Source organism: Lutimaribacter marinistellae (genome assembly GCF_042648365.1).
Taxonomy (GTDB): Bacteria; Pseudomonadota; Alphaproteobacteria; order Rhodobacterales; family Rhodobacteraceae; genus Lutimaribacter_A; species Lutimaribacter_A marinistellae.
The window spans coordinates 508,409-566,079 of sequence record NZ_JBHRXI010000001.1; the positions used below are offsets into that span (position 1 = coordinate 508,409).

Here is a 57,671-nt window from a genome sequence, read left to right on the forward strand (position 1 = left end):
ATGGACCGGACCGCGCTGGAAATCGCCACGCGCAAGCCGATCACGATGGGGCCCGACAACTTTGCCGCGCAGGCGCTGGCCGTGATGAACGACAAGAAGATCACAGCGCTTTTCGTCCTCGATGACGATAACCGCCCGCTGGGCATCCTGCATCTGCATGACTGCCTGCGCGCCGGGGTGGCCTGACACCGGGCGCGCGTGCTAGATCGCGGGCAAGAGTCCTGCGGAGACAAGCCATGACAGACCCCAAGATCATCGACATCGCCGGCATCCCGGTCGGCGGCACCAACCCCTATGCGCTGATTTCCGGCCCCTGCCAGCTGGAAAGCCTCGACCACGCCCGGATGATGGCCGAAAAGCTGATGGAGGCCTGCGCCAGCGCGGGCGTCGGGCTGATCTTCAAGGCCAGCTACGACAAGGCCAACCGCTCCTCGATCACCACCCAGCGCGGCCTGGGGATGGAGGAAGGGCTGCGGATCCTGTCGCAGATCCGCGAGGAATTCGGCTGCCCCGTTCTGACGGATGTGCATGACCCCTCGCATTGCGCCCCCGCGGCCGAGGCGGTCGACGTGCTGCAGATCCCCGCCTTCCTCTGCCGCCAGACCGACCTGCTGCTGGCGGCGGGCAAGACCGGCCGCGCGATCAACGTCAAGAAGGGCCAGTTCCTTGCGCCGTGGGACATGGCCAATGTCGCGGAAAAGGTCGCCTCGACCGGAAACGAGAACATCCTGCTGTGCGACCGTGGCACATCGTTCGGCTACAACGCGCTTGTCAGCGATTTCCGCGGCCTGCCGATCATGGCGCAAACGGGATATCCGGTCGTGTTCGATGCCACCCATTCGGTGCAACAGCCCGGCGGGCACGGGGCAACCAGTGGCGGCCAGCGCGAATTCGCCCCTGTTCTGGCGCGCGCGGCCTGCGCCGTCGGTATCTCGGCGCTTTTCATCGAAAGCCACCAGGACCCGGACAACGCGCCCTCGGACGGGCCGAACATGATCCCCGTGGATCAGATGCCCGCCCTGCTGAGCGAATTGCGCCGCTATGACGACCTGACCAAGAACCGCTGAACCGGCATCGGGTGGGGAGTTATCTCACCCCGCCAATCCGTCAGGCCAAGAGGTCGAACAGCTCTCCACCGATCTGCAGGTTGATGGCATCCTGACCCTCGCCATCGACCAGCGCCCAGAGGATCTGGCCGGTGGGACGGTGGATGATGAACGCCTCTTGCAGCATGTCATCGCCCGAGCGGTCACCACCGGGCAGGGTGGAGTGGTTGTAGTTGATCTGGAACTGCGCGGGACCAGCCGCCCCCTGGCCAAAGATCAGCACATCGTCTTCGTCGGCGTTGTAATCCTGCACCCAGTCCGAGCCGTGATCGACGACCCCGAGATGAAAGAACCTGTCCGCGCCCGCGCCGCCATTGAGTCGGTCATACCCGAAACCGCCATTCAGGAAATCATCCCCGTCATTGCCGAACAGCTCGTCCGACAGCGCACCGCCGCTGATCTGGTCGTTGCCCTGCTGGCCTGCGATGAAATCGGTACCGAACCCGCCATTCAGCGTGTCGTCGCCCGTCCCGCCATAGATCAGGTCGTTGCCATATCCGCCATCGACACTGTCATCGCCACCCTGACCGAAAAGCTCGTCACGCAGATCGTCCTCGGTCTCGCCCCCTGTCAGCGTGTCGTCGCCCTCGCCGCCGATCAGCGTGTCGCGGCCATCCCCGCCATGCATCTGGTCGCTTCCAGCGCCGGTCGTCTCGATGCGGTCGTCACCGTCCCCACCATAGAGGTAGTCCCGCCGGTCCGCGCCGATCAGCGTGTCGTTGCCGCCCTCGCCATAAAGTGAGTTGTAGTTGCGCGACGTGCCCTCGATCCTGTTGTCCAGCTCGTTGCCGTAACCCTCGATGCCCAGGACATCGTAGGGCGCGCCGGTTGAATTGCCGATCAGGCGCAGCCCCTCGACGTGATCGGGCAGCGGCTGCCCCCAGCTTGCGATAACGACCTGGTCATAGCCGCCATCCGCCTCTTCGACGATGGTGCCGCGCGACAGGTAGATGTCGTCGCCCGCGCCACCGACCAACGTATCCTCGCCGCCATTTCCGTCCAGCCTGTCCGCGCCGTCGCCCGCTTCGATCCGGTCATTCCCGCGCTGACCCTTCAGATCGTCCGGCCCGTCGGTCCCGGTGATTACCAGCCCTCGCAACGGTTGCAGGCTGACGTGGGTGTCGTCGCCCACCGTCCGCGCCTCGATCAGAAAGGTCCAGTCGGGCGCGTCAAAGGTGCGCTGCCCAAAAGAAAAAGTGCTCTTCCACTCCGCATCGGCATCGGTATTCACCCGGATGACGGTTGGGCTCAGCTCGAAATACTGCGGCCTGCCATAAGTGACATCGAGGTTCGTAGTGGTCAGCTGGACGCCCTCGATCACCACGAGATCGCCCGGCGAAAACCGGTTGTAGAGATCACCCGTCAACGACTGCAGCGATCCACGGATCGTGGTGGCCTCATCGTTTGATTGCAGAAAATAGGTATCGGGCCCCGGCCCACTGGCAATATCCATCACTCTTTACCATTTGATCACGATGACGCGACGCTAGGTATCAAACAGGAACTTGCCAAACCTTTCGACACCCTGCCCATCAGGCCAGCAGATCAAACACCTCTCCACCGACCTGAAGGTTGATGGCCTCCTGCCCGTCGCCATCGACAAGCGCCCAGATGATCTGGCCAGTGGGGCGATAGATGACAAAGGCCTCCTGCACCCCGTCCTCGCCCGAGCGTTCACCATCCGGCGTCTGTGTATGCGCAAGATTGATCTGGAACTGGTCGGCCGTTGCGGCCCCTCCGAAAACCAGCACGTCGCCCTCGGCGGCGTTGTAATCCTGCACCCAGTCCGAGCCATGATCGGCAATGCCGAGGTGAAAGAACCGGTCGGCGCCAGAACCCCCGTTGATCCGGTCATAGCCGAAACCGCCGTTGACGAAATCATTGCCATCCCCGCCGAACACGAGATCGGAGAAGGCAGAGCCTGTCACAACGTCATCTCCGGCGCCGCCGATCAGCGTATCGGTTCCAAACCCCCCGGCCAGCGTGTCATTGCCCGCATCACCGCGCAGTTCGTCATTGCCGTAACCCCCGTCGGCACTGTCATTGCCGTCGCCGCCATAGATCACGTCGCGCAGGTCGGCCTCGGTTTCGCCGCCGAAAAGCTGGTCATCACCGGCGCCGCCGATCAGGGTGTCGAGACCATCGCCGCCCAACAGCCGGTCATCACCCGCCTGACCGTCAAGCACGTCATTGCCATCGAGGCCGGACAGCAGATCGCGCGTGACGTCGCCGCGCAGAACGTTGTCGTCGGCGTCGCCTTCGAACGGGCGATAGGGCAGGTTGGCGAGGTCGAGTTGCAGGACCTCGGCCATCGCGGGACGGATGCCGTTGCCGGACTCGCGCAGATCGTTGAGGGCGAATGTGCCGTCGGACGTACCGTCGGTGACCCAGATCAGGTCATCGTTCTCACCCGATGCGATCGTGAAATAGCCGATCCCGTCATAGGTTTCGAGGATGACCGGAAAGGAGCCGTCTTCGCCCGGTGTGATATCCGCAACAAGCCCGGTGCCCTCCGGCGTGCCATCGCTGACATAAAGTTCGGTTCCCGACGCGCCGTTCGCCACGATCAGCACGCGGCTGTCATCCAGAACCTGGATATCCCAATTCAGGTTGTAACCGTCGAGCGGCCCCGAGGGCAGGCCCGTCCCGGTCAGTTGCACGGTGCCCGCGGTCGTGCCGTCGGTCACGAACAGTTCTGCCCCGTCGTCGCTATCGGTGCGCGCGTAAAAGAAGAACCGGTTGCCCAGCGCGGCGGTCCGCAGCGCGAGGTCATCACCCGGATAGCCGCTGCCCTCGCCGGGAAAGATGTCGCGTGTAAGGTAGGTGCCGGCAACCCCGTCGCTCGCCCAAAGCTCGATCCCGCGCGATTCATCATTTACGCGCCGGTCGTCCCAGTAATAAAGCCGCTCGGCGGTCGACCCGGCAAAGACGGCGCGGAAGACGACGATTTCAAGGTTCGCCCAGGTCCCGCTGTCAGCGTCGTAGCGAAAGAATTCCTGCTCGTTGCCCGCCCAGGCATACTGGATGACGGTGCCGCCCACCTCGAAAACCTCGATCGCCTCGATATCGTTCGTGGTTTCGTTCCAGTCCAAGGCCTTGGTGACGTCCAGGTCCGGGGTGATGCGGTAAAGGTCGACATCCTTCGTGCGCGAGGGCCCCCAGCTTTCGCGCGCCCAGACCTCGTCGCCGAGGTTCCAGTAGGTCGAAACCGGTTCGTCGATCAGAAGGCGCGGCGCAGAGACGCCATCGGTATGCATAAGCGCTTCGCCGCCAGCGATCGACGTGTCCGCGCGCTCGCTGAACGCAAAGAACAGCGCGCCCCCGCCGAAACTGCTGAAAGCGGCGGGCGAGAAAAGGTCCGTTCCGGTGGTGTCGGTCAGTTGATAGCTGAACCCGTCGCCCGAGGATACCACGAGTCGCATGCTGTCGATGAAACTCTCAGGCTCGTCATATCGCGATTGCGTCGCGAAAAGGTTCGGCTCGATCCCCGCGTAGCCCACTTGCCCGTCATCGTCGATATAGTTGGAATCCGGGTGCGAGGTGGGTGCGATCTCGAACGTGAAATCCGTTCCGAGCAGCCAGCCATAGGTGCGCTCTCCCCCGAAGCGTTCATGGTTGGCCTTGAAAACGAGAACCTCCGCCAAAGTCCTGCCCCCTCAAATCGATTGCAAAATACCCCTCGGCATCCGCAGCGTTGGCGTGGCGCGCGACGGATCCTGCCGCGAGATTACCACGAAACGGCATATCGCCAAAGGCACCGGCACCGTGCGGCGGCCGGTCGATCGGGCCCGAAGTCAGCCCATAAGGTCGAAAATCTCGCCGCCCGCCTGTACATTGATGGAGCTTTGCCCCTCGCCATCGACCAGCGCCCAGATGATCTGTCCGGTGGCACGCAGGATGATAAAGGCCTCCTGTACGTCATCCGCGCCGGACCGCTCGCCATCCGGCGTGGCGGTATGGGCAAGGTTGATCTGGAAGTCGTCGAACGTCGCCATCTGCCCGAACACCAGCACATCGCCTTCGACCGCATTATAATCCTGCACCCAGTCCGAGCCATGATCGAACACGCCAAGGTGAAAGATCCGGTCCGCCCCGTCGCCGCCATTGATCCGGTCATACCCGAAGCCGCCATTGACGAAATCATTGCCCGCGCCGCCAAAGACAAGGTCCGAAAGCGCGCCGCCGGTGATGCCGTCATCGCCCTCCTGGCCCTGCAACTCGTCGGCCCCGAACCCGCCCGAGAGCGTGTCGTTGCCCTCCTGGCCAAAGATCTGGTCGTTGCCATGGCCCCCGTCGATCTGGTCGTTTCCGGCCCCGCCAAAGATCACGTCGCGCAGGTCATCCTCGGTATCGCCGCCGAGAATCGTATCGTCGCCATCGCCGCCGTTGAGCGTATCGTTGCCATCGCCCCCGCGCAGATCGTCATTGTCACCCTCGCCCAGCAGACGGTCATCGCCATCGAACCCGATCAGCGTGTCGTCACCCGGTCCCCCGATCAGCGTGTCATTGTTGCCGGCCCCTTCCAGAAGGTCCGGACCAACCCCGCCCGGCAGGTTGACCGCGGGATCCAACAGGCGGAACACGACATCGTCGCCAGACCGATCCGCACTGAACGGGGTGTCGTCGTCGATCCCGGTCAACAGGATCTGAACCTCTTCGCCCTCGCTTATGATAAGCACCGACTCGTCGCGCACCTCGAACTGATCCGGCCCGGTGAACAGGTTGCCAAAGCCCACGAAATGCAACTCGTCCTCGGTTGACAGCCCGCGTATCACGTCGAGGTTAAACTCGTCGAGCGTGCCGATCAGCGTATCGCGCCCCGGACCGCCATCCTGCGTGTCCTGACCCGGGCCGCCATTGAGAAGGTCGTCGCCTGCATCGCCGATCAGATCGTCATTGCCGATCCGGCCCAGGATCGTGTCGTGACCCGCAGCCCCGTTGAGAAAGTCGTCGGTGTCGAACCCCTTGATCAGGTCGTTACCGGCCGTGCCCCTTTCATCGAAAAAGAACCGGTCTGGCAGAACAAGCTGGGCAAAGCCCGGGTTGTCCTCGATCCTCTTGCTGGTGGTGTCCAGATTGCGCGCCGTCTCGCCCAGAATGGCGTCAAGCGATACCGGTTCGGGAAATTCGATGAGCCGCGCCTGTGGCCTGCCGTCGACCGTCGCCGTGATCGATATCGAGGTGATCGTGCCAAAGCCTTGCGGCGTGACACCACCGGCGAAATCGATACCCGTTCCGTTGAGCGAAACCGCCCGGCTATCCGGCTGGCCGCTTGTCTCTGGCAACGACCAGCCGTCGATCGTGCCGTCGAGGATGATCAGCCTGTCGACACCGCCGTCGCTGGGCCTGCCACTGCCAAGCCCCTCCGCAACCCTTGCCGTGATACTGTTGAAGAACTCGATCAGCCATTCGACCGCCGTGCAGTCTTCCGGCAGGATCAATTCGCCTGAAACACGCATTTCAGAACCCCCCTTTATGAAATTTGCGCGCCCTGCCCCCGCCCAGCCCGCTGAACATAATACTGTCAAGAGTGCGTCCTCTCGTCGTATCCCGTCAAGTCACGTTCAGGAAAGCAGGTCGATCACCTCGCCACCCAGGGACAATTCGATCCGTTCCTCTGCCCCGCCATCGACCAGCGCCCAGAGGATCTGCCCGGTGGGCCGGTAGATCACGAAAGCCTCGGCAACATCATCGGCACCGGACCTGTCACCATCGGGGGTGGCGGTATGGGCAAAATTGACCTGGAACTGGTCCGCCACGGCCGATCCGCCGAACACCAGCCTGTCGCCCTCGGCAGACGTGAAGTCCTGCACCCAGTCCGATCCGTGGTCATGGACCCCAAGGTGAAAGAACCGGTCCGCCCCGGTGCCGCCGTTGATACGGTCATGACCAAACCCGCCATTGACGAAATCGTTGCCTGCACCACCGAACACCAGATCGGACAGTGCGCCGCCGGTCACAACGTCATCACCCTCCTGACCCTGAAGTTCGTCCGCGCCGAAACCTCCGTCCAACGTATCGTTGCCCTGCTGACCGTAGATCAAGTCATTGCCGCCTCCGCCCTCGACCCGATCATCGCCGGCCCCGCCAAAGATCACGTCGCGCAGATCAGCCGAAGGCCCCGAGGGGCCGCCGGTGATGCGGTCGTCGCCGTCGCCCCCGTTCAGCGTATCGGCCCCCGCGCCACCGTCGAGAACGTCATCCCCCGCCAGTCCCAGAAGCCTGTCATTCCCGTCCCGGCCCCGCAGGACGTTGGACCCGGTGTCGCCCGCCACCCTGTCGTCGAATTCGGAACCCGCGACGTTCTCGATGTTGCGGATCTCTTTGGTCTCGCCCCCGCTGGTTGCCGTACCTGCCGCCAGATCGGCATTCACCGGCGCGATCACGGTGCCAAGGTCCAGCGTATCGTTGCCGGTTCCGCCATCGACCGTGTCCCAGCCGCGTCCGGTCACGATGACGTCGTCGCCATCCCGCCCTTCAAGAAGGTCATGCCCGTTGCCGCCATCCAGCACATTGTCGGCCTCGCTGCCCCGGATCGTGTCGTTGCTTCCGGTCCCGATCACCGCTTCGATCCCGATCAGAACGTCGCCCTCGGCGGTGCGGGCGTTGCGGCTGCTGTCCGACAGGTCGATCACGATCCGGTCGGGCGCGCCGTCATAGCTGACCGTGTCCAGGCCCTGACCACCGTCGAACGTATCCGGCCCGGCGCGCCACTCGAACGTGTCGTTCGTCGCGCTGCCCAGAACCGGAAGCGCGTCGGGAACGATAACATGGTCGCTGTCGAACAGCATGCCATGCGAAAGGTGAAGCGGATCGATCCGCCTGCCATCCGCACTGCGCAGGATGAGTGTCTCGTCAGCCCATGTCAGCGTGATCCCGTTGCTGTTGCCGCGCATCACCAGGTCGTCCAGTCCGAACAACCCGGCAAACCCCGACAGGTCGATCCGGTCGATGCCCGGTTCGAAATCGGCGATCGTGTCGGCCTGCCCATCCGGGGTGAACACGAAGACGTCGCGCCCCGCGCGCCCGGTCAGCACCTCCGACCCGTCGCCATCGCTCAGGATGTCATCGGCGGCCGTGCCGGTCTGGCCGCCGCTCACCCCCTCACCCGGATCAACCGCGATTCGGGTCAGCCCACCTTCGCGGGCGGCAAGCGCGTAGAGGTCGAGCTGCGCGCCGTTCTGCACGAACCGCAACTGGCTGATGCCCGCCAGGGCGGCGCCGGTGGTGTCTTCCAGCGCCTCGAGATGCATTAGCCGCCCGCCGGGCAGCATCCGGAACAGTGACAGCCCCCCGTCATTGCCCGCCACGGCCACCAGAACGCGCCCATCGACACTGATCACGTCCAACGCCGCCGGCCGGTAGAACCGCGTACCAATCGTATCGTTGACCTGATCGATAAAGACCAGCTGCCCGCCCTCTCGCACCTCCAGCACCGACAACGACGAGCTGCCGAAAGAAGTCATCAACACGAAACCGCGCCCCTCGATCTCGACCGTGTGCAGCGCGGTGGGCGTGTTCACCGGCAGTTGCTCGGAAAACCCGTAAGAGCCGCGCTGGTTCAGATCGCCATTCGCGCGATGCTCGTAGATGGTCAGCCCGTCCTCGGCCGCCGACGCGGCGATGACGAAGCGGCGCCCACCAACGGCGATACTGTCCATCGCGCTCACCGACTCTAGGTATCGGCCGCCATTGTCCCGCTGCGCGGTGATGCGGGTCAGACCGCCGTCGGCCTCTTCGCGATAGACGGTGAACCCGTCGCCCGCCTGCCGTGCGACATAGACATAAGCGGTACCGCCGACCTCGGCGCGATGCAGCGACACAAGATCGCCGGCAAACCCGCTGCCATCCAGATATGCCCGCGCCGAGGATGCGCCATCCGCCAGCCTCTGCACCGTTTCGCGGTCCAGCGTCCGGTCAGCCCCGTCGAACGAGATCCCGACCGTGTCACCGCGCACCGCCTCGCGCGCGGCCGTCGCCATGCGCAGCCCGTCGCTGGCCGCCTCCACCGTCACGCGCGTCGCGCTTGCCGGATCGTGCAGCACCATCTGCGTGCCGTCCGCTGTCACCACATCCAGCCGGGCCGACTGGCTTGCCTCGGGCAGGACGCGCGCGCCCAGCACCTGAACTATGGACATGACCCCCATGTCTCACCCCACACATGCGCCCCCACGCATGACGGGAAACATGAGAGGCAAAGGCGGAGCCTGACGGGTGCGCATTGCGGCGAAAGCGCGGCTTGAACAAAGGATTAAGCTAAAAGACGAAAGGCCTGACCCGCTCCGGGAGCAGCTATTCCGGCACGTCCTTGGGGCGGCTGGGCACCCAGGCATAGCCGTCGGGGCACAGGATATAGGCCTCGCGCAGGCCATGCGGCTTGTCGGTCGGCCTCTGAAGGATCACGCCGCCCGACGCCTCGGCCCGGGCCGCCGCCATATCGGGATCGCTGTCATAGAGCCTGATTTCGACCCCACCGCCGCGCGGCGGGCTTTCCGGCACCAGCCCCAGCAACGGGTTCGAATGATAAGTGCCGTCGCTATGCAACTGGAATACCTGCCCGCCATAGGCAACGATCGCGAAATCGGCTGTCACCTGGTAGCTGCGCATCCCGAACACAGCTGTAAGAAAGGCGCATTGCGCGGGCACGTCGCGTACCAGCAGGTTCAGTCCCATCCCCCGCAGGGACCGGCCAAACCCGTCGGCATCTATCGTGTCGTAATCCATGCCCGCAGCCTGACCTGATCTGCCCGAACAGGTCAACGGCAACGGGCAGGTCCGCTGCCCCTTGCGTCCACGCGCGCATTCCGAAAGGGTGGGCCATGTTTCAGGCCCCCGACATCCCGACATGACACAAACGAAGATCAAGACGCCCACGGTTCCCGCCGCCGAGACCTTTCGCGACGCCGCCGCCGCGGTGGCGCGCCTGGAAGAGATCTATCGCCTTTCGACCGGATTTCTGTGCACCGAGTTCGCGCGCGCCATGGCCGAGGGGGCACCAAGCGAACGCATCCGCGCCTTCTACCCCGAGATCCGCCTGACCACGCTCAGCCATGCCCAGGTCGACAGCCGGCTCAGCTTTGGCCACGTCTCCGACCCCGGCACCCACGCCACCACGATCACCCGGCCCGACCTGTTCCGCAGCTACCTGACGCAACAGATCGACCTGCTGATGCGCAACCATGACCGCCCGGTGGTCACCGGCCCCTCGACAACGCCGATCCCGCTTCATTTCGCCGTGGCGACCGATGCCGGGATGACCGTGCCGCAACAAGGCGCCGCCGCCTTCACCCTGCGGGACGTGTTCGACGTACCCGACCTCGACACCACCAATGACGACATCGTCAACGGCACCCACCGCCCCGAGGACGATACGGAACCGCTCTCGCTCTTTACCGCGCAGCGGGTCGATTACTCGCTGGCCCGCCTGTCGCATTACACCGCGACGGATGCCGAGCATTTCCAGAACCACGTTCTGTTCACCAATTACCAGTTCTACGTGTCCGAGTTCGAGGCCTATGCGCGCGCGCAGCTGTCCGATCCTGCCTCGGGCTACACCAGCTTTGTCAGCACCGGAAATGTCGAGATCACCGGCGCGGACGCACCCATCGACCTGCCCGCCAAGATGCCGCAAATGCCCACCTATCACCTGAAGCGTCCCGACGGGAACGGCATCACGCTGGTCAATATCGGCGTCGGCCCTTCGAACGCCAAGACGGCGACGGACCATATCGCGGTGCTGCGGCCCCATGCATGGCTGATGGTCGGCCATTGCGCGGGTCTGCGCAACACGCAGGCCCTGGGCGATTTCGTCCTCGCCCATGCCTACCTGCGCGAAGACAAGGTTCTGGATGACGACCTGCCCGTCTGGGTCCCGATCCCGCCCCTCGCCGAGATCCAGGTGGCGCTCGAACGCGCCGTGGCCGAAGTGACCGAATTGGAGGGATACGAGCTCAAGCGCATCATGCGCACCGGCACCGTCGCCAGCGTCGACAACCGCAACTGGGAACTGCGCGACCAGTCCGGCCCCGTTCAGCGCCTGAGCCAGAGCCGCGCCATCGCGCTCGACATGGAAAGCGCAACGATCGCCGCCAACGGCTATCGGTTCAGGGTGCCCTATGGCACGCTTCTATGCGTCAGCGACAAGCCGCTGCACGGCGAATTGAAGCTTCCCGGGATGGCGTCAGAGTTCTATACAACGCAGGTAGGCCGCCATCTGGCCATCGGAATACGGGCGATGGAACTGCTGCGCGGCATGCCTTTGGAGCGTTTGCACAGCCGAAAACTGCGCTCTTTCGACGAAACGGCCTTCCTGTGATGCAAAAAAACGCCAATTACCCCATATTTTGCGGGTGAAGCGCGCTACTATTCGTTGTGTTCTCCTACAACATCCCGTTACAGTCCCGCAATGAGGCCCCATAGATCGGGCACGTTTAAGGAGACCATGAAATGGCAAAGCCCATGACCAAGACCCAGCTCGTCGCGGCCCTGGCCGAAGAGATGGACACCGACAAGAAATCGGCAACCGCCGCTCTCGACGCCATCACCGGCATCATCACCCGCGAAGTGTCCGCCGGTGGCGCCGTTACCCTGCCCGGCGTTGGCAAGATCTATTGCCGTGAGCGCCCCGAGCGCCAGGTCCGCAACCCCGCAACGGGCGAGACCTTCACCAAAGAGGCCGACAAGGTCGTCAAGATGACCATCGCCAAGGCCCTGAAGGACAGCGTGAACGGCTGATCCACCTCGTCAGGACTTACCGGGAAGGGTCGCCTTGCGCGGCCCTTTTTCCTTTTGCAGGATACCCTGTGCGGCGCAAAGGGCTTGAACAGCGCCACCGCAGCCCGGATATGTCCGGCAGCGGCGCGGAATAGGTGACGGCATGAACCATGCGGGCAAACTGGCACTCGGCAGCCTGATCGTGGGCGCGGTGGTGCTCGGGATCAAGGTGCTTGCCTGGCATCTCACCGGTTCGGTCGCCCTGTTTTCGGATGCGTTGGAAACCGTCCTGAACCTCGCCAGCTCGGGCGCGGCGCTCTTTGCCGTCATGCTGGCCGCACGTCCCGCCGATCAGAACCACACCTATGGCCACCACAAGGCCGAGCTTTTGAGCGCGGCGCTCATCGGGCTGCTGATCCTCGGAGCAGCCGCCATGATCCTGCGCGAGGCATGGCACGGCTTTCAGACCCCGCGCGAGATCGAGGCGCCGTTCGCGGGCCTCGCCCTCAGCTTCGTGGCCACCGCGATCAACGCGGTCTGGGCCACGCTGCTCATCCGCCGGGGCCGCGCCCTGCGTTCGCGCGCGCTGTCCGCCGACGGCAAACACCTGATGGCCGATGTCGTGACCTCGGCCGGCGTGGCCCTGGGCATCGTGCTGGCCGTGGTCACAGGTATCGCATGGCTCGATCCCGCCCTCGCCCTTCTTGTCGCGCTCAACATCCTGTGGACCGGCTGGCAGGTGATGCGCGACGCGCTCGGCGGGCTGATGGACGCGGCGCTGCCCGAGGACCAGATGGAGGCAATCCGCCAGGCCATAGCCGACAACGCCCAAGGCGCGCACGAAGCGCATGACCTTCGGGTGCGGCAGGCGGGCGCCGCCACCTTCGTCGATTTTCACCTCGTCGTACCGGGCGAGACCACGGTAAGCGACGCGCATGACGTCTGCGACCGGATCGAGGAGGCGATCGAGGACGCCATCCCCGGCAGCGAGGTCACGATCCATGTCGAACCGGAAAACCACCGCGAATTCACCGGAATTACCGTGACCGACCCGGATCGGCCTTGAACCTGTGAAGCATTTGGCGAATGGTCCCGCCCGGACGGAACGGGAGTGAGCCTATGGCGATGGACCTGCGCGCAATCGGGATGGGGCTGGCCTTTGCGCTGATGTGGTCCTCGGCCTTCACCTCGGCCCGGATCATCGTCGCGGATGCCTCGCCGCTTTTCTCGCTCGCGCTGCGCTTCCTGATTTCGGGCCTTTTGGGCGTCCTCATCGCGCGCATGATGGGGCAAAGCTGGCGGCTGACCCGCGCACAATGGTACGCCACCATCCTCTTCGGGGTCTGCCAGAACGCGCTCTATCTCGGCCTCAACTTTGTCGCCATGCAAACGGTCGAGGCCTCGCTGGCAGCCATCATCGCATCGACCATGCCACTACTGGTGGCCTTGGCCAGCTGGCTGATCTTTCGCGAGAGACTGCGCCCGCTGGGCATTTTCGGCCTCGTCGCGGGCTTTGCGGGTGTCGCGCTCATCATGGGGGCCCGGATCAACGCGGGGGTGGACCTGTTCGGCGTCATGCTCTGCGGCATCGGCGCGCTTGCGCTGACCTTTGCCACGCTGGCGATCCGGGGGGCCACGTCAGGCGGGAATTTCATGATGATCGTCGGGCTTCAGATGCTGGTGGGCGCAGCCGTGCTTTTTGCCGCCACGCCCATGTTCGAAACAGTGCGCATCAACCCTACCGTCCCGCTGGCACTCGCCTTTGCCTACACAACCCTCGTTCCGGGCCTCGCCGCCACGCTGATCTGGGTCATGCTGCTCAACCGGATCGGGGCGATCCGCGCGGCCACTTTCCACTTCCTCAACCCGGTCTTCGGCGTGGCCATCGCCGCGCTCTTGTTGGGAGAGGCGCTGGGGCCGCTCGACATCATTGGTGTGCTGGTCACCACGGCCGGCATCCTTGCCGTGCAGCTGGCCCGCCAGCCCGCGCCGCCCTCAGCGTAGCTGTGCCTCGATGTCGCCGATGATCCTGCCCGAGTCGGGCTTTGCCGCCGACCCGTAGGTGGCCACGACCTCGCCCTCCGGGCTCAGCAGGATTTTGTTGAAGTTCCACGCAGGTTCGAAACCCGTCTGCGCCTTCACCGCCTTGAAGAACGGATGCGCAGCGGCGCCCCGGACATGGGTGATGTCCGTCATCGGCAGGGTCAGGCCATACGTGACCTCGCAGAACTCCTTGACCGCCTCGGCGCTGTCCAGCTCCTGCCGGAAATCGTCCGACGGAACCGCCAGAACCACCAGCCCGCGGTCGCGATACGTCTCATATACCTTTTGCAGAGCCTCATATTGCGGCGTGAACCCGCAGCGCGACGCGGTATTGACCACCAGCACCGGCCCGCCGCGCCAGTCCTCGATCGACAACGTACCACCATCGATCGACGGGAAGCTGCCACCGACCGCACCGGCATCCGCGGATTTCCCGAACAAGGCGGCAAGCAGGACGAAAAAACCTGTCACGAAGATACGAAGCATCTTTTCTCTCCCCTTTTGCATTCCGATACGTTGCGAAACACCGTTTGGATCACCTCTACCCCTTTGCATTCCTCTGCCGCAGGGCCATCTTCTGTGCCAAGACGCAAACCAGAGGATACCATGACCCGCTATACCAAGGATCCCGACGCAATCGCCGCCCTCTCACCCGAGGAGTTCTACGTCACCCAGCAAAGCGGGACGGAACGGCCCGGCACCGGCAAGTATCTCGACAACAAGGAACCGGGTATCTACGTCGACATCGTATCGGGCGAGCCGCTTTTCGCCTCGTCCGACAAGTACGAATCCGGATGCGGCTGGCCCAGCTTTACCAAGCCCATCGAACCCGCCCATGTCGAAGAATTCAGCGACCGCAGCCACGGCATGATCCGGACCGAGGTCCGCTCCAAACATGGCGACAGCCACCTGGGCCACGTCTTTCCCGACGGGCCCATCGACCGTGGCGGGCTGCGCTACTGCATCAACTCCGCCTCGCTGCGGTTCATCCATCGTGACGAGATGGAAGCCGAAGGCTATGGCGACTACCTGAACCAAGTGGAGGACATCGCATGACGACCGAACGCGCCGTACTGGCCGGGGGCTGTTTCTGGGGAATGCAGGACCTGATCCGCAAGCTTCCCGGTGTTGAGGCAACCCGCGTCGGCTATACCGGCGGGGACGTGCCCAACGCGACCTATCGCAACCACGGCACCCATGCCGAGGGGATCGAGATCATGTTCGACCCCGCCCAGATCAGCTATCGCAAACTGCTGGAATTCTTCTTCCAGATCCACGATCCGACCACGCTGAATCGGCAGGGCAACGATATCGGGATGAGCTACCGCTCGGCGATCTACTATGTCGACGAGGCACAGAAGCAGACCGCGCTCGACACCATCGCCGATGTCGAGGCATCCGGCATCTGGCCCGGCCGCGTCGTGACCGAGGTCGAGCCCGTTGGCGATTTCTGGGAGGCCGAGCCCGAGCACCAGGATTACCTGGAGCGCATTCCGAACGGCTATACCTGTCACTTCCCGCGCCCCGACTGGGTTCTGCCCCGGCGCGATGCCGCTGAATAAGCCCGATTAGAGACTACGTGCGGAGGGTTTCAGCCCTCCGCCACCCGCGGCCGCCCACTGGCCTCGACCGTCAGCATCGCCTCGACGAACACTTCGCGTGCTTCGATCTGCGCAGTTCTCACATCCCGCTCCAGGCTCACCCGGATCTCTTCGGCCCCCGCTGCGCGCGCCTCACGCTCGGCGTCTTCGCGCAGAGCCGCCTCCAAGGTCGCCAGCGCCATGTCGGAGGTTTGGAAATCTTCGGGCCCGCTTTCCAGATGCACGCGATAGCGCCCTTCGGCAGGCGAGGTCACGCTGCCACTGCGCTTTATGCGAACCCGCCCGACCACAGCGCCGATGGCATTGGCTACACCCGCATGTTCGGGCAGCACCATCCGGCAGCGCAACCGCTCGCCCACAGCCGGGTAATAGCTCGGGGCCGAGGCGCCCAGCCCCACCACCTCGACATTCACCGCCGCGTCCAGCGCAATCAGGCCGCGATGCCCCGAAAGCCCGCGCCGCAGCAGAACATGCCGGGCCAACTCTTCGGGTGGCAGGCCGAACACATCGCCCTCTTCGGCAAAAACAGTCTCTAACAGGGCCAAACCGGTCTGTTCCGTGATCTGGTCAAGGATCATCCGGGCCAGCGCCTCGACACCGCCGGCCAAGCGCTCGCCGCTCCCCACACGCTTGCGTGCGACCAGTTCCAGCGCCTTTCTGGCCGCCACCCCATCCCAGCTATCGAGACGACCCAGAACATGGCTGGCATCCGACGGTGTCACCCCCGAAACCTGCACCAGCCCGCGATCGACCAGCCGCGCCAGCGCCCCATGTTCCAGCCGTGTCCGTAACACCTCTCCCAGCGGCATCACGGCTCTCCCCAGCCGCGCCAGCAGGCCCGCCTCGCGCGCGCCGATCCCCTCGGCCGATACGCCCGGAACCGCACGTGCGAACCGCGCGTCATGCTCTCCCGGCACGGTAGAGCGCAGCTGCGCGTCGAGTGCATCATGCACCAACTCCGGCGCGTCCACCGCGATCAGCGAAACCGGCAGCACCCGGCGCGGACCAAGAGTTATACCGCCCGCCAACCCCTCGGTCACGACATGCACCTGGCTGTCGCCGCCCAAGCCGTGCGTGCGCATCGCCACCGCCTCGACCATCGTGCGGAACCCGCCGACACGGGCGCCATTCGGGTCTATTGCTGGCTTTCCGCCCCGGATCAGCGCCACATCCGTCGTCGTTCCGCCGATATCCGAGACCAGCGCATCCTTGACCCCGGTAAGCCAGCGCGCCCCGACGATCGAGGCCGCAGGCCCGCTCAGGATCGTTTCGATCGGACGCTCCCGCGCTTGTTCCGCGCTCATCAACGCCCCGTCGCCCCGCACCACCATCAAAGGAGCGTTGACGCCGATTTCGTCCAGAACATCCTGCGCGCGCCCAATCAGCCTGTCGATCATCCCGATCAGCCGCGCGTTCAGCACCGCCGTCACCGCCCGCTTGGGCCCGTTCAGCCGCGCCGACAGCTGGTGCGAACAGGTCACCGGGCGTTTCGTTACCTCGGTGATGATCCGTGCGGCCTCCAACTCATGCGCCGGATTCCGCGTGGCGAACTGCGCCGCGACCGCATAGCCCGAAACACCGGATTCAGTCTCTAAAAAGGCCTTCAGCCGCTTCAGGTCCAGCGGGGCCACCTCGTTGCCCGCATGGGAATGCCCGCCCCCGATCACCAACGCCGGATCGCCCTTCAGCGCCTCCGACAGACCGTGCCGGTCCAGATCACTCTCGCGAAAACCGATATAGATCAGCGCCACGCGCCCGCCCTGCCCCTCCACCAGCGCATTGGTTGCCAAGGTGGTGGACAGCGCGGCCAAGCCAACGTCCTCCGGCGTGACGCCCGCTGCGGTCAAGACCGAGCGCACCGCCTCGCCTACACCACGCGCCAGGTCATCGCGCGTCGTCAACGCCTTGGCCGAGGCGACGACCTTCTCCTCGTCGCGCACCAACACTGCATCCGTATAGGTTCCGCCCGTATCGACCCCAAGCGCCAGCGCCATCCGCCCCTCCATCTGATCTCACCGGGGTTTAACCGCCCTGCGCCGCCCGTCCAGCCTGTTTGCGTCACTCCGGCAGTCGTTCCAGCGCCCAGCGCGCCGCATCGGCAACCGTCGCGTCGGGATCGTCCAGCAGAGCCTGCGCAGCCGACCGCAGCGCCGCCTCTCCCGAATTGCCGATCGCGTAAAGAACATTGCGCACGAATCGGTCGCGCCCGATCCGTTTGATCGGCGAGCCCGAGAACCGCGCCCGGAACGCCGCATCATCCAGTGCGGCCAGTTCCGCCAGTGGCGGCGCCTCCAGCCCCTCGCGGGCGGCATAGCGCATGTCACTTGCCGCCACGGCAAACTTGTTCCACGGACAGGCCGCCAGGCAATCGTCGCAGCCATAGATCCTGTTACCCATGCGGGCACGCAGCTCGGGCTCTACCGGGCCTTTATGCTCGATCGTCAGGTAGGATATGCACCGTCGCGCATCCAGTTGGTACGGCGCAGGAAAGGCATCGGTCGGACAGGCGTCCAGACAGGCCCGGCACGATCCGCAATGATCGCTCTCCGCCATGTCCACCGGCAGGTCGAGCGTGGTAAAAACAGACCCTAAAAAGGCCCAGTTCCCCCACTCGCGGCTCAAAAGGTTCGTATGCTTTCCCTGCCAGCCCAGCCCCGCCGCCTGCCCCAGCGCCTTCTCCGGCACCGGCGCGGTATCGACAAAGACCTTCACCTCGCCGCCCGCCTGGGCGATCAGCCAGCGCGCCAGCCGCTTCAGGCGCTTCTTGACCAGGTCATGATAATCCTTGCCCCGCGCATAGACCGAAACCGCCCCCCGCTCCGGCAGACCGACAGCCGCCATGGGGTCCACATCGGAGGTATAGCTCTCGGCCAGCATGATGACGGATCGCGCCTCGGGCCACAGCGCGGCCGGATCGCCCCGCCAGTGCATCCGCTCGGCCATCCAGCCCATCTGCCCGTGATACCCGGCCTCTACAAAGGCCCGCAGCCGGTCCGGCACCTCCGGTACGTCCCACGGGCGGCAAATGCGCGCGGCAACGAATCCTTCCTCCAGCGCCTGCGCAACCAGCCGGTCCTTCAGCCCCTGCATGCCTTCCTCTTGCCCAAAATATCCTCGGGGGGAGGCCGAAGGCCGGGGGGCAGACAGCCCCCCTCCCCGTTCGGCATCTCAGAAATCCAGGTCGGCATAATGCGCCGGCGGGCGAAACCCGGGGATCTGGTCGGCCAGGATAGAGCGGAAGGCCGGGCGCGACTTGATCTTCGCATACCAGTCCTTGACCACTGCCTGCCGGTTCCAATCGACATCCGAGATGTAATCCAGCGACGACAGATGCGCCGCCGCCGCGAAATCGGCCAGCGTCATCGCGTCCCCGGCCAACCACCGCCGCTGGTCCAGCAGCCACGCCATGTAGTCGAGGTGATACTTGATCGCCCGCGCGCCCTCCTTGACGTTCCGGCTGTCGGGATAGCCCTCGCCGGTCACCTTCTTGTTGACCCGCTCGTAGAGCAACTTGGCCGTGACCTCGTTGTGGAACTTGTCGTCGAACCACCCCACCAGCCGGCGCACCTCGTAACGCGCCTCGGGATCGCGCGGCATCAGGGCCGGGTCAGGGCGCGTCTCTTCGATGTACTCGCAGATCGCCGCGCTTTCGGCCAGCATCTTGCCGTCAAGCCGCAGCACCGGAACCTTGGCCGCCGGGTTGCGGCGCAGGAAATCGGTGTCCTTTTCCCAGTACCGCTCTTCGACCAGTTCCACCTCGATCTTCTTCTCGGCGAGGCTCAACCTGACCTTGCGGCAGAAGGGGGAAAGGGGAACGTGGAAAAGGCGCGCCATGATGATCCGTCTGATACCTGATACCAAACGAGGAATAGACCCGTGTGGCCCCTGTTTTCAATCCTCGAAACACGCCGCGCGCCCGTCTGCGCGAATGGTGGCCGCCCCGTCCATGATCGACGCGGCCCGCTTGCGCACAAAGTTCGACGGGTTCGCCGCGGATCTCTCCTTGGGATTGGGCAGCACCGCGGCCAGCCGCGCGGCCTGTGTCGGCGTCAGCTCGGCGGCACTCACGCCAAAGGCCTTCTGCGCCGCCGCCTCGACGCCAAAAACGCCCTCACCCATCTCGGCCACGTTCAGATAGACCTCCAGGATCCGCCGCTTGGTCCAGACCGCCTCCACCGCCGGGGTGATCGCAGTCTCCAGCGCCTTGCGCACCCAGCTGCGCCCCTGCCACAGGAACACGTTCTTGACAGTCTGCTGACTCAGGGTCGAGGCACCCCGGTTCGATCCTTCGTCGATCGCGGCACGGATCGCGGCCACGTCGAATCCCCAGTGCAGACAGAAATTGGCATCCTCCGCCGCCACGACCGAGCGTAGCATCACCGGTGCCATCTCCTCCGCCGGAACCCAGTCGCGTTCCAGCGGGCCGTACATGGAATAGGCTTTCCACATCGTGTGCGTGACCGGAGGGTTCACGACCGCGAACAGCAGGACCAGCAACATGACGCCCACGATCAGGATCGTCATGCTCCGCAGGGCCAGGAACCCCAGCCAGCCCAACACTCCGCGCCTGCGCCCCTTGGCCGGTTTCGCCTTTCCGCTGGTCTTCTTCGCTGCTCTTGCCATGGGCAATCTATAGGCCAGCGCGCCCGGCCCTCAAACCTCTGATTTCTGCTCTGCGGCGTGTGGGACTCACGCATCCGTGATACAATTACGTTACGTCAATCAAGTCTGGGGGGACAACTGATGCCGTTCATCAAGAATTGCCAACTGCTTGTGACGAGTTCCATTATTCTTTGTTTTTCAACACTTTCCCTTGCCGGCGACACCGCAAAGGAAGGCGCTATCGACTTCTCTTTCAACGGGACAGGACAGGGCAGCGTCCTTCCGGCGTCGAACGACACCATGCAGATCAACTACGAGACCAGCGGTCTTGCAGGTGCGCCCGATCAGGCCGGCCCGAACCAGTTGGGGGGAATGCACTGTATCGGGGCGGTGACCGTCATGGGCGGGACGTTCGACAACGAAAGCGGGCTCTGCACCGTCTCCTACGCGGATGGCAGCAAGACCGTCACCCATTACTCCGGCGCGGGGACTCTCGGTGCCACCGCAACCGGCGACTGGACCTACCTCGGGGGGACCGGTCAGTTCGAGGGTATCACGGGCGGCGGCACGTGGTCCCGGATCAGCGGCCCACCCCCGGGTGAGGGCATACTGGTGTCCCGGACCAGCATTACCGGAACCTACACGCTGCCCTGACCCGGGGTCGGATCCAACTGTTTGAGAGGGGGAAAGACATGGCACTTTACATGTGGATGGCGCGCTATACGCCCGCAGCGGCCAAGGCGATCGTCGAAGGCGACAGCAACCGCGAAGAAATGGCCCGACAAACCGTCGAGGCCGCAGGCGGCAAGCTGCTCGGTTTCTACGGCCTCATCGGTCAGGACTATCACGTCGCGTTGATCGCGGACATGCCCGGTGTGGGCGAGTATGTGGGCGTGGTCGTGACCGCCTCGATGGGCGGCGCCATCGAAAGCTTCAAGACCATCCCGATGTACGACATGGACGAGATGGACACGGTGCGCAAAACCCATCAGGCCCTGAAAGCCGTCTACAGCCCGCCAAGCTGAAACGAAAAGGCCCCGCCAACCTGCGTCGGCGGGGCCAGTTTCTGTCTCTAAACCGGGGTTATTCGGCCGGAACGGCCTCGTTCTCGATGCTCAGCGGATGCGCAAGCTTGTCCAGCATCTCCTTCGGGCAGACCTGGACGAAATTGCCCCGCTCCATGTCCCAGTGCTGCAGGATGTCGGCGGCCTTGCGGCTGCGGGTCTCGGCGGCGTGACGCTCGATCAGATCCTTCAGCTGGCTCTCCCAATGATCGACGGTCACCGGGCAGGTCACCAGCGTTTCCATGTTCATCAGGGTCTCGGCCCGGCCTTCGGGATCGTACAGATAGGCCATGCCGCCCGTCATCCCCGCGCCGAAATTCGCCCCGATCTCACCCAGGATCACCGCGACCCCACCGGTCATGTACTCGCACCCGTTCGTGCCGCAGCCTTCGATCACAACATGCGCGCCCGAGTTGCGAACGGCGAACCGCTCACCCGCGCGGCCCGCGGCGAACAGGTAGCCCGCCGTCGCGCCATACAGCACCGTGTTGCCGATGATCGTGTTCTCGTCCGCCCTGAGCGGGCTGACCAGCGGCGGACGCACCACGATGGTACCGCCCGACAGACCCTTGCCGACATAGTCGTTGGCGTCGCCCGACACTTCCAGCTTCAGCCCCGGCGCGGCAAAGGCGCCCAGCGACTGACCGGCCGAGCCCTGCAGCTTGATATGCAGGTGATCGGGCTGGAACGCGTTGCGCATGCCGAAATTGCTGACGATATGGCTCGACACGCGCGTCCCAACGGTCCGGTGCGTGTTCTGCACCGCATAAGACAGCTGCATCTTCTCGCCATCCTTCAGGAACCGCGCCGCATCGCGCACGATCTCGGCATCCAGCGTATCCGGCACCGCGTTGCGCGGCTTTTCACGGTCATAGACGATATCGGCCGCGCCATCGACGGTGATCAGCAGCGGGTTGAGGTCCAGGTCGTCCAGATGGGCCGAGCCGCGCGATACCTGCTTCAGCAGATCCGCCCGCCCGATCACCTCGTCCAGGCTGCGCGCGCCCAGCTCTGCCAGGATCTCGCGCACTTCCTGCGCGTAGAAGGTGATCAGGTTCACCACCTTGTCCGCGTTGCCGGTGAACTTCTCGCGCAGCGACGGGTCCTGCGTGCAGACACCGACCGGGCAGGTGTTGGATTGGCACTGGCGCACCATGATGCAGCCCATCGCGATCAGCGCCGCGGTGCCGATCCCGTATTCCTCGGCCCCCATCATCGCCGCCATCACGATGTCACGGCCCGTGCGCAGGCCCCCGTCGGTCCGCAGCGTGACGCGGCCGCGCAGGTTGTTCATCGCCAGCACCTGATGCGCCTCGGTCAGGCCCATTTCCCATGGCAGACCCGCATACTTGATCGAGGTCGCAGGCGACGCACCCGTGCCGCCGTTATGGCCCGAGATCAGGATCACGTCCGCCTTGGCCTTGGCCACGCCCGCGGCAATCGTACCGACGCCCGAGCTTGCCACCAGTTTCACCGTCACCTTGCAGCGCGGGTTGATCTGCTTAAGGTCGTAGATCAGCTGCGCCAGATCCTCGATCGAGTAGATGTCGTGATGCGGCGGGGGCGAGATCAGCGTCACGCCCTTGGTCGAATGGCGCAGCCGCGCGATCAGGTCGGTCACCTTCATGCCGGGCAGCTGGCCACCCTCGCCGGGCTTGGCCCCCTGCGCGACCTTGATTTCCAGCTCTTCGCAGTGGTTCAGGTACTCGGCGGTCACGCCGAACCGGCCCGAGGCCACCTGCTTGATCTTGGCCGACGGGTTGTCGCCATTGGGCTCGGGTACGAAATGCGCCGGATCCTCGCCACCCTCGCCCGAGTCGGACTTGGCCCCGATCCGGTTCATCGCGACGTTCAGCGTCTTGTGCGCCTCGGGCGACAACGCGCCCAGGGACATGCCCGGCGTCACGAACCGCTTGCGGATCGCGGTGATGCTTTCGACCTCTTCCAGCGGGATCGGCTTGCCCAGCGGCTTGAAATCCATCAGGTCGCGCAGGTGGATGGGCGGGTTGCCCTTCATCTTGGCCGAATACTGCTTCCACAGCTCGTAAGAGGCCCGGTTGCACGCCATCTGCATCATGTGCATCGAGGTCGCTTCCCACGCATGGGTCTCGCCCGATTTCCGCGCCTTGTAGAACCCGCCGATCGGCAGCACGTCGAGGCCCGATTTCCACCCCTTGGCATGGATCTCCTCGGCTTTGACCTGGATACCGCTCACCCCGATGCCCGAGATGCGGCTGGTCATGCCGGGGAAATACTCGGCCACCATCGCGCGGGACAGGCCCACCGCCTCGAAGTTCAGACCGCCGCGATAGGACGACACGACCGAGATTCCCATCTTGGCCATGATCTTCAACAGGCCCTGGTCGATCGCCTCGCGATAACGCGCGACGTTGTCGGTCAGCGATCCATCCAGCAGCCCGCGTTCGATCCGCTCGGCAAGGCTGTCCTCGGCAAGATAGGCGTTCACCACCGTCGCGCCGCAGCCGATCAGCACGGCAAAGTAATGCGGGTCGATGCATTCCGCCGACCGCACGTTGAGGCTGGTAAAGGTCCGCAGCCCCTTGCGCGTCAGGTGCGAATGCACCGCGCTGGTGGCCAGGATCATCGGCATCGCGACCTTTTGCTCGTCCGAGTACTGGTCGGTCAGCACGATATGGCCCGCGCCCGAACGCACCGCCTCCTCGACCTCGGCCCGGATCCGCGCCAGCGCAGCGTTCAGCGCGCCCTGCCCCGGCTCAAAGGTACAGTCGATCTCGGCCAGCGGCGCGTTGAAGTTCTCGACCAGCTTTTCCCACTGGGCATTGCCGACAAAGGGGCTTTCCAGAACGATGATCTCGGTCTGGCTGCTATCCTCGTCCAGAACGTTCTTGAGGTTGCCGAACCGCGTCTTCAGGCTCATCACCCTGTATTCGCGCAGGCTGTCGATCGGCGGGTTGGTGACCTGGCTGAAGTTCTGGCGAAAGAAATGGCTCAGCGGGCGATACTGCTTGGACAACACTGCCGAAGGCGTGTCGTCACCCATCGACGCGATGCTCTCCTTGCCGTCCTCGGCCATCGGCGCCAGAATCTGCTCCAGCTCCTCGATGCTGTAGCCCGCCGCGATCTGCCGCTTGCGCAGCTCCGCACCGGTGAAAAGCGGCGTCTCCTCGACGCCCCAAAGCTGGTCATCGAGGTCGTTGATCTTGCCGACCCACTCGCCAAAGGGCTGCGCCGCGGCCAGCCGGTCCTTGATCTGCTCGTCGCGGTAGAGCTTGCCATCCTGCATGTCGACGGCCAGCAGCTGCCCTGGACCCAGCGCGCCCTTCTCGACCACGCTCGCCTCGTCGATCGGCACCATGCCCGCCTCGGACCCCGCGATCACCAGGTTGTCACCGGTCACAACATAACGCATCGGGCGCAACCCGTTGCGGTCCAGCCCCGCGCAGACCCAGCGCCCGTCGGTCATGGCCAGCGCCGCCGGGCCGTCCCACGGCTCCATCACCGCGTTGCAATAGGAATACATGTCCCGCCACGCCTCGGGCAGTTCCTCGGCCTGCTTCGACCAGCTTTCGGGCACCAGCATCGTCTTGGCCATCGGCGCCGAACGGCCCGCGCGCACCAGGACCTCGAACACCGAATCCAGCGCCGCCGAATCGCTGGAACCTTGGGCGATGATCGGCTTGATATCCTCGGCATAGTCGCCGAAGGTCGCGCTCGCCATCCGGATCTCGTGGCTCTTCATCCAGTTGGTGTTGCCCTTCAGCGTGTTGATCTCGCCGTTATGCGCCAGCATGCGGAACGGCTGCGCCAGCCACCACTGCGGGAAGGTATTGGTCGAATAGCGCTGGTGATAGATGGCGAATGCGCTCTCGAACCGCTCGTCCTGCAGGTCGGGGTAGAACTCGCTCACCTGTTCGGCCAGCATCATGCCCTTGTAAATGATCGACCGGCACGACAGCGACGCGATGTAAAGGCCGTGCACCCCGGCACCGGCGGCCGCCTTCTCGATCCGGCGGCGAATGACGTAAAGCTCGCGCTCGAACGTCTCTTCATCCACGCCCTTGGAGTTCGAGATCAGGATCTGCTCGATCTCGGGCCGCGTCGCGTTGGCCTTTTCGCCCAAGCAGGTCACATCGACCGGCACGTGCCGCCAGCCATAGATGTAATAGCCCATGCGCAGCACTTCGGTCTCGACGATGGTCCGGCAGGTCTCCTGCGCGCCGAAATCGGTGCGCGGCAGGAACACCTGGCCCACGGCGATCAGCTGATCCTTGCGCGGCGTGTGGCCGGTCCGCTCGATCTGGTCATAAAAGAACGGGATCGGGATCTGCACGTGAATGCCCGCGCCGTCGCCGGTCTTGCCATCGGCATCCACCGCGCCCCGGTGCCAGATCGCCTTGAGCGCATCGATACCGGCCTCGACAACCTTGCGGCTGCGCGTACCGTCGACCGACACCACCAGCCCGACCCCGCACGAGGAATGCTCTTCGGCCTCGGAATAGAGCCCGTTTTCCGCCATCCACTTGCGCTTGGCTTCCTCGGCCCGCACCCAATCGGCATCGTATTTGGTCATTGGCTGTCTCCTTCATCAGAGGGGGCATAGATGGCTTCGACCTCGGCTTGGGTCATCTGCCGGCGTTCGCCCGCGAACGCATAGCCCTCGGGCTTCTTGTCAATGTATAGTTCCAGGCCCAGTCTGGCGCCGCCTGCATCGTCGAACAGGCCGGCCGCCATCTGCGTGTGGCCATGCATCTCGCCGGGCGCCGTGATCCGGTACCAAAGGGCCGATCCGCATTCCCCGCAAAACGCCCGCTCCGCCCAGTCGGACGAAACATAGGTTCTCACCGGTCCAAGCGCGGCATAGCCGGGCGCGACCGGGATGCTCATCAGCATCGAGCTTGTCCAGCGTCGGCACATGTCGCAATGGCACGCCCCGATCACCGCTTTCGTGGCCAGCGCCTCGACCGAAACCGCGCCGCACATGCATTGCCCCTGCAATTCAGTCATGCGCGTGGCCCCCGTGGCCATGCCCATGCCCGCCATGCGCCGCACCGTCGTAACCGCGCAGCTTTGCATAGGCCGTCAGTTGGGCTTCGGACAGAACCGGCGTGGTCGCCAGATGCGCCTTCAGATGAACCGCACGCAACTGCGCCAGCGCCTCGGCCGAAGCCGACAGTTGAGCGTCCAGCATCCCGGCATTGGCGTGGCCCATTCGGAACATCCTGCTCAGATGCTCTTCGGCCTCGACATATTCGGCGCCCAGCGCGCGCGCCTCGTTCTTCATCCGGTCAAAGATCTCTTTCACCCGTGCGGCCTGCGCCTCGGACAACTCCAAGGCGTCGGACAACTCCAGCACATGCGCCGGACCGGGATAGCCGTTCAACTCTGCCGGTTTCGCCAGACCCCAGCCCTGACCGTCCAGCAACGCTGCGACATCCTCGGCGGAAAGGCTTGCGATCTCGCGCCCCTCCTGCCCAGCATAGGGTTGGTCCGCCGCTTGCGCCCCACCGCACAGCAAAAGGAGCGCCGTTGCGAACATAGCCGTTGCCGCGTTCATCGGTGTCTTCCTTTCTTCATTCTGCGGGTCAGCGAGCGTGACCTTTTCGGTTAACAGAGCCTTGCGGTCTCTGGACGGTGGCGATGCGCATTTGCGCGGTGGACGTTAACGAATGCGCCGTCCCGGTTTTGTACAAAACGGTCAATCGGCCCGTTTGAGCATGTACAAAACGGTCAAAACGGCGGCCTTCCTCACTCTGCCGCCATTCCGGCGGCTGCTGTGTTGAACCGGTCGATGATTGCCGCGGCACAGTCGCGCCCGTCACGGATCGCCCAGACGACAAGGCTGGCACCACGCACGATATCACCGATGGCATAGACACCTTCCATCTCGGTCGCGCCGGTCTGGAATGCTGCCTTCACCGTTCCCCAGCGCGTCACCGGCAGCTCCGGCTGGCCAAACAGCGTGGGCAGGTCCTCGGGCTCGAAACCAAGCGCCTTGATGACCAGATCGGCCTCTTCGACATAATCGGCCCCCTCGATCACCTCGGGCATCTGCCGGCCGGTCGCATCCGGTTGGCCCAGGCGCATCTTCTGCACCATCACGCCGGAAACCCGATCATCGCCGGTAAAGCCCTTGGGCGCGGAAAGCCATTCAAAAACAACGCCTTCCTCTTCGGCGTTCTGCACTTCGCGCTGGCTGCCCGGCATGTTCACACGGTCGCGGCGATAGAGGCACTTGACCGATTCCGCGCCCTGCCGGATCGAGGTCCGGACACAGTCCATCGCGGTGTCACCGCCGCCGATCACGACGACGCGCTTGCCTTCGGCGTTTAGCCGCCCGCTGTCGAATTCCTCCACCGCGTCGCCAAAGCTTTTACGATTGGAAGCCGTCAGGAAGTCGATCGCCTTCTCGATGCCCGGCAACCCGCTGCCCGGCATCTGCAGGTCGCGGCTCTTGTAGACGCCGGTGGCGATGATGATCGCGTCGTGCTTACCCCTGATTTCGTTGAACTTTTCGGCCGTCACGTCACAGTTCTGGACGAATTTGACTCCGCCCTGTTCCAGCTGATCGACGCGGCGCATCACCACGTCCTTCTCCAGCTTGAAACCGGGAATGCCATAGGTCAGCAACCCGCCCGCGCGGTCATAGCGGTCATAGACAGTGACCTGAACGCCAGCACGGCGCAGCATGTCCGCCGCCGCCAGGCCACCGGGGCCCGCGCCGATAATGCCAACGCTCTCCGTGCGCTCCACTGCGGGCGCCGCCGGCTCGACCCAACCATTTTCCCACGCGGTATCGGTGATGTACTTCTCGACCGCGCCGATGGTCACCGTCCCGTGTCCCGACTGCTCGATCACGCAGTTGCCTTCACACAGCCGGTCCTGCGGACAGATGCGACCACAGATCTCGGGGAATGTGTTGGTCGCCTGGCTGATCTCAAACGCCTCTTCCAAACGCCCCTCGGCCGTCAGTCGCAGCCAGTCCGGAATATTGTTGTGCAGCGGGCAATGGCTCTGGCAGTAGGGTACCCCGCACTGGCTGCACCGGCTCGCCTGCTCCTTCGCCTTCTTGTCGGCATATTCGGCATAGATCTCATGAAAGTCCTGCCGCCGCTGCTCTGCCGAACGCTTCTCGGGCATGTCACGATCAATCTTGACGAACTTGAGCATCGGTTGCTTGGCCACGGGTCATTCTCCATGAATTGGCGAGGTCGCGCAGCTTTACGGGACTGGGATTCAGATTAAAAGTCAGCAATACTGACCTTTATGGAAGAATTTTCAATCCCCATAGCAGAAAGCTGGAAAAAATGCCAGATTTTAGGTCCACTTCGGTCCTACTGACCCTCTTCCTTTTCCCACACAGGCGCTTATACCCGGGAACCGAAGACTCAGACCATCAGATCGGCGCGGCACGGATGACCCTATTTAACCTGATTCTCGTGGCACTCATTCAGGGTATCACGGAATTCCTGCCCGTATCGTCATCGGGTCACCTTATCTTGCTGCCGAATCTGACAGGGTACGACGATCAAGGCGCGTTCATCGACGTGGCCGTTCATGTCGGGACTCTGGGTGCGGTGCTGCTGTTCTTTCGCCGCGACGTGGTGCGAGGCCTTTCGGGTCTGCCACGCGCCTTGCGCGGAAAAACGGACACCGCGAATGCGCGATTGGCCATGGGGCTGATCGTTTCTGTCATACCGACCGTTCTTGCCGGTGCCGTCCTGTGGGCAACGGGACTGAACGATGCGATGCGCTCAATCACCGTGATCGGATGGACCATGCTGATCTTTGGCCTGGTTCTTTACTGGGCCGACCAGCGCGGCCCCACTGTCAAACAGACCGACGACTGGAGCCTTCGCGACGCCGCGATCATGGGGCTGTGGCAAGCGGTAGCGTTGATCCCGGGAACGTCACGTTCGGGCATAACGATCACCGGCGCACGCATGCTGGGTTACACGCGGGAAGATGGCGCAACCCTGGCCATGCTGATGTCGATCCCCACCATCATCGCGTCGGGTGTGCTGTTGGGTGCGGATGTCGCGGTTCAGGCCGATATGGCAGCATTCCGGGACGGGGCGATCGCGGCAAGCCTCGCCTTTTTGTCGGCGCTGGCCGCGCTGAGCCTGATGATGCGATTGCTGCGCAGCGTCAGCTTTACGCCATATGTGATTTACCGGGTTATCCTCGGCCTGATCCTGCTTGCCATCGCTTACGGTTAAGCGCGCAGGTTCTTGGCCGAGTCCTTGATGTCGTCGTACTGGCCGGAGGGTCGGAACTTCCACAAGTAGTCCGGCAGAACCGAAGAGAGTGTTGCCGGCTTGATCCCGAGATCGGTAAAGCCCTTGGCAGTATCCGACACCACGTTGTCACGCTGCAGGTTGCGCAGCTGGTCGCGGGTCAGGATCGGGTTCGAAAACAGTCCAAAGGTCACGGCTTTGAGCATGTCGAGGACAAAGGCCATGATCCGCGCAAGGACATGCGGAAGCCCGATGATAACGCGACGGCGATGGATCACTTCCAGCATCTGCGCCATCAGCTCCCGGAACGTCTTGATCTCTGGGCCGCCAAGCTCATAGATGCCCGGTTCTGCCGAACCCATCACCCCAAGAACCGCCGCTTGTGCGACATCATCGACGTAAACCGGCTGAAATTGTGTGTCGGCACCGGTGATCGGCAGAAACGGCCCCATTCGGGTCATAGCGGCAAAGCGATTGAAAAACTGGTCCTCGACCCCGAACACGATAGAGGGGCGAAGAATGACCGCCCTGGGCAATTGCTCGAGCACGGCCTGCTCACCGGCAGCCTTGGTCCGGGCATAGTCACTGTCGGAGTCCGCATCTGCGCCGATCGCCGAAACGTGCACCATCCGCGTTATCCCCTCGGCCGCGGCAAGACGCGCAATCCGCCCCGCGCCTTCGGCCTGAACCGCATCAAATGTGTTCTTGCCGGATTCGCTCAGTACGCCCACGCAGTTGACGACGGCGTCCGCCCCCTTCATCGCGGCAGCAACGGATGCATCGTCACGGATGTTACACAGGATCGGCTCGACCTGCCCGACCACACCGTAGGGTTTGACAAAGATCGCCTCGTTCGGGCGTCGAACGGCGACGCGAACGCGCCAACCCTCTTTCGCCATGCGGCGCGCGATGTATCGGCCCACGAATCCCGATCCACCATAGATCGTCACGAGTTTCGACATCGCTCGGCTCCTATCTGCTGGCACTGGCTTTGATCTATCTCTCCTAGCGCAACCGGACAAGGCGCAATAACGCCGCGCGCACGTCGCTCAAATCAACCTCCGCCCAGCCGGGAGGATCAGAGCGAAAAAACTTTGACCGCCCTGAAAAATGCGGTTGACGCTCCCTGCCACTGGGCTTAAACGGCCCTCCACGACACCTGCCCAGGTGGCGGAATTGGTAGACGCGCTAGCTTCAGGTGCTAGTGTCCGTATGGACGTGGAGGTTCGAGTCCTCTCCTGGGCACCAAATATCCGAAAAATATCATTTTTCTCAATGACTTGCTTGAATTGGCGAGCCGCCAGCCTATGCTTTTCCCTCCTTCTGCAAATTGCTTTGGCCAATGCTCTTACCGGCGGAATAACCGAAGCGCTCAGGCCATGAAAAGAAGCTTAGCTTCCCAATTCGCACCAAATTTGGACCACTTTCAGGGGGCAAGACCAAGCGGCGGTTCCAATGGTCATCTTGCATTTGCTGGATTTCGGCGCGGTTTAGGTCATGTTGACAAATGGCGGAGCCAGAGGCGGATTGATGTGATGTCGATAAAGCCGAGGAAGCTTTCGGCCGTTTTGTCGTAGCGGGTCGCGACGCGGCGTGCATTCTTGAGCTTGTTGAAGCATCTCTCCACCAAGTTCCGCAGGCGATACAGGGGGCGATCAACACCAACACGCTTCTTTCGCGACTTTCGCATGGGGATCACTGGTTGAATGGCCCGGTCCCGCATCACTTCGCGAATGCTGTCAGCATCGTAACCCTTGTCAGCCAGCAACACGAAGGGGTCCGGCAGGTTATCGTCCATGACGAGATCAAAGCCGAGATAGTCCGATGTCTGGCCCGGTGTGATGTCGGTTCGCATCGGCAGCCCGGCGGCATTCACCCGGAGGTGGATCTTGGTCGTGAAGCCACCCTTTGAGCGGCCAAAACCCTGTCGCGGAGTCCCCCTTTAGCGCCCGCTGCCTGATGGTGGGCGCGAAACACGGTGCTATCGACCATCTACAGGGCGTCAAGGACGATCAGGCTCTCGGTCAGCGCCTCCAGGATCTGTTCCCAAAGACCGGCGAGCGTCCAGCGGCGGAACTGCCGATAGACACGTGACCAGTTTCCGAACTCTTCGGGCAAGTCCCGCCATGGTGCTCCTGTCCGAGCGATCCAGAAAACACCATCAAGAACACACCGGTGGTTTGCGGGTTTGCGCCCATTCGGGGCGCGAACAGACAAGATGAACCGCTCAAAGAACGCCCACTCCTCGTCCGACATCAGGTCTCGTGCCAAGCTGCTCTCCATCGCAGATACCAGCTTGAATCACCCCTATCGCCCAGTGCGAATCCCTTTTGTCAACACGACCTAGGTTAAAAACAGTCACAAGTTATCGAACTGCAACTCCGATTTTGGTGAAAATTTTTTCCTGCATCAACCGCCCTTCTTCGAAGCATTCTGGGTCATACTTTCCAGATCGAACAGCAGATCGGGCTTAGGTTACTGCTTGGCAACCTCGTTCAGCATCTCAACCAAAGGAGTAAGATCATGGGCGACTGTTGCGTTATTCAGGGCGGGCTCAAGCGCCTGGCCGCTGAGAGCCTGCAGTAAGGGGGTTCAAGGTTCTGAGCGAGGGGATCACGGGCCAGGTTCACAAGGATCGAAAATTGCTGACCGGTGACAGCCCGCTGGCATCCAATGGATTGGGATAGCTGGCTGCGAAAGCCCTTCTGGACGAGGCCGCGTTTCGGGGCTGCACGCCGCTTGCCGCAAGACGCGCCTGATCCCTGCCCAAAAAACCCGGATCAGGGTATCGACGGGTTACGCGTTGCAAGCGCGCTCAAAAGATGGGCAGTTTCCCACCGGCAGCCCAGGAAATGAGTGGCGTCGTTTGCAAACGGACCGAAGAGATATCGCCTGATTGCTCGCTCGTTTGCTTAGGCTAAACCTGATAGTGAGCTGTCGCACGTGCACGATTGGGTTGGCAGGAGTTTCTCCGTGCAAGGATCAAATGCCAGCTTTGGACGCTTTCGCAACCTCGGCGCGCTCCCGGATCTTTTGGGGCAGGCGCTTGGGCAGAAAGGACTGGACCAAGTCTTCCGTACGCGAAACGTGTCACCGGAACAGGCCCGCAAACTCGACGGTGTATTGCTGATGCGGGACCTGTTTGCGCTGTTTCATCACGCCTCCATCGCTACCGGGATCCGGTCTATCGGTCTGGAAGCGGCGCGCAGTCGCACGATCCACGACCTCGGGCTCTATGGCCGCCACATCAGCCAGGCCCCGATCCTGATTGATGCCCTGCACCGAAGCAATTCAGCCCTACGATATCATTCCAGCGGCAATATCCTCACCGTGCATGTAGATAAGAACGAACTGTCGATCAGGTATCGCAGTACGTTAGAGAATCTCAACGGCTGGAGGCACATGGGTGATTTCTCTTTGTACATGTTCCGAAGCCTTGCCGCCTGTTACCTGGGAGACGCGTTCAGCCCACTTCGGATCGAAACCTCCTGTGAGGACCCGGCGGCGCTTCAGGATCTCGAAGAGTATTTCGACGCCCCAGCGATTGGCGGCCACGACTGGCATAGTATCGTGCTGCCGCGCGACGTGTCCCATGCGCCTTTGCTGAGTCCTCCCAAACCCGACGAGATCGTGCAGCTAGACGATCTAAACCGACTCGGCCGAACCTTGCCGGACAGTTTCGAAAAAGTCGTAGAAGCCATCATCGACCTGCGCCTGAATGACGGCGCCAGCGATATAGAAGGTGTTGCCCAAACCCTTGGTCTTGGACCCCGAAGCTTACAGCGGCGGATAACTGAACATGGCCTGACCTACAGGCAGTTGTTGCAACGCCGCCGCATGCACCGTGCAAGTAACCTTCTTGCAAATCCGTCGCTGACGATCCAGCAGATCGGACATAAGGCCGGATATGCCGACACCGCTCAGTTCACGCGCGCATTCAAGGACAGCGTTGGTATAACGCCAAGCGATTTCAGGGAAATGTATCGACGCCTGTCACCCCCCGAAGAAAGTCGGCCAGACTCCCGCCTCCTGGTTGGTATCTGAACCCACTGCGCCGCAGACTGTTCCAAGACGCTTTGTCGCAAAGTGCAAACTGCCCGTTCTGGCTTGGGCAGCTCTACGCCTGATATTTGGTGACTACGAAAGAAGCCACGGGCTGTCTTTCCATTTGCTGTTGGAAGAACTCGAACCGGAGCTACAACCATGACGACTTTCACGATCAATGGGCAGTCGCACACATTTGAGGGTGACCCCGAAACCCCCCTACTGTGGTACCTGCGCGATATCGCTGGACTTAAAGGCACGAAATTCGGCTGCGGACAGGCGCTTTGCGGCGCGTGCACCGTGCATGTGGACGGTATCGCCATGCGGTCCTGCCAAACCTTTGTCGACGACATTGATGGGCAGAACGTGACGACGATTGAAGGTCTGTCGGACGACGGCAACCACCCGGTCCAGCTAGCCTGGCGTGAATTGAACGTGGCGCAGTGCGGCTACTGCCAAGTCGGTCAGATCATGCAGGCCTCGTCTTTGCTGAACGAGACACCGAATCCGACGGACGAAGATATCGACGCCGCGATGAGCGGTAATATCTGCCGTTGCGGCACCTATCCCCGCATTCGCGCCGCCATCAAGCTTGCCGCAGAAAGGTCATGACGATGGACACGATCACCCGACACACGAATATCAGCCGCCGCGGTCTGCTGATCGGCGCGACCGCCGGAGCCCTAGTTCTGTCCGTGCCCCTGCCCCGCCTCGCGCTAGCTGAAGACAAGAAATACGCTGGAGAAGGCATGAGCGGAGGGTTGAAGGACGATCCGCGCATTTTCCTGTCGATTCACGAGGACGGCACCGTCGATCTGCTGTGCAACAGGGCCGAAATGGGTCAGGGCGTGCGCACCAGCTGGGCCGTGATCGTCGCCGATGAGCTTGAGGCCGACCTGGACCGCATCAACGTGCTCCAGGCAGACGGGAACGAGTCGCTCTACGGCAACCAGAACACCGACGGCTCGCGCAGCGTCCGGCACCATTTCAACGCGCTGCGGCGGATCGCTGCCGCCGCCCGGCTCATGATGGAACAGGAAGCCGCCGCCACCTGGGGCGTTCCCGCCGACGAGGCGGAGACGCGCAATCACGAAATCCTTCACGCGGCCACCGGACAGCGTCTGGGTTTCGGAGATGTCGCGAGCGGCGCCGCCGAGCGTCCGGTTCCGGCGCCGGAAGATCTGCGTTTCAAATCGCCCGACCAGTATCGTTATATCGGGCAGGAGAATGTCCCGCTTGTCGACAATCGCGGCATCACCACGGGCCAGGCGATCTATGGCATCGACGCCGATGTCGAAAGGATGGTCAACGCGGTTGTTGCGCGCCCGCCGGTCTATGGCGGAAAGGTCAAAACCTATGATGCCTCCGAGGCGCTGAATGTACCCGGCGTTCTGAAAATCGTCGAAATCGACGCACCGCCTATGCCGGCAGCCTTCGCGCCGCTCGGGGGCATTGCTGTGATCGCCGAGAACACTTTTGCTGCGATCAAAGGCCGCTCGATGCTTCAGATCGAGTGGGACGATGGGCCAAACGGCAGCTACGACTCCGCAGCTTTCCGCGAAACGCTGGAGCAGGCCGCCAGCCAGCCCGGCAAGATCGTCCGCGAGAACGGAGATGTGGAGGCGGGCCTGTCGAACGCATCCCAGCGTGTAGAGGCGTCGTATTACATTCCGCACCTGGCCCAGGCGCCGATGGAGCCGCCGACCGCAACGGCGCGCGTATCGGGCGACATGTGCGAGGTCTGGACCAGCGTGCAACACCCCGAGGCGATCCGGACTGACCTGTCCCAGCGGCTTGGACTGCCGATCGAGAAGATCATCGTGCACTGCCATCTTCTTGGCGGCGGTTTTGGCCGGAAATCCAAGCCGGATTTCGCCAGTGAAGCCGCAATCCTGTCAAAGGCGATGGACGGACAGCCCGTCAAGCTGACCTTCACACGTGAAGACGACATCCAGCACAGCTTCTTCCACACCGTCTCGGTCGAGCGGGTCAAGGCAGGTCTGGATGAAGCCGGCAAACCGCAGGCCTGGCTGCACCGTACCGTGTCGCCGACGATCCAGTCGCTTTTCGTGCCGGACACCAAGAACCAGGGCGCGTTTGAACTGGCGATGGGGGCGGTCGATGTGCCGTTCGACATCCCGAACCTGCGGGTCGAAAACCCCGGGGTCGACGCGCATACCCGCATCGGCTGGTTCCGCTCGGTTGCGAACATTCCGCACGCTTTCGCGGTTCAGAGCTTTGTTGCGGAAATGGCCGCAGCAGCCGGGCGGGACCCCAAGGAGTACCTGCTGGAAGTTCTCGGCCCGGATCGCGAAATCGACCCGGCGGTGATGGCGGATCAATGGCTCTATGGCGAAGACCCGAAGCTATACGCATACGACACCGCCCGTCTGCGCGGGGTGATCGAGCGTGTGGCGGAAGAAGCCCGCTGGGGTCGTGACCTCCCGGAAGGGCACGGGTTGGGGATCGCCGCGCATCGCAGCTTTGTCAGCTATGCGGCAGTTGTGGTCGAAGCCAAGGTCGATGCAGACGGCGCGTTGACCATACCCCGCGTCGATATTGCACTGGACTGCGGTGCTGTGGTCAATCCCGAACGCGTCCGGGCGCAACTGGAAGGTGCGGTATTGCAAGGTGTCAGCCTTGCCACAATTGGCGAGATCACCTTTGCCGAGGGTCGCGTGGAGCAATCCAACTTCTGGGATTACGAGGTCACCCGCATCGATGCGGCCCCGCGTGAAATCCACACCCATCTCGTCCAACCCACTGGCTTTGACCAGCCTCTGGGCGGCGTCGGGGAACCCGGAGTACCGCCGGTCGCTCCTGCTTTGACAAATGCTATCTACTCGGCGACCGGAAAGCGGATCCGTTCGTTGCCGATCCGGGAGCAATTGTCGTCGTAGGCGTACGCGGATGGCCGCAACTGTTCGACTCTACTGAGCGTTCGAGGCAAAGAAACTAGCAGCGGCATCACGCTGCTAGTCAGACAGAATTTCCCCGCATTGTCAGTCGCTCCGATACCTTTGGGGGCTCTGACCTGCAATACTCAGAAGTGCCACGCCACCACTCTGCAAGCAATATAACAGAGCGTGGACGTTCAGGTATGGAGCACTTGTTTTCCAGAAAGTCCTGATCCCTACTGGCACCAAGCGGAAAGGAACGAATTTTGGCGCGTGTGTTGCATGTCTTTGCTCATCCAGGTTTGTCATCTTCGCGGATCAACAAGGCACAATGGCGTGCCGCGCAGTCCGTGTCCGGGATTACCAGTGTCGATCTTTATGCCGAGAACCCACGGTACACGATGGACATCGAAGCGGAACAGCAGCGCCTGCTAAATCATGATGTCATCTTGCTGCAATTCCCGCTGTTCTGGTATTCCTGCCCGGCGCTGGTGAAGGAATGGATAGATCTCGTATTCGAACACGGCTTTGCCTACGGTGAAGGCGGGGATCGATTGAAGGGCAAGCTTTTGATGCTCGCCATTTCGGCAGGTGGCCCGCAAGAGGCGTATAGCCACAAAGGTTATCAGCATTTCACATTGCGTACCTTCCTGACCCCTTTTGAGCAGACCGCACGGCTGTGCCAGATGCACTTCCCGGCCCCCTACGTGCAACACGGCGCCCTGAGCGCCGATCCCGCCCCGCATGCAAGGGGTTTCAGCCGTTTGCTGGAAGGTCTGCGCGACGACCGGCTGGATATGGATCGCGCCCTGCAGTCAGAGATTCTGACCCACGACACCCTGCCTCTGATTGAAAGCTGAGACGATGACGGATTTCCTGATACTGGCCTTCCTGTTTCTTGTCGCGGGCGTCATCTCGGTTCCCATCGCCTCGCGCCTTGGGCTTGGATCGGTCCTTGGTTACCTTATCGCAGGCATCGTTCTCAGTCCGATCCTGGCGCTGTTGCATGTGGACGTGATCTCGATCCAGCATTTCGCCGAGTTCGGTGTGGTCATGATGCTGTTCCTTGTCGGGCTGGAACTGGAACCGAAGCTGCTTTGGGAGATGCGCGCGCGACTTCTGGGGTTGGGCGGGTTGCAGGTGGGTGTGACTGCGGCACTGATCGCAGCAGCCTGTCTGGCCTTTGGTCTGCAATGGCAACTGTCTGTCGCAATCGGGCTGATCTTCGCGCTCTCGTCCACCGCTATTGTTCTGCAAACATTGAACGAAAAAGGGCTGATGAAAAGCGATGGCGGACAGGCCAGTTTTTCGGTGCTGTTGTTTCAGGATATTGCGGTTATCCCGATGCTGGCCTTCATCCCCCTGCTCGCTCTGCCGTCATTGGCAAGTCACGGTGGCGACGCAGCGCATGGTGAGGACGGCCATGGCGCGGCCCTGTCGCTGGTTGAAGGCCTGAGCGGTTGGCAAACCGCGCTTGTCACGCTGGCGGCCATCGCGCTGGTGGTGGTGGGCGGCATGTTTCTGACGCGTCCTGCCTTCCGCTTTATTGCGCATGCCAATCTGCGTGAGATTTTCGTCGCGGCGGCTCTAACCTTCGTGATCGGCATCGCGCTGCTGATGACGCTGGTCGGCCTGTCGCCTGCGCTAGGCACCTTCCTTGCCGGTGTGGTCCTGGCGAACAGCGAGTACCGCCACGAATTGGAAAGCGACATTGATCCGTTCCGGGGGTTGCTGCTGGGCTTGTTCTTCATGACCGTCGGTGCGGCGATCGATTTCGGCCTGCTTGTTGCCGAACCGTTTCTGATCATCGGCCTGACGCTGGGGGTTATGGCAATTAAGGCCGGAGTACTATTGGCATTGGCATACATATTCCACGTTCGCGATGAACAGGGCTGGCTGTTTGGCATGGGATTGGCACAGGCCGGTGAGTTCGGCTTTGTGCTGATCTCGTTCGCGGCCGCCAATGCCGTTCTGCCACCAGACATCGCGCCGCGCCTGACGCTGATCGTGACGCTGTCGATGATGCTGACGCCGCTGCTCTTCATTCTTTATGATCGCACCGTCTTGCCGCGCTATCGGTCTGCCGAACCACAGGAGGCCGATGAAATCTCGGCCCCCAGCCACATCATCATTGCTGGCCACGGGCGTTTTGGCGGTGTGATCAACCGTATGCTTCTCAGCGCCGGGCAGGAGACGACGGTTCTGGATCACTCATCAAAACAGCTGGAAGTGTTGCGCGCTTTCGGCGTGCGCGCGTTCTACGGGGATGCGACTCGACCCGACTTGCTGCATGCGGCGGGGATCGAGGCAGCCTCGTTGCTGGTGGTCGCCATCGATGACCGCGACGAAGCCACGAAACTGGTCAGCTACGTATCGCAAAATCATCCGCATGTGCACATCACTGCACGGGCGATGGATCGGGGTCATGTTTACGAGCTTTGGGCGGCGGGATGCCGGGACATTATCCGCGATACGTTCGACAGCGCCGTCCGGGCCGGCCGATCCACCTATGAGGCGCTCGGGATGCATCCGTTCGAGGCCGAGCGCACCGCCCGCGCCTTTGTCGCCGAAAACCAGCGCACCATTCGCGAGCTTGCCAATCTGTATGATCCGGACATACCCGTGCATGAAAACGGGGCCTACACCATACGGGCCCGTGAGCTTTTGGACGAACAGTCCGCGCAATTGCGCAGCCGGGGTCGTGGAGCCTTTCACGAGCGTTCCGAGCGAGGTTGGACCCCGCCCAGCCTGAAGGATCAGGAAGTGGCGGCACAAAGCCAGCGCTGAAGAAAGCGGGGTCGGCTGGAAATGGTATGTTCAAAAATTGGACTTGTCTGCTCAGTACTGCGTTTTGGCGCTGCGTGGAAACCTTAGCTCTCCACAGTTAGGCAACTATGGGGAGCCAGTTTGTCTGCTTGTTCCGATCATTAAGGAAATTGCTGTCCGACCATCTTTTCAGGGGCTGTTGCATTGTTCCTGACCGTCGGCGAGTCTGAAGCTTTCGGGGGCATTCATGCTGCGTCGATCGCCGACGGCGAGGAACAACGCCACAGTCCCGGTCAAACCATGAGTTCGAAGGTTTCACCGCCACTTTGTATGGTCAGGGTGCTTTGCCCCTCTCCATCGACAAGGGCCCAGATGATCTGGCCGGTTGGGCGGTGAATCACAAAGGCCTCTTGCAGCGCATCGTTGCCAGAGCGTTCTCCGTCGGCAGTGGCCGTATGGGCAAGGTTGACCTGGAACTGGTTTCGCCCGGCGCTCTGGCCGAAGACAAGCATGTCGCCCTCACCGGCATCGTAGTCCTGCACCCAGTCGGAACCGTGGTCGAATACGCCCAGGTGAAAGAAGCGATCCGCGCCGGTGCCGCCGTTGATCCGGTCATAGCCGAAACCGCCATTGACAAAATCGTTCCCCGAGCCGCCAAAGACGAGATCCGACAAGGCTCCACCGGTCAGCACATCGTCGCCCTCTTGGCCCTGCACCTCGTCCGCACCAAAGCCCCCTGCAAGCGTGTCGTTGCCCTCTTGCCCATAGAGTAGGTCGTTCCCACCGCCGCCATCGGCGTCGTCATCGCCACCCCCCGCGACGATCACATCCCGCAAATCGTCTTGGGTCGGACCGCCGAGAATGCGATCGTCTCCGTCGCCACCATTGAGCGTGTCCGAACCAGTCCCTCCGTCAATTACGTCATCGCCGGCCAGACCGATCAGCCGGTTCGCACCTGAATCACCGACGAGACGATCATCCCACGCTGTCCCGACGGCATGCTCGACACTGATGAGCGTGTTACTCTCACCGCCAAAAATTCGCCCCAAACCCGAAGCAAGTTCGAGGTCCAGCAGGAGATCTCCGGCGCTCCATCCGTCAACCAAGGGATGGTCTGTGAAATCGACCGTGTCCTGACCACCGCCGCCATCCACCGTGTCGAAACCGCCGCCGGGTCTGATTACGTCATCCCCTGCATCACCAGAGGATGGCGCCTCAAGTCTGACCGCCCCGACCTGATCCAGCGGGTCGAGTGTTGCAGACTGCCCGTCGGGCGCATCGGGGTCGAACTGCCACTCAGCAACAAACGCCGGGGCGTCCCGCGTTTCTGTATCCAGAGGGTTCGCGTGGTAGGACCAGATCTCGTCCTCGCTGCGTGGTTCATCGAATATCCGGATATCCCCGAAAGCGCCGGTCAGATCGGCGAATTGTCCAAGACCGCTTGCCGCCGCAGCGCCGTCTGGCATATGCCCAAAGGCCAATGCGCCGCCACCGGTAATCGGCGTATCGGCACCGGCCAGATCCGAGCCGGACCATTCGAGCTCGCCATCAATATACACGCCGAGCCTGCCACCGTCGGCCTGCCAGGTCACGCTCAGGCGTTTCAATTTGCCATCGAACAAGTCCAGGTCGGAAATGTCCGTACCGATCAGCTCGCCGTTCACGATTATGCGCAGCATGCCATCCGCACCGGTGAAGAGCGCGAATTCGTTGTTTTCCCACGGCACAGCGTATGACAGCACGGGCATTCCCAGGACCGAATTCTCGCCCCTGTTCGCACGGATCAGCATTTCTATGGTCAGTGCATCGGTCGGCATCTCCGCAAACCCGGAAAGTTCCAGGAAAGACCGTTCCGACGACTGGTCGAGATGCGCCATCACTGGCGTTGTCGATTGGCCGTCCCCATGGATCAGGTCGTCGCCATCTCCGCCTTCGAGGTGGTCATTGCCTGCGAGGCCGACAAGCGTGTCATTGCCTGCCGCCCCAATGATTTCGTCCCTGTTGTCGCTGCCCTCGGCGCGGTCGGCATTGTCCGACAGGCGGAATACTTCGACCTCCCGGAAATAGTCACGGCTTCGATAACTCACGTCAAAGAAGACGTCCGGCGCGCCTTCGACGCTGTCATACGTGGTCCCGGTGGCATAGCCGCGCCCCACCCAGACCTGCAATTCGGATATGTCGCGGTCGAACTGCAAAAGGTCCGACCCCGTCCCGCCAATGACCTTATCCGTGCCGGTCGAAGCAGACAGGATGTCGTCGCCGTCGCCGCCCTCGACAAGGTCATCATCGCGCCCGCCATGAAGCGTGTCGTCGCCATCAAAACCTTGAACGTGATCGTCCCCATTGTGTCCCGAGAGGTAATCGCCGTTTCCGGTCCCTATGATGCTGTCCTGGGCCCACCCGCCGGCAAACCGTTCGATCCCGGTGAAGGCGACCGTGCCACCGCTTGAGGTCGCTGTTTGCGCGCCGACATCTATCGTCCAGTCCAGCCGACGGGCCACGAAATCGCCGAGAACGAGGCCATCGCGCTGAGACCAGTAAAGCCCGGAAAAGAACCGAAGCTCGTCTTCACCCACGCCGCCGTAGACCGTGGCGTCGCCGCTGCCGGGATCCAGCAGGTCGTTTCCGTCGCCTCCGCGTAGCGTGTCGTTGCCGTCCCAACCAATCAGGATGTCATTCCCCGCGCCGGCATCGATCAGGTCCCCGCCATCCCCCGCCTGCAACGCATCCGCGCCTTCGCTGCCGATCAAAGTCGCCGTGGCCTCGTTGACGATGACGGCCTCTACATCGCGCATCGCGGCCGTGACGCCTTGGGTCTCGTAGGTTTCCTCTGCAAGGTTCACGCGAACGGTATCGTCTTCCGCCAGGAAGAGTTCGACGATATCCCGGTCAGCACCGCCGAAAAAGTCGCTGGGTGATCCCGTCAGGCCGTCAGAGTTGCCGACGCGCAGGTAATCACGCCCGTCGCCGCCGAACAGGGATTCCCGCGCACTGTTCGGGGTAAAGTAATTGCCGTTATTGCGCAGCATGTCATTGCCTGGGCCGCCTTCCAGCCTGTCGAAGCCAAAGCCCGAATGAAAAACATCATTGCCCTCGCCCCCATAGGCGCGGACGCCGCCGTTTCCGCCAGCAAGACCGGGAATGATACGGTCGAGCCCGTCGTTGCCGCGAAATTCGATCGGATCGTTGCCGAGGATCAACCAGTCATTGGCCTGCCCGCCAAGGAACCTCTCGACACCGAAAAAGCTGATCAAGTTGTCGCTGGGATCGAATGCGACAAGTCCACCGCGACCGATGAAACTCTTGGATTCAGCCCTGCCGTTTTCGGTATCGATCAGCCAATAGCGTTCCGACCCCGACAGATCGAGCGTATCGGTTCCGTCGTCGGCAAGAGCATCCGGATCGATGGTTCCGGGGTCGCGCGGCATGTAGGTCGGAGTACCCGTTTCGGGATCCGTCCCCTCGACGATGTCGCCGAATCCTTCCGGCGCCGAGCCACCAAAAAACAAGGCTCTTTGACGGTCTTCGATATGATCGGTCAGCGAGGTGGGGTCATCCTCGAACTCCACAAACGCATATGTGTCATCGCCCGCGCCACCGACGAAACTGTCATCCATCGTGCGGCTGGTCAGCCGATCATCGCCATCGCCGCCAAAAGCGCGCAACAGGGGTGGAAGCTCATCATCTTCGGGAATGGCATCGCGGATGTTCCGCGCGTTCCCTTCGAACAGATCATTGCCAGCGCTGCCGTCGAACAGACCGAATTGCCATGAAAGCCGGAAAGCGTCGGCACCATTTGTGCCGATCGCGTTCAGGCCCGGGCTGTTTGCAACATCGGCTCCTATTGGTCGTCCGTCGGCATCGAATTTCTCGATCCGGTAACTCCGATCGCCATTCTCAGCGACATTAATGGACGACGGCAGCTGGTTGCCCGGCTCTGCGATCAGCAGCGGTGCAAGAACGTCCGAACCTGCTTGTCCATCCAGTAGTGGCGATGCGCCGAGGCCGTAAAGAACGATATCCCCGGCATTGTCGGACCGATTGATATAGTAGTTGTCGTTTCCTGCCCCCGCCAGCAACAGGTCGCCGCCGTGGCGCGTTTCGATCACATCGTCGCCGGCCCCGCCCGCGGCAATGTCGAAACCGGTTCCCAACACGATGCTGTCATTGCCTTCGCGGCCAGCAATCGTGTCGTCGCCGCGATTTCCATTGAGGCTGTTCGCAACGGCGCTGCCCACGAGCAGGTCATCTCCAACCGAGCCGAGCAGATCTTCGATCCCCCTCAAGTCGTCTGTTAGGCTACCGAGACCCGCCTCGCCCGTCGGACCAAGGACTGCCCTGATCCCGGTCGTGTTTTCGCCCGAGTAATCAACACGGTCACGACCAGCGCCACCATCAAGGGTATCAAGACCAGCGCCGCCGATCAGCGCATCGTTGCCGCCCTGTCCACGCAGGACATCGGCCAACTCTGCCCCGAGGATCAGATCATCTTCTGGCCCACCGTCGCGCTCATTCGAAACACCGTAGTCAACGCGCAGGGCAGTCGCGAGCGCCTCGAATGTGTAGACCGCGCTACCAAACACAAGGTGTTCGACCCGCATCACACGATCCGAACCGAAATTGCCAAGAAGGCCCCCGCCAACATGATTGAGTAGCATCACCTCGGTTGCCGACGCACCGCTGCCTTCTTCGATCACTTCAAAGGTGAATTCAAACAGCGGCGCGTTCGTGTAGAGCGTATCGAAACCTTCGCCGCCATCGAATACGTCGTCCCCACCCGCATTGACGATAATATCGTCCTGGGGTCCGCCATCGAGGGTGTCGTTGCCGATCCCGGCACTCAGGACATCAAGGCCGGTGATCGCATCGAGATCGCTGTTGAGAAACGGAAGCGCATTGATCCCCAGCAGGACATCGGTGCCAGGGGCGCCGCTATCGCGCAATAGCGGTTCTACATATCCGTTTTCTCCAAGCAGTCGCGCCGCGAGATTATTCTTGAGGTTCAGCGACGGCACATCATCGACAGCCCCGCGAACATCCTCGATCGCGCTGATCATCGGCTGGTCGAAATCGGGGTCGGTGCCGAAAATCGTCGGGAAATCATCGGGGATTCCGTCGAGCGGGTTCAGAAACGAAATGTTTGGCAGCAGTCCGCCTATCGCGTTGTCGACCGCATCGACAAGTGCCTGCACGCCGAGCGCCTCCATCACCGGATCAAGTACAGGACGCGTGACCGTTCCGATTGCGCTTTCGGCCTTTTCCAGAACCCAGGTCAACGGGCTGAGTGCGTCGGTGATCACGCTAAGCGGCTTGCCGATCCCTTCGAGCTTGGACGCAACGGCATCGAGGCCATTGCGAAAATCCTCCATCACGTTGCCCATGTCGGAAAATGGCGCCAGCGCCGACTCGAGGGTCGTGACCCTTGTTTCCATCTCCTCCAGCGCTTGTTCGGGGAACCGGGAATTGAGGTCTTCGAACAGGTTTTCCATTTGCTCGAGCACCAGTTGAGCCTCGTCCGACAGCGCGGCCGGATCGAGGTTCACGGCCTCTTGCAGGTCCAGCAGGCTGCTCCGGATCGATGCGATGTCGCCCTGATCGTTCGCCAGATCGAGTTGCAGAGCCTTGACACCCGTCTTGGCTGTCGTGATTGCAACGCCAAAGACCTTGATCTCGGTCTCATGCCGCGCAAGCGCTTCCTTTATCTGCTCTGACCGCGCGGCGACCTTGTCCAGAATGCGATCGACTGATCGTGCTATGCTGCTGGTTGGCGGAAAGAGCTTGAGAAACGTGGTGACATCCCGAAAATCATCTACCAGTCGGTCGATGACCTCGGCATCCTTGGAGGCCTTGCTGAGAGCCTCCTGAACGTTGCCAAGTGCCTTGAGCGTTTTGGCGGCCGCCTTCAACCCATCGTCGTAGCGGTCGAAATCCCGGTCGATGGCCTCGACGTTTCGCACGTATTGATCAAGGTGCTGTCCCATCGAAACCCTTACAAAAAAGAAACCAATATTCGCGAGGGTGGCGCGCCAACTGACGCAGGGTCAACATTTTTCTGTAATCGATCCCGAAGGCGAGAGTCGGCACCGATTGGCAAAAATGGAAAAAGCTGCATCAAAAACGCAGCTTTTTCCTTTGTAATCAAATGATCGCGCGGGCAATTGCCCTGTGTTCGACACGGTCAAGCCCTGGCAGGCCAGACGCGGTATTCAGCCCAGGATCGTCCGTACGGCCCGATCTGTCGCCGACACGACGGTATCGGCCTCTTCTCTGGACAGGCAAAGCGGCGGCGCAAACCCGAGTATGTCGCCCTGCGGCATCGCTCTCGAGATTACCTTGTCCTGCTCCAACATCTTGCCGACAACTTGCGGACCGATCTTGTCCGCAGCATCAAAAAATGTTCGCGAACCTTTGTCCTTCACCAACTCCACGGCACAGAGCATCCCGTCACCCCGCACCTCGCCGACATTGGGGTGATCGGCCAGCGCCTCCGACATGGACTTGTTGAGATAGGCCCCGACATCGCCCGCGTTGTTCACAAGGTTCAGTTCGTCGATCAGTTTCAGGTTGGCGACACCTGCCGCCGCGCCGATCGGGTGGGCGGAATAGGTCCAGCCATGGCCGATCGGTCCGTTCTCATCCGTGCCCTGTTCCAGAACTTTCCACATCTTTTCGCCGACGATGGATCCGGACAGTGGCGCATAGGCTGATGTCAGACCCTTGGCGATCGTGATCAGGTCGGGCCGAATGCCGTAGTGGTCGGACCCGAACATCGTTCCCAGACGCCCGAAGCCTGTCACGACCTCATCAGCGACGAGCAGGATGTCATGCTTGTCCAGAACCTTCTGGATCGCCTCCCAATATCCGGCTGGCGGCGGAACGATGCCCCCTGTTCCCAGAATCGGCTCGCCGATGAAGGCTGCAATGGTATCCGAGCCCTCACGTTCGATCAGCGCTTCGAGCTCTGCCGCACAATGCGCAGAAAATGCCTCCTCGCTCATCTCTGCATCCGGGCGGCGGAAGTAATACGGGGCCTCCGTGTGGATGACCTGGGCCAGTGGCAGGTCGAATTTCTTGTGAAACAGCTCCAGCCCGGTCAGCGAGCCGGTAACGAGGCCCGAGCCATGATAACCACGCCAGCGCGAGATGATCTTCTTCTTTTCGGGGCGACCGAGGATGTTGTTGTAGTACCAGATCAGCTTGACATTGGTCTCGTTCGCATCAGACCCGCCGAGGCCGAAATAGACCTTGGACATGCCTGCCGGTGCGCGCTCCAGTATCATGTGCGCAAGGGTGATCGACGCTTCGGTCCCGTGGCCGACATAGGCGTGGTAATAAGCCAGTTCGCGGGCCTGATCGGCGATGGCCTCTGCGATCTCGGTCCGGCCATACCCGACATTCACGCAGTAAAGACCAGCAAAGGCGTCAAGCAGCCTGGTGCCGTCTCGGTCCTCGATGAAAACCCCGCTGCCTGTCTTGACGACACGGTTGGGGCTTTCGCCGCGGGCGTGCTGTGCCAGATGGGTCGAAGGGTGGAAAAAGGCCTCACGGTCCCACTGGTCGAGTTGGTCGTTCTTCAGCATTACTGCTCCTTCCATTGGTCGGGCTGCTCGGGGCCGGTCAGGCCCAATCCCGGCAGACGTACTTGATTTCCATAAATTCTTCCATGCCAAGCCTTGCGCCCTCGCGTCCAAGACCGGACTGCTTGGTGCCGCCGAAAGGGATCGGCGCTCCGGTGACCTTGGTCCGGTTGACCGCAACCATGCCATATTGCAGCGCTCGGCTGAGCCGATAGATGCGCCGAGGATCGAGGCTGTGAACGTAAGCGACAAGCCCATACTCGCTGTCATTGGCGCGCGCTACCACTTCGACCTCGGTGTCGAATGGCGCGATGGGGGCGACCGGGCCAAAGGTTTCCTCGGACAGGATACGCGCATCGGCAGGAACGTCGGCCAGAACGGTCGGCTGGTAGAACAACGGCCCCAACGCATGCCGCGTACCACCCGTCAAAAGGCGCGCCCCCTTGGCAAGCGCGTCGGCCACGTGATCCTCTTGCTTGGCGATTGCCCTTTCGTTCATCAAAGGGCCGATGTCGGGGTCATTCATACCAGCACCGACTTGCAAGGCCGCCGTAGCCTCGGCAAAGCGCGCGATGAAATCATCGTAGACACTGCGCTCGACAAAGATCCTGTTGGCCCCAAGGCAATCCTGACCGGAGGTTGCGAATTTCGCCTTGATCGTCTCGGACACTGCGCGGTCGAGATCGCAATCGGCGAACACGATCACCGGAGCATGGCCGCCCAACTCCATCACCAGCCGTTTCACGGTATCGGCTGATTGGCGATAAATCAATTTTCCCACTTCGGTCGAACCGGTGAAAGACAACGCACGTATCCGGGTGTCACGGGTCCATGGTTCCACGATTTCGGGCGCGTTTCCTGTCACGACGTTGAACACGCCCGGCGGAAAACCCGCCCGCTCGGCCAGTTCCGCCAGGGCGAGCGCGCTGAACGGCGTCTCGGCCGAGGGGTGGGCAACGACGGTACATCCGGCGGCCAGTGCAGCGGCGGCCTTGCGCGTCAACATGGCCGAGGGAAAATTCCACGGTGTTATCAGGGCTGCGACACCCACGGGTTCGAGCCAGAGTTCAACCTCGGCATCCGGTAGGTGGCTGGTAACACCCTCGATATTCGGACGCTTGGCCTCTTCGGCATAGAACTCGACGAAACTAGCGGCATAGTCGATTTCGCCCCGCGCCTCGGAGATCGGTTTGCCTTGCTCCAGAACCATGATCCGGGCGAGATCCTCGCGATGTTCGATCATCAGGTCATACCACCGGCGCAGGATGACCGATCGATCCTGTGGCAGCCTGCCGGACCAGTCGGCAAAGGCCGACTGGGCGGCATCGACGGCAGCGGTTGCCTCGGCACCACTTAACGCGGCCACATCGCCCAACCGATCGCCATTGGCCGGGTCAGTCACGACGAAGCTGTCCCCCGAAGCGGCGGCACACCATTTGCCACCGACATATGCGAACGAGCGCAGCAGCGCCTTGTCGCCAATTTCCTCACGTGCCGAAAATGCGCTGTCCAGCATATGGTGCCTCCTGTGTCTGATCGCTGTCAGGATCGGCGATGACGGCAGAGGATGTGACTGAACTTGACGCGTCGCGCAGAATTTTCAGCTAGGCATCGCCGTTTCCAAAGAGGATTTCCAGCGGTGGCGGCCCCGCACCCTTCACCGGCTTGGTCACGATGTAGGTGAAGTAGCGGCTCAACCCGATCCGCGCGTCGAGCATCTCGTCGATCAGGCGCTGATAGGCGTCGATGTCCCGCGTCACGATCTGCAGCAGGTAATCGAAACCACCGCCAAGAGCCCAGCATGCCACCACCTCGTCATATCGCTGCATCGCCGCCTCGAAGGCGCGAAAGCTGCCCGATGTGTGATCGACAAGCTCGGCCGCCACGAAAACTGTTACATGCGGAGCCAGTTTCCGCAGGTCGATGCGCGCACCGTAGCCTTCGATCAGGCCTGCGCTTTCGAGCTTCTTCAGACGTTCCCAACACGGGGTGGGGGACAGCCCGATCCGATCGGCCAAGGCCGATTTCGTAATTCGCCCCTCGCTGCTGAGGACGCGCAGTATTGCAAGGTCGCGGTCGTCAAGTTGCATGCGCGGTTTGTCTACGATGCGAGGAAGGGTTTGTCCGGTTCGAACGCATTCCATACCCTGTCATGTTTGAATCGGACTTCACAAGGGCCTAGCCTGCGCAGCAGCATAACGGGACTCACCCACCTCATGTGACTGTGCCGCTTAACCTGAAACGACGAGCCTGTTTGCGGGCCGAACAGCTGAAAGGATGCCATGCCAATCGAATTCGCCCCCTTCGCCAAGGCCGAGTATGACCGCCGTATCGCACTGGTGCGCGAGTCGATGGCGCAGGCTGGGTTGGACGTTTTGTTCATCACCAACCCATCGAACCAGAACTGGCTGACCGGATATGACGGTTGGTCATTCTACGTGCACCAAGGTGTGATCCTGACGATGGACGGGGATCCTTGGTGGTGGGGCCGTTTCATGGACGCCAACGGCGCGCGCCGGACCGTATGGATGGAAGAGGAAAATGTCCTGCACTATGCGGACCGGTATGTTCAAAGCCCCGACGTGCACCCAATGGAGGATCTTGCCTCTCACCTGCGGATCATGGGGTTCGGCGACAAACGTATCGGCGTGGAAATGGAGACCTACTATTTCACCGCGCGCGCCTTTGCGACGCTGGCGATGGGCTTGCCCGAGGCGGAATTTGTCGATGCCACCACGCTGGTGAACTGGCAACGCCTCATCAAATCGCCCGAAGAAATCGGTTTCATGCGCCGGGCGGCACGGATCTCGGAACTGGTCATCAACCGAGCGGTCGAGCTTGCCGAACCCGGGATGCGCAAACACGATCTGGTCGGCGAACTCTTCAAGACGTCGGTGCAGGGCGAGGATGACAGCTGGGGCGACTATCCCGCTATCGTTCCGCTGCTGCCATCAGGCGAGGACGCATCGGCCCCACACCTGACATGGAATGGCGAGGCGCTGAAAAAAGGCGAAGCGACGTTTATCGAACAGTCGGGATGCTTTCGCCGCTACCACGCCCCTCTTTGTCGGTCGATCTTCTTCGGCAAGCCGCCGAAATACATGCTGGATGCCGCCGAGGCGCTGACCGAAGGGCTGAACGCCGGGATCGAGGTTGCACGACCAGGCAATCGCGCCTGCGACATCGCCCGCGCGCTGGATGTCGAGTTGCAGAAGGTGGGAATCGACCGGCCCGCACGCTGCGGCTATGCCGTCGGGCTGTCTTATCCACCGGATTGGGGCGAACACACTGTCTCGCTCCGCGCCTTCGATGAAACCGTTCTTGAACCGGGAATGACCTTTCACTTCATGCCCGGCTTATGGATGGATGGCTGGGGGATCGAGACGACCGAAACGATCCTCATTCGCGAAGACGGCCCTGCCGAGCCGCTCTGCAACGTGGAACGCAAACTCTTCGTGAAGGATTGAGATGAGCCTGCTCGAAGACACCAAGGCACTGCTGGCGGACCTGATCGCCTATCCAACCGTGTCGGCCGACAGCAACCTCGCGCTGATAGAACATCTCGCGCAGGCGCTGGAAAACGCCGGCGCACGGGTCGAGATCTGGCATGACCTGACAGGAACCAAGGCCAACCTTTTTGCCACGTTAGGGCCGGATCGAGATGGCGGTATCGTTCTGTCAGGCCACTCCGACGTGGTCCCCGTGACCGATCAGGACTGGACGTCGGACCCATTCGTCATGGAAGAGCGCGACGGAAGGCTTTATGGCCGCGGAACCTGCGACATGAAGGGGTTCATCGCCGCAGCCGTGTCCATGGCTCCGCGCTACGCCGCGCTGAACCCGTCTCGGCCGGTTCATTTCGCCTTTACCTATGACGAGGAAGTCGGGTGCTTTGGTGCTCAGGCGCTCGCCGAGAAGCTGCGCGAAAAGGATATCAGGCCAGCTGTCGCGATCATCGGCGAACCAACCTCGATGCGTGTCATCGAGGGGCACAAGGGTTGTTACGAATACACCACGCATATCACCGGCCTTGAGGGTCACGGCAGCGGGCCGGATCGCGGCGTGAACGCGGTGGAATATGCGGTACGCTATGTCGGCAAGCTTTTGGAGTTGAAGGGCGCCCTGCAAGGCCGCGCACCAGCTGGCAGCCGGTTCGAGCCGCCATGGACGACAATCAACACCGGCTCTCTCACGGGTGGGGTCGCGCATAATGTCATTCCGGGAAAGGCACGCATCGAATGGGAAATGCGCCCGGTTCAGCGAATGGATGCGGATTTCGTAAAGGCCGAACTGCAACATTTCTGTGTTCATGACCTTATCCCCACGATGCGATCCGTTCATCCCGGCGCCGGGATCGAAACCGAAACCATCGGCGAGGTCGACGGGTTGGAACCTATGACCGAAAACGAAGCCCGCGATCTGGTGATGGAACTCACCGGAGCGAACGGTGCGGATCTGGTTCCGTTCGGCACCGAAGCGGGGATTTTCCAGGGCCTCGGCATGAGCGTCGTGGTCTGCGGGCCGGGCTCGATAGAGCAGGCACACAAGCCGGATGAATTCGTCTCGCTCGACCAGCTTGGTCAATGCCTCGCCATGCTTGAACGGCTGGGGGCGAAGCTGGTTTGACGAGGCGGATCACAAACGCTTTGCAACTTCTTCAAGCATCACCTCGGTCGCGCCGCCGCCGATGGATTGAACCCGTGCATCACGGGCCATCCTTTCGATCGCCATGCCGCGCATGTAGCCCGCGCCGCCGTGAAACTGCAGGCAGTCATACATGACTTCGTTCACCAACTCCCCGCAATATGCCTTGATCATCGACACTTCGCGTACCAGATCCTCGGCCGCCGCCATCCGGGCGGCCGTGGCATATACCATCTGACGACCCGCCTCCACCTTTGCCGCCAGCATTGACAGGCGTTGGCGAATGGTCTGCTTGTCCCAAAGCGCTGCGCCGAAGGCATGCCGGTCGCGGACGTATCCCAGTGTAAGTTCCAGCGCGGCCTGTGCCTCTCCCATTGCCATGGCCCCAAGGACCAGACGCTCGTTCTGGAAGTTCTTCATGATTTCGTAAAAGCCTCGACCCTCGGCGCCCAGCACATTCGTGGCGGGAACGCGCAGATCGACGAATGACAATTCCGCGGTGTCCGAACTGTGCCAGCCTTGCTTGTCGAGTTTCCGGGCCACCGCGAAGCCGGGCACGCCCTTTTCAACAAGAAACATCGTCACGCCATGACTGGGCGGGGCGTCAGGGTCGGATTTCGCGGCGATGCAGTAAAGGTCAGCCAGCACACCATTGGTGATGAAAACCTTGCTGCCGTTCAACACCCAAGAGTCTCCGTCGCGCCGGGCGGTCGTTCCAATGCCCTTCACGTCGGAGCCTGCTCCGGGCTCGGTGATGCCGACCGCCGTTATGACTTCGCCGGAAATCACGGACGGAAGCCATTTCGCCTTCTGTGCATCATTGCCGGCATTCAGAACATGGACCGAGGCCATATCGGTATGCACAAGCGCGGTTATCGCCACCCCCGAAAACGTCGACCGTCCCAGTTCCTCGGCCAAGACAACGGTTGCACGGGCATCCATGTCCGACCCGCCATAGGCCTCGGGAAAGCGGATGCCGAAGAACCCCAGATCGCCCATCCGCCGCAGAACATCTCGCGGTGTCTCACCCTGCGCTTCCCACACCTCGGCATGGGGCTTGATCTCCTCTTCGACGAAACGGCGCACCTGACGCCGCAACAAGTGATGTTCTTCGTCAAAGAACAGGTCGCTATCCGCTGCGGTGTCAAACATGGCTGTCCTCCCGATGGGCATCTTGGAAAGACACCGCGAAACGGTCAAGAGCAGGTCACTTCCACGCGAAACGCGGCTGGTCGAAGTGTGCTACGCGCGTCGCGCGGCCGTGAATCGCAACTTCCCGGAATTGATAGATCACGGCCGCGGTGGGCGCGTACATGTAATGACCCAGAGTAGGGAAATAGGCCGAAAGCACAGGCTGATCGCCGTGTTCGCTGTCAAGCAGTCGCGGGATATCGGGGCTGTCGAGTTCGGAGAAGGGCAAGTGAAAGGTCTCGGCGACCTCACCCGGATCGGGATGCAGGGTGACGTTCGCCCCGGCCCAGACCACGACGGGCGACATGATGAAACCCGACCGCGTGGCAAACGGATCGAGATGCCCAAGAATGCGCTCGGCTCCTAGCTCGAGACCCAGTTCCTCGTGCAGCTCCCGCAAAGCGGCTTGGTCGATGGTCTCGCCCGGATCGAGACGGCCACCGGGAAGAGCGTACTGCCCTCCGTGCCGGTTCAATCCGCTGGGACGGAGGGTAACGATCACGCTGGCCTCGCCGGTTTCGGGACTGCCTGCGACGACAACCGCCACGGCCGCCTGACGCCACTCACCCTCTGGAGGCGGGATTCGTGAAAAGCCATTCAACCGGGTCCTGATAGAATGACACAGGATGTCATCCGGTATGGTCATATTCATCGCCTGCTGCCCCTGTCTTATGGATTTATGCAACGAAAGCATCTTTCACCCGACGAAGTCGAGACCAGGCAGCGGCCCCAAGACCTTGCAATCGCAACGTTTCGTCATCGCCGGACCAAGCCGGAGCCTGTACGCGCCCGAATTCGTGCCTAACTTGTAGGGATCGGCATGCAATCACCAAGCGGGGCGCAAGCATCACATGACTGAACGAAATGGACGCCTTACGGCCGAAGAAGCCAAGGGCCTGCGCACCGCCAAAGAGCTCGAAGGTCACTTGGCGTGGCTGGACACATTCACACCAGCCGCGCTTGGAGTGCTTGCAACTGCTTCCGGAATCTACACCTACTTGGGCGTTTCATCCCTGCTGGAGGACAACGGCGCATTGTCGTTTTTCGCGGCGGTCGCCTATTCCATCGCAGTGTCAGTCGGCATTTTCGTTTTCTGGAGCTACATGCTGCGGCTTTTACCGTCCATGCGCAGCGGTGGTGGGTTCATCGGGTTGACGATCTCGACCATTGTCGGTTCGCTGGCGATCATCGCGATGTCCAGCTGGCTCAACGCCGCAGCGCTTGCCGGTTCGGCAGCGGTCGAGCAACACCTTGAAAACACGGTCCGCGACTATCAGGCCTCACTTGAACAGGCCCATGACATCGCCCTGAGCGGCCAGAGCCTGTCGCGTGAGGTCGAACGAGCCCGGCAGAGCTTCGAAGATCTCGCCGAGCTCGAGCAATCGGGGGATCTGTCAGGTACCTCGGGCCGCGGTGCGGTGTTTCGTGTTCTGACGCAAAAAGCCGAAGAGCTCGACAACCTGCGTGAGCAGATCGACGCGCAACAGCCCCTGATCGAAAACGCATTTGGACGGGGCAATGAAATCCTTGGCCGAATGCGGGAACTGACCGTCGCGCCCGGACCGGTCGATACGCGGTCTGTTCAGTTTTCGGAGGAAAGCGTAAAACTTGCCGGAGTCATCTCTCAACTCAACCAGTTGAACGTGGCGCCATTGGTTGCACGCGCGGCAGAGGATCTTCCCGCTTCGGTCGTTCTGCCGGAACTCGACGGTCGCAGCGCCGAAGTGCGGCAGGCGCAGTCGGCGACAATCGAGTCGGTGCTGACCGCCCTCGACCAACGGGCGCGGACGTTGCGGAATGCCGCCGAAGAGGTTCTGGCGATGGAGCCGCCACCCGAGACCGCCTATAATCCGATATCCAGCGCGGATGCGGTGATCCGGTATGCCGAAAACTTCGTTCCGTCCTGGGCAGGTGCGATCGCCATAGATCTGCTGCCAGCCGTCCTCGTCTTTATCCTGGCCATAACGCAGGCGGCGATCCGGTCCGGACGCGACGGAATGAGTATAGAGGAAACGTTGACGCTCGCCGATCTCAAGGCCGCCGTGAACGCGATGCGCGATGTCGAACTGGCCATGGGCGACGCAGATGCAGCGATGCTCGACCGAACCGCTGCGAAACCTACGACCACCGCGGCGCCCGAACCGACCGCGTCAACGGACGACAAGGTATGACGGATCGCCCCCGGAATACCGGGCTGCGCCGGGGATTGAGGCTGATCCTGCTGCTTCAGATCGCGATTGCGGGGATGATGCTCGTCATCGATATTCCCGCCCAATTGCCGCCCGGGCTGTTTGACCGCGAGCGGCTTCCGACAGGGCCAATTTCTCCGGGAGATCAGACGCGCAGATACGACCCGCAACGCAGTCCGTCCGATTTCATGGACCGGACCAGCCCTGCCGATATTGCCCTGCCCGACCAGTTCGCGGATCGTCTGCAATTCGAGCTTCGCGAGACCGAAGGCATGGGCAATCTGCTATTGCTTACTGGCGCAATCGCCCCCGGAGATGCCGATCGGATGGCCGAGGAACTCGACAGCTTGATCGAACCACCCGACGGCATCGCGTTGCACAGCCCCGGCGGAACCGTCTCCGAGGCTCGGGCCATTGGTCGAATCATTCGCGACAGGGGTTTTCCCACTTTGGTGCTGGCCGGGGCCTCCTGCATGTCGTCCTGCCCGTATGTTTTCGCAGCCGGTGCCGAGAGGACCGCGTCACGCCAAGGTGCGATAGGCATGCACCAGCATTACTATGACCAATCGCGTTTCATCCCGGCGGTGTTTGCAGTGTCCGACATCCAGCGCGGGCAAGGAGAAACACTCGAGTACCTGATCGATATGGGCATTGATCCTGCCGTGATGATCTACTCGCTCAAGACACCTCCTGAACGCATCTATGTACTGGTCGAAGACGAGTTGCTGGAAACGGGGCTGGCAACCAACGTGATCGACTGAGATTGCGCCTTGTTTACCGGGTCGGGAGTGGCAGACTGTGTATTTCCGCCCTCGATCCAGGCAAGGAAGACGCTCATGCAACCCCATGAACCGCCCCTCACGAATAGCGATATCGCAACACTGACCGAGTGGCGCCGCGAACTGCACCGGCGCCCCGAGTTGTCGGGAGAGGAAAAGGAGACGGCAAAGACCGTTCTTGCCATGCTTGAGGAGTGTCACCCTGATGAGGTTCTCACCGATCTCGGCGGTCACGGCGTGGCAGCGATTTTCCACGGCGCAGAAAAGGGCCCGTCGGTCATGCTTCGCTGTGAGATTGACGGGCTGCCGATAGAGGAATTGAACCCTGGTCTGCCCTATCGGTCGGAAGTCGCAGGCAAAGGCCACTTGTGCGGTCACGACGGGCATATGGCGATCCTTGCTGCCACCGCGCGTTGGCTGGCGCGCAACAGGCCCCGACACGGATGCGTGATCCTGTTGTTTCAACCTGCCGAAGAAAACGGCGCTGGCGCCGCTGCGGTCATCCAAGACCCTCGATTTGCTAAGCTTGATATCGACTATGCGTTTTCCTTGCACAATTTCCCCGGCCTCCCTCTTGGTCATGTTCTGCTGGCGCCGGGTGTGATGAATTGTGCATCGCGAGGCATGAAGATCGAGTTGGTAGGCAAGACCGCTCATGCCTCACAACCCGAAACCGGCACGTCGCCCGCCCCCGCACTGGCACACCTGATTTCGGACCTTGGCGGCCTTGGGTCCGCTACGGATGTCGATGACCCCGATTTCCGATTGGTCACCGTGACACATGCGCGGATGGGCGAACCCGCCTTCGGGATTGCACCCGGTGTAGCAGAGCTGTGGGTCACGCTGCGTAGCCGGACCGATGAGGGAATGGCCGCATTGGTGGAACATGCCGAAACCGCCGTGACCATGGCGGCCGCCTCCCACAGCCTAAAAGCGGCCATCAGCTATCAGGATGTTTTTCGACATTGCGAAAATCATCCCGACGCGGTGCGTGAGTTAACTCGGGCGTTGGACGCCGAAAGGGTGGCCCGCACCGATGGCTTGCTGCCGATGCGCGCCTCGGAAGACTTCGGTCGCTTCGGGGATCATACCAAGTCGGCGATGCTTCTTTTGGGATCGGGCGAAGACCGGCCCAGCCTGCACAACCCCGATTATGATTTTCCCGACGAGTTGATACCGATTGGCGCGAGTATCTTCATTCGCACTCTTCGGAACCTGTGTTTCGGGTTTGAGTGAAGCAAGGCGCGGAGATTTCCCGCGCCTTGCTGAGTCAGGATGCAGGCAGATGGGTTGCCATGGGCTGAAACGCGCCGTTCCAATAGGCCAACGCGTCAACTTGCCCCGAAACATGAACCGCGCGAACCTTGCCGATGATGATCGAATGCGTCGCGCGGTCGATGATTTCCGCAACTTCGCAGTCGAACGCCACGGGTGCATCCGCCAATAGGGGCGCGCCGGTTTCGGCCGTTGTCCATTTTGCGCCGTCATAACGCCGGACGCCTGAAACGCCGCCGAACCCGGCAAAGCGTTCCGCGACGCCGCGATGCTCAGCCCCCAGCGAAGACCAGCCAAAACAACGGTACTTGGAAATCAGAGGCCAGGTCGAGGCATCCCGATTAAGGCAGAACAGCACTTGCGGCGGCTCCGCGCTCAGCGAGATGCCCGAGGTGACGACCAGCCCCGAGCGATCCTCACCACGACCCGCCGTGATCACCGTGCAATGGCCGATCTGCTGGCGCATGGCACGCGTGAAATCGGCAGGGGCGATTTCCCGGCCCATCTCAGATGGCTCCGACAAGGGCCGCCTCTCGCGAGGCTCCGGTTTCATGATCCCGAATGCCAGCTTCGGCCAGTCGGGGCAGCACCTCGTCGCGGAACAGGGGGAATTCCTTGACGTAGTCGACAAAGGACAGTGTTGTGCCTGCGAACCCGGTCTCATGCAGGGTGATCAACCCCTGAGCGACCTGTTCGGGTGTGCCAACCAGAGGGAAGCCACCATGGCCAAGCGCCATGGAATCGCGGATTTGCGCCAACAGGTCGTGTGGAAAGCTCTGGGCATGCGCGAATTGCAGACGCACCAGGTTGTCCGTGGCGTCCCAGTCGATGTTTTCCATCACGTAATCGCGGTATTCCTGCGCTTCGGCCTCGGTTTCGCGGCAGATCACGTGGCTGAACGTCAGCACGCCAACATCACGGGCCTTGCCGCGCGCCTTGTCTTTCAGTTCCTTGATCTCACTGC

General features: G+C 62.1%; 44 protein-coding genes, 1 tRNA gene and 1 pseudogene (2 of these 46 running past the window's edge). 22 read left to right on the top strand and 24 right to left on the bottom strand.

Annotated features, from left to right (window positions below):
* Both ACFORG_RS02320 and kdsA read left to right on the top strand, forming a co-directional pair.
* Nucleotides 1-186, top strand: the final stretch of a protein-coding gene (locus ACFORG_RS02320; RefSeq protein ID WP_386733759.1) for a KpsF/GutQ family sugar-phosphate isomerase. 768 nt of this gene lie to the left of the window's left edge; the window shows 186 of its 954 coding nt (coding positions 769-954); its start codon lies beyond the left edge, outside the window; it ends in the stop codon at nucleotides 184-186.
* A gap of 50 nt (nucleotides 187-236) precedes the next feature.
* Nucleotides 237-1,067 (top strand): 3-deoxy-8-phosphooctulonate synthase, encoded by an 831-nt coding sequence (gene kdsA, locus ACFORG_RS02325; protein WP_386733760.1) that lies wholly within the window; start codon nucleotides 237-239, stop codon nucleotides 1,065-1,067.
* A 40-nt stretch (nucleotides 1,068-1,107) separates the two neighbouring features.
* Here the strand turns inward: kdsA and ACFORG_RS02330 are convergent, their stop codons facing one another.
* The 5 genes from ACFORG_RS02330 to ACFORG_RS02350 form a co-directional block, all read right to left on the bottom strand.
* Complete coding sequence (locus ACFORG_RS02330) at nucleotides 1,108-2,559, bottom strand: calcium-binding protein (protein ID WP_386733761.1); 1,452 nt, start codon at nucleotides 2,557-2,559, stop codon at nucleotides 1,108-1,110.
* A gap of 79 nt (nucleotides 2,560-2,638) precedes the next feature.
* A complete protein-coding gene (locus ACFORG_RS02335; protein WP_386733762.1) occupies nucleotides 2,639-4,750 on the bottom strand; it encodes a hypothetical protein in 2,112 nt (703 codons plus the stop codon).
* 150 nt (nucleotides 4,751-4,900) lie between these two features.
* The gene (locus tag ACFORG_RS02340; protein ID WP_386733763.1) at nucleotides 4,901-6,565 is read right to left on the bottom strand and encodes a calcium-binding protein; all 1,665 of its coding nucleotides are present in this window, start codon (nucleotides 6,563-6,565) and stop codon (nucleotides 4,901-4,903) included.
* A 105-nt stretch (nucleotides 6,566-6,670) separates the two neighbouring features.
* Nucleotides 6,671-9,244, bottom strand: a complete 2,574-nt coding sequence (locus tag ACFORG_RS02345; protein ID WP_386733764.1) for a calcium-binding protein — start codon at nucleotides 9,242-9,244, stop codon at nucleotides 6,671-6,673.
* A 154-nt stretch (nucleotides 9,245-9,398) separates the two neighbouring features.
* Nucleotides 9,399-9,830: a VOC family protein gene (locus tag ACFORG_RS02350; protein WP_386733765.1), complete on the bottom strand. Its 432-nt coding sequence runs from the start codon at nucleotides 9,828-9,830 to the stop codon at nucleotides 9,399-9,401.
* Between the two features lie 121 nt (nucleotides 9,831-9,951).
* Here ACFORG_RS02350 and ACFORG_RS02355 point away from each other — a divergent pair, with 121 nt between their 5' ends.
* From ACFORG_RS02355 to ACFORG_RS02370, 4 genes are all read left to right on the top strand, one after another.
* Nucleotides 9,952-11,421, top strand: a complete 1,470-nt coding sequence (locus ACFORG_RS02355) for an AMP nucleosidase (protein WP_386733766.1) — start codon at nucleotides 9,952-9,954, stop codon at nucleotides 11,419-11,421.
* A 131-nt stretch (nucleotides 11,422-11,552) separates the two neighbouring features.
* Nucleotides 11,553-11,840, top strand: a complete 288-nt coding sequence (locus tag ACFORG_RS02360) for an HU family DNA-binding protein (protein WP_386733767.1) — start codon at nucleotides 11,553-11,555, stop codon at nucleotides 11,838-11,840.
* Between the two features lie 142 nt (nucleotides 11,841-11,982).
* Nucleotides 11,983-12,885 (top strand): cation diffusion facilitator family transporter, encoded by a 903-nt coding sequence (locus tag ACFORG_RS02365; protein WP_386733768.1) that lies wholly within the window; start codon nucleotides 11,983-11,985, stop codon nucleotides 12,883-12,885.
* Nucleotides 12,886-12,944: 59 nt separating this feature from the next.
* Entirely contained in the window at nucleotides 12,945-13,823 is an 879-nt protein-coding gene (locus ACFORG_RS02370; RefSeq protein WP_386733900.1) for a DMT family transporter, read from the top strand.
* Here ACFORG_RS02370 and ACFORG_RS02375 read toward each other — a convergent pair.
* Complete coding sequence (locus ACFORG_RS02375; protein WP_386733769.1) at nucleotides 13,815-14,348, bottom strand: glutathione peroxidase; 534 nt, start codon at nucleotides 14,346-14,348, stop codon at nucleotides 13,815-13,817. The two genes, ACFORG_RS02370 and ACFORG_RS02375, sit on opposite strands and share 9 nt — an antisense overlap.
* A gap of 120 nt (nucleotides 14,349-14,468) precedes the next feature.
* On the opposite strand from ACFORG_RS02375, the gene msrB reads away from it, so the two are divergent.
* Both msrB and msrA read left to right on the top strand, forming a co-directional pair.
* Nucleotides 14,469-14,918, top strand: coding sequence for a peptide-methionine (R)-S-oxide reductase MsrB (gene msrB, locus ACFORG_RS02380; protein WP_386733770.1), 450 nt, complete (start codon nucleotides 14,469-14,471; stop codon nucleotides 14,916-14,918).
* Entirely contained in the window at nucleotides 14,915-15,424 is a 510-nt protein-coding gene (msrA, locus tag ACFORG_RS02385) for a peptide-methionine (S)-S-oxide reductase MsrA (RefSeq protein WP_386733771.1), read from the top strand. The genes msrB and msrA overlap by 4 nt, the downstream gene beginning before the upstream one ends.
* A gap of 29 nt (nucleotides 15,425-15,453) precedes the next feature.
* On the opposite strand, the gene ACFORG_RS02390 is transcribed toward msrA, so the two are convergent.
* The 4 genes from ACFORG_RS02390 to mtgA form a co-directional block, all read right to left on the bottom strand.
* A complete protein-coding gene (locus tag ACFORG_RS02390; RefSeq protein ID WP_386733772.1) occupies nucleotides 15,454-17,457 on the bottom strand; it encodes a hydantoinase/oxoprolinase N-terminal domain-containing protein in 2,004 nt (667 codons plus the stop codon).
* 64 nt (nucleotides 17,458-17,521) lie between these two features.
* A complete protein-coding gene (gene queG, locus ACFORG_RS02395; protein ID WP_386733773.1) occupies nucleotides 17,522-18,553 on the bottom strand; it encodes a tRNA epoxyqueuosine(34) reductase QueG in 1,032 nt (343 codons plus the stop codon).
* Between the two features lie 78 nt (nucleotides 18,554-18,631).
* Nucleotides 18,632-19,297 (bottom strand): FtsZ-binding protein FzlA, encoded by a 666-nt coding sequence (gene fzlA / locus ACFORG_RS02400; protein ID WP_386733774.1) that lies wholly within the window; start codon nucleotides 19,295-19,297, stop codon nucleotides 18,632-18,634.
* 57 nt (nucleotides 19,298-19,354) lie between these two features.
* Nucleotides 19,355-20,086 (bottom strand): monofunctional biosynthetic peptidoglycan transglycosylase, encoded by a 732-nt coding sequence (mtgA, locus tag ACFORG_RS02405; RefSeq protein ID WP_386733775.1) that lies wholly within the window; start codon nucleotides 20,084-20,086, stop codon nucleotides 19,355-19,357.
* Nucleotides 20,087-20,206: 120 nt separating this feature from the next.
* Between mtgA and ACFORG_RS02410 the strand changes: the two genes are divergently transcribed.
* On the top strand, nucleotides 20,207-20,719 hold the full coding sequence (locus tag ACFORG_RS02410) for a hypothetical protein (RefSeq protein ID WP_386733776.1): 513 nt from the start codon (nucleotides 20,207-20,209) through the stop codon (nucleotides 20,717-20,719).
* Nucleotides 20,720-20,757: 38 nt separating this feature from the next.
* On the top strand, nucleotides 20,758-21,090 hold the full coding sequence (locus tag ACFORG_RS02415) for a GYD domain-containing protein (protein WP_386733777.1): 333 nt from the start codon (nucleotides 20,758-20,760) through the stop codon (nucleotides 21,088-21,090).
* A gap of 58 nt (nucleotides 21,091-21,148) precedes the next feature.
* Here ACFORG_RS02415 and gltB read toward each other — a convergent pair whose 3' ends face one another.
* From gltB to ACFORG_RS02435, 4 genes are all read right to left on the bottom strand, one after another.
* Nucleotides 21,149-25,681, bottom strand: coding sequence for a glutamate synthase large subunit (gene gltB / locus ACFORG_RS02420; protein ID WP_386733778.1), 4,533 nt, complete (start codon nucleotides 25,679-25,681; stop codon nucleotides 21,149-21,151).
* Entirely contained in the window at nucleotides 25,678-26,115 is a 438-nt protein-coding gene (locus ACFORG_RS02425) for a GFA family protein (protein WP_386733779.1), read from the bottom strand. Before ACFORG_RS02425 ends, gltB begins: the two co-directional genes overlap by 4 nt.
* Nucleotides 26,108-26,665 (bottom strand): hypothetical protein, encoded by a 558-nt coding sequence (locus tag ACFORG_RS02430; protein WP_386733780.1) that lies wholly within the window; start codon nucleotides 26,663-26,665, stop codon nucleotides 26,108-26,110. The genes ACFORG_RS02425 and ACFORG_RS02430 overlap by 8 nt, the downstream gene beginning before the upstream one ends.
* Before the next feature lie 191 nt (nucleotides 26,666-26,856).
* Nucleotides 26,857-28,293 carry an NAD(P)-dependent oxidoreductase gene (locus ACFORG_RS02435; protein WP_386733781.1) on the bottom strand — a complete coding sequence of 479 codons (1,437 nt, stop codon included), beginning with the start codon at nucleotides 28,291-28,293 and terminating at the stop codon, nucleotides 26,857-26,859.
* A gap of 230 nt (nucleotides 28,294-28,523) precedes the next feature.
* Here ACFORG_RS02435 and ACFORG_RS02440 point away from each other — a divergent pair, with 230 nt between their 5' ends.
* Nucleotides 28,524-29,327: an undecaprenyl-diphosphate phosphatase gene (locus tag ACFORG_RS02440; RefSeq protein ID WP_386733782.1), complete on the top strand. Its 804-nt coding sequence runs from the start codon at nucleotides 28,524-28,526 to the stop codon at nucleotides 29,325-29,327.
* Here ACFORG_RS02440 and ACFORG_RS02445 read toward each other — a convergent pair.
* Nucleotides 29,324-30,307: a complex I NDUFA9 subunit family protein gene (locus tag ACFORG_RS02445; RefSeq protein ID WP_386733783.1), complete on the bottom strand. Its 984-nt coding sequence runs from the start codon at nucleotides 30,305-30,307 to the stop codon at nucleotides 29,324-29,326. The genes ACFORG_RS02440 and ACFORG_RS02445 overlap by 4 nt on opposite strands.
* 199 nt (nucleotides 30,308-30,506) lie before the next feature.
* On the opposite strand from ACFORG_RS02445, the gene ACFORG_RS02450 reads away from it, so the two are divergent.
* Nucleotides 30,507-30,593 (top strand) — tRNA-Leu (locus ACFORG_RS02450).
* Nucleotides 30,594-30,840: 247 nt separating this feature from the next.
* Here the strand turns inward: ACFORG_RS02450 and ACFORG_RS02455 are convergent.
* A pseudogene (locus ACFORG_RS02455) lies at nucleotides 30,841-31,628 on the bottom strand (IS5 family transposase).
* A gap of 690 nt (nucleotides 31,629-32,318) precedes the next feature.
* Here ACFORG_RS02455 and ACFORG_RS02460 point away from each other — a divergent pair.
* The 5 genes from ACFORG_RS02460 to ACFORG_RS02480 all read left to right on the top strand — a co-directional run bounded on the left by ACFORG_RS02460 (nucleotide 32,319) and on the right by ACFORG_RS02480 (nucleotide 39,073).
* On the top strand, nucleotides 32,319-33,389 hold the full coding sequence (locus ACFORG_RS02460) for a helix-turn-helix domain-containing protein (RefSeq protein ID WP_386733784.1): 1,071 nt from the start codon (nucleotides 32,319-32,321) through the stop codon (nucleotides 33,387-33,389).
* A gap of 159 nt (nucleotides 33,390-33,548) precedes the next feature.
* Nucleotides 33,549-34,001 (top strand): (2Fe-2S)-binding protein, encoded by a 453-nt coding sequence (locus ACFORG_RS02465; RefSeq protein WP_386733785.1) that lies wholly within the window; start codon nucleotides 33,549-33,551, stop codon nucleotides 33,999-34,001.
* 2 nt (nucleotides 34,002-34,003) lie between these two features.
* A complete protein-coding gene (locus tag ACFORG_RS02470) occupies nucleotides 34,004-36,289 on the top strand; it encodes a xanthine dehydrogenase family protein molybdopterin-binding subunit (RefSeq protein ID WP_386733786.1) in 2,286 nt (761 codons plus the stop codon).
* A 272-nt stretch (nucleotides 36,290-36,561) separates the two neighbouring features.
* Nucleotides 36,562-37,146, top strand: coding sequence for an NAD(P)H-dependent oxidoreductase (locus ACFORG_RS02475; protein WP_386733901.1), 585 nt, complete (start codon nucleotides 36,562-36,564; stop codon nucleotides 37,144-37,146).
* A 4-nt stretch (nucleotides 37,147-37,150) separates the two neighbouring features.
* Nucleotides 37,151-39,073 carry a monovalent cation:proton antiporter-2 (CPA2) family protein gene (locus ACFORG_RS02480; protein ID WP_386733787.1) on the top strand — a complete coding sequence of 641 codons (1,923 nt, stop codon included), beginning with the start codon at nucleotides 37,151-37,153 and terminating at the stop codon, nucleotides 39,071-39,073.
* 272 nt (nucleotides 39,074-39,345) lie between these two features.
* On the opposite strand, the gene ACFORG_RS02485 is transcribed toward ACFORG_RS02480, so the two are convergent.
* The 4 genes from ACFORG_RS02485 to ACFORG_RS02500 form a co-directional block, all read right to left on the bottom strand.
* Nucleotides 39,346-45,033 (bottom strand): LamG-like jellyroll fold domain-containing protein, encoded by a 5,688-nt coding sequence (locus ACFORG_RS02485; RefSeq protein ID WP_386733788.1) that lies wholly within the window; start codon nucleotides 45,031-45,033, stop codon nucleotides 39,346-39,348.
* 225 nt (nucleotides 45,034-45,258) lie between these two features.
* A complete protein-coding gene (locus ACFORG_RS02490; protein WP_386733789.1) occupies nucleotides 45,259-46,632 on the bottom strand; it encodes an aspartate aminotransferase family protein in 1,374 nt (457 codons plus the stop codon).
* Nucleotides 46,633-46,669: 37 nt separating this feature from the next.
* Nucleotides 46,670-48,145, bottom strand: a complete 1,476-nt coding sequence (locus ACFORG_RS02495; protein ID WP_386733790.1) for an NAD-dependent succinate-semialdehyde dehydrogenase — start codon at nucleotides 48,143-48,145, stop codon at nucleotides 46,670-46,672.
* 88 nt (nucleotides 48,146-48,233) lie between these two features.
* The gene (locus ACFORG_RS02500; RefSeq protein ID WP_386733791.1) at nucleotides 48,234-48,719 is read right to left on the bottom strand and encodes an Lrp/AsnC family transcriptional regulator; all 486 of its coding nucleotides are present in this window, start codon (nucleotides 48,717-48,719) and stop codon (nucleotides 48,234-48,236) included.
* Between the two features lie 192 nt (nucleotides 48,720-48,911).
* Here ACFORG_RS02500 and ACFORG_RS02505 point away from each other — a divergent pair, with 192 nt between their 5' ends.
* Together ACFORG_RS02505 and argE are read left to right on the top strand one after the other, a co-directional pair.
* Complete coding sequence (locus tag ACFORG_RS02505) at nucleotides 48,912-50,096, top strand: M24 family metallopeptidase (protein WP_386733792.1); 1,185 nt, start codon at nucleotides 48,912-48,914, stop codon at nucleotides 50,094-50,096.
* 1 nt (nucleotide 50,097) lies between these two features.
* Entirely contained in the window at nucleotides 50,098-51,255 is a 1,158-nt protein-coding gene (gene argE / locus ACFORG_RS02510; RefSeq protein ID WP_386733793.1) for an acetylornithine deacetylase, read from the top strand.
* Nucleotides 51,256-51,264: 9 nt separating this feature from the next.
* Here argE and ACFORG_RS02515 read toward each other — a convergent pair whose 3' ends face one another.
* The gene (locus tag ACFORG_RS02515; protein ID WP_386733794.1) at nucleotides 51,265-52,425 is read right to left on the bottom strand and encodes an acyl-CoA dehydrogenase family protein; all 1,161 of its coding nucleotides are present in this window, start codon (nucleotides 52,423-52,425) and stop codon (nucleotides 51,265-51,267) included.
* A gap of 55 nt (nucleotides 52,426-52,480) precedes the next feature.
* Nucleotides 52,481-53,110, bottom strand: coding sequence for an NUDIX hydrolase (locus ACFORG_RS02520; RefSeq protein ID WP_386733795.1), 630 nt, complete (start codon nucleotides 53,108-53,110; stop codon nucleotides 52,481-52,483).
* Between the two features lie 205 nt (nucleotides 53,111-53,315).
* Here ACFORG_RS02520 and ACFORG_RS02525 point away from each other — a divergent pair, with 205 nt between their 5' ends.
* The 3 genes from ACFORG_RS02525 (at nucleotide 53,316) to ACFORG_RS02535 (ending at nucleotide 56,668) form a co-directional block, all read left to right on the top strand.
* Entirely contained in the window at nucleotides 53,316-54,635 is a 1,320-nt protein-coding gene (locus tag ACFORG_RS02525; RefSeq protein WP_386733796.1) for a hypothetical protein, read from the top strand.
* Nucleotides 54,632-55,414: a COG3904 family protein gene (locus ACFORG_RS02530; RefSeq protein WP_386733797.1), complete on the top strand. Its 783-nt coding sequence runs from the start codon at nucleotides 54,632-54,634 to the stop codon at nucleotides 55,412-55,414. Before ACFORG_RS02525 ends, ACFORG_RS02530 begins: the two co-directional genes overlap by 4 nt.
* Nucleotides 55,415-55,489: 75 nt before the next feature.
* Nucleotides 55,490-56,668, top strand: coding sequence for an amidohydrolase (locus ACFORG_RS02535; RefSeq protein ID WP_386733798.1), 1,179 nt, complete (start codon nucleotides 55,490-55,492; stop codon nucleotides 56,666-56,668).
* A gap of 34 nt (nucleotides 56,669-56,702) precedes the next feature.
* On the opposite strand, the gene ACFORG_RS02540 is transcribed toward ACFORG_RS02535, so the two are convergent.
* Nucleotides 56,703-57,212 carry a flavin reductase family protein gene (locus ACFORG_RS02540; protein ID WP_386733799.1) on the bottom strand — a complete coding sequence of 170 codons (510 nt, stop codon included), beginning with the start codon at nucleotides 57,210-57,212 and terminating at the stop codon, nucleotides 56,703-56,705.
* Nucleotide 57,213: 1 nt separating this feature from the next.
* Nucleotides 57,214-57,671, bottom strand: the final stretch of a protein-coding gene (locus ACFORG_RS02545; protein WP_386733800.1) for an LLM class flavin-dependent oxidoreductase. Its footprint extends 679 nt past the window's final position; only the last 458 of its 1,137 coding nucleotides appear in the window; its start codon lies off the right edge, out of view; it ends in the stop codon at nucleotides 57,214-57,216.

Excerpts from the sequence above, each read along its gene's own strand:
- ACFORG_RS02485 (WP_386733788.1), bottom strand. The coding sequence starts at position 45,033 with ATGGGACAGCACCTTGATCAATACGTGCGAAACGTCGAGGCCATCGAC.
- ACFORG_RS02415 (WP_386733777.1), top strand. The coding sequence starts at position 20,758 with ATGGCACTTTACATGTGGATGGCGCGCTATACGCCCGCAGCGGCCAAG.
- ACFORG_RS02440 (WP_386733782.1), top strand. The coding sequence starts at position 28,524 with ATGACCCTATTTAACCTGATTCTCGTGGCACTCATTCAGGGTATCACG.
- fzlA (WP_386733774.1), bottom strand. The coding sequence starts at position 19,297 with ATGGCGCGCCTTTTCCACGTTCCCCTTTCCCCCTTCTGCCGCAAGGTC.
- kdsA (WP_386733760.1), top strand. The coding sequence starts at position 237 with ATGACAGACCCCAAGATCATCGACATCGCCGGCATCCCGGTCGGCGGC.
- ACFORG_RS02520 (WP_386733795.1), bottom strand. The coding sequence starts at position 53,110 with ATGACCATACCGGATGACATCCTGTGTCATTCTATCAGGACCCGGTTG.
- ACFORG_RS02345 (WP_386733764.1), bottom strand. The coding sequence starts at position 9,244 with ATGTCCATAGTTCAGGTGCTGGGCGCGCGCGTCCTGCCCGAGGCAAGC.
- ACFORG_RS02495 (WP_386733790.1), bottom strand. The coding sequence starts at position 48,145 with ATGCTGGACAGCGCATTTTCGGCACGTGAGGAAATTGGCGACAAGGCG.
- ACFORG_RS02340 (WP_386733763.1), bottom strand. The coding sequence starts at position 6,565 with ATGCGTGTTTCAGGCGAATTGATCCTGCCGGAAGACTGCACGGCGGTC.
- ACFORG_RS02530 (WP_386733797.1), top strand. The coding sequence starts at position 54,632 with ATGACGGATCGCCCCCGGAATACCGGGCTGCGCCGGGGATTGAGGCTG.
- ACFORG_RS02445 (WP_386733783.1), bottom strand. The coding sequence starts at position 30,307 with ATGTCGAAACTCGTGACGATCTATGGTGGATCGGGATTCGTGGGCCGA.
- ACFORG_RS02490 (WP_386733789.1), bottom strand. The coding sequence starts at position 46,632 with ATGCTGAAGAACGACCAACTCGACCAGTGGGACCGTGAGGCCTTTTTC.
- gltB (WP_386733778.1), bottom strand. The coding sequence starts at position 25,681 with ATGACCAAATACGATGCCGATTGGGTGCGGGCCGAGGAAGCCAAGCGC.
- ACFORG_RS02350 (WP_386733765.1), bottom strand. The coding sequence starts at position 9,830 with ATGGATTACGACACGATAGATGCCGACGGGTTTGGCCGGTCCCTGCGG.
- ACFORG_RS02410 (WP_386733776.1), top strand. The coding sequence starts at position 20,207 with ATGCCGTTCATCAAGAATTGCCAACTGCTTGTGACGAGTTCCATTATT.
- queG (WP_386733773.1), bottom strand. The coding sequence starts at position 18,553 with ATGCAGGGGCTGAAGGACCGGCTGGTTGCGCAGGCGCTGGAGGAAGGA.
- ACFORG_RS02370 (WP_386733900.1), top strand. The coding sequence starts at position 12,945 with ATGGACCTGCGCGCAATCGGGATGGGGCTGGCCTTTGCGCTGATGTGG.
- ACFORG_RS02480 (WP_386733787.1), top strand. The coding sequence starts at position 37,151 with ATGACGGATTTCCTGATACTGGCCTTCCTGTTTCTTGTCGCGGGCGTC.
- ACFORG_RS02525 (WP_386733796.1), top strand. The coding sequence starts at position 53,316 with ATGACTGAACGAAATGGACGCCTTACGGCCGAAGAAGCCAAGGGCCTG.
- ACFORG_RS02330 (WP_386733761.1), bottom strand. The coding sequence starts at position 2,559 with ATGGATATTGCCAGTGGGCCGGGGCCCGATACCTATTTTCTGCAATCA.
- ACFORG_RS02365 (WP_386733768.1), top strand. The coding sequence starts at position 11,983 with ATGAACCATGCGGGCAAACTGGCACTCGGCAGCCTGATCGTGGGCGCG.
- ACFORG_RS02465 (WP_386733785.1), top strand. The coding sequence starts at position 33,549 with ATGACGACTTTCACGATCAATGGGCAGTCGCACACATTTGAGGGTGAC.
- ACFORG_RS02470 (WP_386733786.1), top strand. The coding sequence starts at position 34,004 with ATGGACACGATCACCCGACACACGAATATCAGCCGCCGCGGTCTGCTG.
- mtgA (WP_386733775.1), bottom strand. The coding sequence starts at position 20,086 with ATGGCAAGAGCAGCGAAGAAGACCAGCGGAAAGGCGAAACCGGCCAAG.
- ACFORG_RS02540 (WP_386733799.1), bottom strand. The coding sequence starts at position 57,212 with ATGGGCCGGGAAATCGCCCCTGCCGATTTCACGCGTGCCATGCGCCAG.
- ACFORG_RS02535 (WP_386733798.1), top strand. The coding sequence starts at position 55,490 with ATGCAACCCCATGAACCGCCCCTCACGAATAGCGATATCGCAACACTG.
- ACFORG_RS02355 (WP_386733766.1), top strand. The coding sequence starts at position 9,952 with ATGACACAAACGAAGATCAAGACGCCCACGGTTCCCGCCGCCGAGACC.
- ACFORG_RS02515 (WP_386733794.1), bottom strand. The coding sequence starts at position 52,425 with ATGTTTGACACCGCAGCGGATAGCGACCTGTTCTTTGACGAAGAACAT.
- ACFORG_RS02390 (WP_386733772.1), bottom strand. The coding sequence starts at position 17,457 with ATGGCGCTGGCGCTTGGGGTCGATACGGGCGGAACCTATACGGATGCA.
- msrB (WP_386733770.1), top strand. The coding sequence starts at position 14,469 with ATGACCCGCTATACCAAGGATCCCGACGCAATCGCCGCCCTCTCACCC.
- ACFORG_RS02425 (WP_386733779.1), bottom strand. The coding sequence starts at position 26,115 with ATGACTGAATTGCAGGGGCAATGCATGTGCGGCGCGGTTTCGGTCGAG.
- ACFORG_RS02375 (WP_386733769.1), bottom strand. The coding sequence starts at position 14,348 with ATGCTTCGTATCTTCGTGACAGGTTTTTTCGTCCTGCTTGCCGCCTTG.
- argE (WP_386733793.1), top strand. The coding sequence starts at position 50,098 with ATGAGCCTGCTCGAAGACACCAAGGCACTGCTGGCGGACCTGATCGCC.
- ACFORG_RS02360 (WP_386733767.1), top strand. The coding sequence starts at position 11,553 with ATGGCAAAGCCCATGACCAAGACCCAGCTCGTCGCGGCCCTGGCCGAA.
- msrA (WP_386733771.1), top strand. The coding sequence starts at position 14,915 with ATGACGACCGAACGCGCCGTACTGGCCGGGGGCTGTTTCTGGGGAATG.
- ACFORG_RS02500 (WP_386733791.1), bottom strand. The coding sequence starts at position 48,719 with ATGCAACTTGACGACCGCGACCTTGCAATACTGCGCGTCCTCAGCAGC.
- ACFORG_RS02505 (WP_386733792.1), top strand. The coding sequence starts at position 48,912 with ATGCCAATCGAATTCGCCCCCTTCGCCAAGGCCGAGTATGACCGCCGT.
- ACFORG_RS02430 (WP_386733780.1), bottom strand. The coding sequence starts at position 26,665 with ATGAACGCGGCAACGGCTATGTTCGCAACGGCGCTCCTTTTGCTGTGC.